The organism is Mesorhizobium sp. B2-3-6 (genome assembly GCF_006442305.1).
Classification (GTDB): Bacteria; Pseudomonadota; Alphaproteobacteria; order Rhizobiales; family Rhizobiaceae; genus Mesorhizobium.
Window position 1 is genome coordinate 1 of the sequence record NZ_VFVW01000002.1, and the last position, 55669, is coordinate 55669.

The 55669-nt window shown below is 63.4% G+C and carries 58 protein-coding genes, 1 tRNA gene and 1 riboswitch; of the genes, 23 read left to right on the forward strand and 36 right to left on the reverse strand.

Annotation, left to right across the window (positions count from 1 at the left end; all coding sequences use genetic code 11):
• Positions 1-150 precede the first annotated feature (150 nt).
• Positions 151-225: transfer RNA gene (locus FJ953_RS05700), tRNA-Gln, on the forward strand.
• Positions 226-291: 66 nt separating this feature from the next.
• The gene (locus FJ953_RS05705; RefSeq protein ID WP_140494924.1) at positions 292-660 is read left to right on the forward strand and encodes a VanZ family protein; all 369 of its coding nucleotides are present in this window, start codon (positions 292-294) and stop codon (positions 658-660) included.
• A 77-nt stretch (positions 661-737) separates the two neighbouring features.
• Here FJ953_RS05705 and smc read toward each other — a convergent pair whose 3' ends face one another.
• The 3 genes from smc to FJ953_RS05720 form a co-directional block, all read right to left on the reverse strand.
• A complete protein-coding gene (smc, locus tag FJ953_RS05710) occupies positions 738-4196 on the reverse strand; it encodes a chromosome segregation protein SMC (protein ID WP_140623516.1) in 3459 nt (1152 codons plus the stop codon).
• Between the two features lie 114 nt (positions 4197-4310).
• Entirely contained in the window at positions 4311-5054 is a 744-nt protein-coding gene (locus FJ953_RS05715) for a DsbA family protein (RefSeq protein WP_140494928.1), read from the reverse strand.
• Positions 5055-5196: 142 nt separating this feature from the next.
• Positions 5197-5697 (reverse strand): DUF721 domain-containing protein, encoded by a 501-nt coding sequence (locus FJ953_RS05720; protein WP_140494930.1) that lies wholly within the window; start codon positions 5695-5697, stop codon positions 5197-5199.
• Positions 5698-5753: 56 nt separating this feature from the next.
• On the opposite strand from FJ953_RS05720, the gene mutY reads away from it, so the two are divergent.
• Positions 5754-6971 carry an A/G-specific adenine glycosylase gene (gene mutY, locus FJ953_RS05725; protein WP_140623518.1) on the forward strand — a complete coding sequence of 406 codons (1218 nt, stop codon included), beginning with the start codon at positions 5754-5756 and terminating at the stop codon, positions 6969-6971.
• Entirely contained in the window at positions 6964-7575 is a 612-nt protein-coding gene (locus FJ953_RS05730) for an HAD family phosphatase (RefSeq protein ID WP_140494934.1), read from the forward strand. Before mutY ends, FJ953_RS05730 begins: the two co-directional genes overlap by 8 nt.
• A 66-nt stretch (positions 7576-7641) precedes the next feature.
• Here the strand turns inward: FJ953_RS05730 and FJ953_RS05735 are convergent, their stop codons facing one another.
• On the reverse strand, positions 7642-8775 hold the full coding sequence (locus tag FJ953_RS05735) for a site-specific DNA-methyltransferase (RefSeq protein WP_140623520.1): 1134 nt from the start codon (positions 8773-8775) through the stop codon (positions 7642-7644).
• 165 nt (positions 8776-8940) lie between these two features.
• Between FJ953_RS05735 and FJ953_RS05740 the strand changes: the two genes are divergently transcribed.
• Positions 8941-9630, forward strand: coding sequence for an HAD family phosphatase (locus tag FJ953_RS05740; RefSeq protein ID WP_140623522.1), 690 nt, complete (start codon positions 8941-8943; stop codon positions 9628-9630).
• A gap of 35 nt (positions 9631-9665) precedes the next feature.
• On the opposite strand, the gene FJ953_RS05745 is transcribed toward FJ953_RS05740, so the two are convergent.
• Entirely contained in the window at positions 9666-10391 is a 726-nt protein-coding gene (locus FJ953_RS05745) for a hypothetical protein (protein ID WP_140494939.1), read from the reverse strand.
• Between the two features lie 129 nt (positions 10392-10520).
• Between FJ953_RS05745 and thrC the strand changes: the two genes are divergently transcribed.
• From thrC to FJ953_RS05765, 4 genes are read left to right on the forward strand one after another with little or no spacing between them, the layout of a single operon-like run.
• Positions 10521-11918: a threonine synthase gene (gene thrC, locus FJ953_RS05750; RefSeq protein WP_140623524.1), complete on the forward strand. Its 1398-nt coding sequence runs from the start codon at positions 10521-10523 to the stop codon at positions 11916-11918.
• 14 nt (positions 11919-11932) lie between these two features.
• Entirely contained in the window at positions 11933-13225 is a 1293-nt protein-coding gene (locus tag FJ953_RS05755) for a pitrilysin family protein (RefSeq protein ID WP_140494943.1), read from the forward strand.
• A gap of 15 nt (positions 13226-13240) precedes the next feature.
• On the forward strand, positions 13241-13837 hold the full coding sequence (locus tag FJ953_RS05760; protein ID WP_140494945.1) for a GNAT family protein: 597 nt from the start codon (positions 13241-13243) through the stop codon (positions 13835-13837).
• Positions 13838-13840: 3 nt separating this feature from the next.
• A complete protein-coding gene (locus FJ953_RS05765) occupies positions 13841-16729 on the forward strand; it encodes an EAL domain-containing protein (RefSeq protein ID WP_140514838.1) in 2889 nt (962 codons plus the stop codon).
• A gap of 22 nt (positions 16730-16751) precedes the next feature.
• Here the strand turns inward: FJ953_RS05765 and FJ953_RS05770 are convergent, their stop codons facing one another.
• Positions 16752-17360, reverse strand: a complete 609-nt coding sequence (locus FJ953_RS05770; RefSeq protein WP_140494949.1) for a YqgE/AlgH family protein — start codon at positions 17358-17360, stop codon at positions 16752-16754.
• A gap of 169 nt (positions 17361-17529) precedes the next feature.
• Here FJ953_RS05770 and FJ953_RS05775 point away from each other — a divergent pair, with 169 nt between their 5' ends.
• The 3 genes from FJ953_RS05775 to FJ953_RS05785 all read left to right on the forward strand — a co-directional run bounded on the left by FJ953_RS05775 (position 17530) and on the right by FJ953_RS05785 (position 19387).
• Complete coding sequence (locus FJ953_RS05775) at positions 17530-18336, forward strand: protein-disulfide reductase DsbD domain-containing protein (protein ID WP_140514836.1); 807 nt, start codon at positions 17530-17532, stop codon at positions 18334-18336.
• Between the two features lie 86 nt (positions 18337-18422).
• Positions 18423-18905: a peroxiredoxin gene (locus FJ953_RS05780; RefSeq protein ID WP_140520803.1), complete on the forward strand. Its 483-nt coding sequence runs from the start codon at positions 18423-18425 to the stop codon at positions 18903-18905.
• A 2-nt stretch (positions 18906-18907) separates the two neighbouring features.
• Positions 18908-19387: a DUF2938 domain-containing protein gene (locus FJ953_RS05785; RefSeq protein ID WP_140520804.1), complete on the forward strand. Its 480-nt coding sequence runs from the start codon at positions 18908-18910 to the stop codon at positions 19385-19387.
• A 172-nt stretch (positions 19388-19559) separates the two neighbouring features.
• Here FJ953_RS05785 and rnhA read toward each other — a convergent pair whose 3' ends face one another.
• From rnhA to coxB, 11 genes are all read right to left on the reverse strand, one after another.
• Positions 19560-20093, reverse strand: coding sequence for a ribonuclease HI (rnhA, locus tag FJ953_RS05790; RefSeq protein ID WP_140494956.1), 534 nt, complete (start codon positions 20091-20093; stop codon positions 19560-19562).
• Complete coding sequence (locus FJ953_RS05795; RefSeq protein ID WP_140623526.1) at positions 20090-21052, reverse strand: homoserine kinase; 963 nt, start codon at positions 21050-21052, stop codon at positions 20090-20092. The genes rnhA and FJ953_RS05795 overlap by 4 nt, the downstream gene beginning before the upstream one ends.
• A gap of 5 nt (positions 21053-21057) precedes the next feature.
• Positions 21058-22068 (reverse strand): 4-hydroxy-3-methylbut-2-enyl diphosphate reductase, encoded by a 1011-nt coding sequence (gene ispH, locus FJ953_RS05800; RefSeq protein ID WP_140494960.1) that lies wholly within the window; start codon positions 22066-22068, stop codon positions 21058-21060.
• 87 nt (positions 22069-22155) lie between these two features.
• On the reverse strand, positions 22156-22908 hold the full coding sequence (locus tag FJ953_RS05805) for an SURF1 family protein (protein ID WP_181169779.1): 753 nt from the start codon (positions 22906-22908) through the stop codon (positions 22156-22158).
• The gene (locus FJ953_RS05810; protein WP_140494962.1) at positions 22905-23291 is read right to left on the reverse strand and encodes a DUF983 domain-containing protein; all 387 of its coding nucleotides are present in this window, start codon (positions 23289-23291) and stop codon (positions 22905-22907) included. Before FJ953_RS05810 ends, FJ953_RS05805 begins: the two co-directional genes overlap by 4 nt.
• Positions 23292-23554: 263 nt before the next feature.
• Complete coding sequence (locus FJ953_RS05820) at positions 23555-24433, reverse strand: cytochrome c oxidase subunit 3 (protein ID WP_140494964.1); 879 nt, start codon at positions 24431-24433, stop codon at positions 23555-23557.
• Between the two features lies 1 nt (position 24434).
• A complete protein-coding gene (locus tag FJ953_RS05825; protein WP_140514826.1) occupies positions 24435-25067 on the reverse strand; it encodes a cytochrome c oxidase assembly protein in 633 nt (210 codons plus the stop codon).
• An 8-nt stretch (positions 25068-25075) separates the two neighbouring features.
• A complete protein-coding gene (locus FJ953_RS05830) occupies positions 25076-25237 on the reverse strand; it encodes a hypothetical protein (protein ID WP_140494968.1) in 162 nt (53 codons plus the stop codon).
• A 2-nt stretch (positions 25238-25239) separates the two neighbouring features.
• Positions 25240-26184, reverse strand: coding sequence for a heme o synthase (locus FJ953_RS05835; protein ID WP_140494970.1), 945 nt, complete (start codon positions 26182-26184; stop codon positions 25240-25242).
• A gap of 72 nt (positions 26185-26256) precedes the next feature.
• Positions 26257-27909: a cytochrome c oxidase subunit I gene (ctaD, locus tag FJ953_RS05840; protein ID WP_140494972.1), complete on the reverse strand. Its 1653-nt coding sequence runs from the start codon at positions 27907-27909 to the stop codon at positions 26257-26259.
• A gap of 38 nt (positions 27910-27947) precedes the next feature.
• Positions 27948-28964, reverse strand: coding sequence for a cytochrome c oxidase subunit II (gene coxB, locus FJ953_RS05845; protein ID WP_181167186.1), 1017 nt, complete (start codon positions 28962-28964; stop codon positions 27948-27950).
• Between the two features lie 258 nt (positions 28965-29222).
• On the opposite strand from coxB, the gene FJ953_RS05850 reads away from it, so the two are divergent.
• Entirely contained in the window at positions 29223-29768 is a 546-nt protein-coding gene (locus tag FJ953_RS05850) for an invasion associated locus B family protein (RefSeq protein ID WP_140494976.1), read from the forward strand.
• A 164-nt stretch (positions 29769-29932) separates the two neighbouring features.
• On the forward strand, positions 29933-31345 hold the full coding sequence (tldD, locus tag FJ953_RS05855; protein WP_140494978.1) for a metalloprotease TldD: 1413 nt from the start codon (positions 29933-29935) through the stop codon (positions 31343-31345).
• Between the two features lie 21 nt (positions 31346-31366).
• On the opposite strand, the gene FJ953_RS05860 is transcribed toward tldD, so the two are convergent.
• The 3 genes from FJ953_RS05860 to FJ953_RS05870 all read right to left on the reverse strand — a co-directional run bounded on the left by FJ953_RS05860 (position 31367) and on the right by FJ953_RS05870 (position 33797).
• On the reverse strand, positions 31367-31651 hold the full coding sequence (locus tag FJ953_RS05860; RefSeq protein WP_140494980.1) for a hypothetical protein: 285 nt from the start codon (positions 31649-31651) through the stop codon (positions 31367-31369).
• 149 nt (positions 31652-31800) lie between these two features.
• On the reverse strand, positions 31801-33036 hold the full coding sequence (locus FJ953_RS05865; protein ID WP_140564261.1) for a class I SAM-dependent RNA methyltransferase: 1236 nt from the start codon (positions 33034-33036) through the stop codon (positions 31801-31803).
• A complete protein-coding gene (locus FJ953_RS05870; protein WP_140580777.1) occupies positions 33033-33797 on the reverse strand; it encodes a TlyA family RNA methyltransferase in 765 nt (254 codons plus the stop codon). The genes FJ953_RS05865 and FJ953_RS05870 overlap by 4 nt, the downstream gene beginning before the upstream one ends.
• Positions 33798-33971: 174 nt before the next feature.
• Between FJ953_RS05870 and FJ953_RS05875 the strand changes: the two genes are divergently transcribed.
• Positions 33972-34367, forward strand: a complete 396-nt coding sequence (locus FJ953_RS05875; RefSeq protein ID WP_140623528.1) for a GFA family protein — start codon at positions 33972-33974, stop codon at positions 34365-34367.
• A 25-nt stretch (positions 34368-34392) separates the two neighbouring features.
• Here FJ953_RS05875 and FJ953_RS05880 read toward each other — a convergent pair whose 3' ends face one another.
• The 6 genes from FJ953_RS05880 to FJ953_RS05905 form a co-directional block, all read right to left on the reverse strand.
• Entirely contained in the window at positions 34393-34686 is a 294-nt protein-coding gene (locus FJ953_RS05880; protein ID WP_140623529.1) for a hypothetical protein, read from the reverse strand.
• Positions 34687-34834: 148 nt separating this feature from the next.
• On the reverse strand, positions 34835-36772 hold the full coding sequence (dxs, locus tag FJ953_RS05885) for a 1-deoxy-D-xylulose-5-phosphate synthase (RefSeq protein WP_181171572.1): 1938 nt from the start codon (positions 36770-36772) through the stop codon (positions 34835-34837).
• A gap of 77 nt (positions 36773-36849) precedes the next feature.
• On the reverse strand, positions 36850-37770 hold the full coding sequence (locus FJ953_RS05890; RefSeq protein WP_140558204.1) for a pirin family protein: 921 nt from the start codon (positions 37768-37770) through the stop codon (positions 36850-36852).
• Positions 37771-37810: 40 nt separating this feature from the next.
• Positions 37811-38077, reverse strand: coding sequence for a DUF2277 domain-containing protein (locus FJ953_RS05895; protein WP_010914875.1), 267 nt, complete (start codon positions 38075-38077; stop codon positions 37811-37813).
• Between the two features lie 98 nt (positions 38078-38175).
• Positions 38176-38427: an exodeoxyribonuclease VII small subunit gene (locus tag FJ953_RS05900; RefSeq protein ID WP_013896673.1), complete on the reverse strand. Its 252-nt coding sequence runs from the start codon at positions 38425-38427 to the stop codon at positions 38176-38178.
• Positions 38428-38430: 3 nt separating this feature from the next.
• On the reverse strand, positions 38431-39357 hold the full coding sequence (locus tag FJ953_RS05905) for a histone deacetylase family protein (protein ID WP_140623531.1): 927 nt from the start codon (positions 39355-39357) through the stop codon (positions 38431-38433).
• Between the two features lie 121 nt (positions 39358-39478).
• A riboswitch (cobalamin riboswitch) is annotated at positions 39479-39659 on the forward strand.
• 48 nt (positions 39660-39707) lie between these two features.
• On the opposite strand from FJ953_RS05905, the gene bluB reads away from it, so the two are divergent.
• Positions 39708-40460: a 5,6-dimethylbenzimidazole synthase gene (gene bluB, locus FJ953_RS05910; RefSeq protein ID WP_140498060.1), complete on the forward strand. Its 753-nt coding sequence runs from the start codon at positions 39708-39710 to the stop codon at positions 40458-40460.
• Between the two features lie 43 nt (positions 40461-40503).
• Here the strand turns inward: bluB and FJ953_RS05915 are convergent, their stop codons facing one another.
• Entirely contained in the window at positions 40504-41109 is a 606-nt protein-coding gene (locus FJ953_RS05915) for a TetR/AcrR family transcriptional regulator (protein WP_140498058.1), read from the reverse strand.
• A gap of 120 nt (positions 41110-41229) precedes the next feature.
• Between FJ953_RS05915 and FJ953_RS05920 the strand changes: the two genes are divergently transcribed.
• Positions 41230-42453 carry an MFS transporter gene (locus FJ953_RS05920; RefSeq protein WP_140498056.1) on the forward strand — a complete coding sequence of 408 codons (1224 nt, stop codon included), beginning with the start codon at positions 41230-41232 and terminating at the stop codon, positions 42451-42453.
• A gap of 50 nt (positions 42454-42503) precedes the next feature.
• Here FJ953_RS05920 and ribB read toward each other — a convergent pair whose 3' ends face one another.
• Both ribB and aroC read right to left on the reverse strand, forming a co-directional pair.
• Positions 42504-43604, reverse strand: coding sequence for a 3,4-dihydroxy-2-butanone-4-phosphate synthase (ribB, locus tag FJ953_RS05925; RefSeq protein WP_140498053.1), 1101 nt, complete (start codon positions 43602-43604; stop codon positions 42504-42506).
• A 100-nt stretch (positions 43605-43704) separates the two neighbouring features.
• On the reverse strand, positions 43705-44826 hold the full coding sequence (aroC, locus tag FJ953_RS05930; protein WP_140498051.1) for a chorismate synthase: 1122 nt from the start codon (positions 44824-44826) through the stop codon (positions 43705-43707).
• A 182-nt stretch (positions 44827-45008) separates the two neighbouring features.
• Between aroC and FJ953_RS05935 the strand changes: the two genes are divergently transcribed.
• On the forward strand, positions 45009-45269 hold the full coding sequence (locus tag FJ953_RS05935) for a DUF1344 domain-containing protein (protein WP_140498049.1): 261 nt from the start codon (positions 45009-45011) through the stop codon (positions 45267-45269).
• A gap of 106 nt (positions 45270-45375) precedes the next feature.
• On the opposite strand, the gene FJ953_RS05940 is transcribed toward FJ953_RS05935, so the two are convergent.
• The 4 genes from FJ953_RS05940 to FJ953_RS05955 form a co-directional block, all read right to left on the reverse strand.
• Positions 45376-45963 (reverse strand): histidine phosphatase family protein, encoded by a 588-nt coding sequence (locus FJ953_RS05940; RefSeq protein ID WP_140559375.1) that lies wholly within the window; start codon positions 45961-45963, stop codon positions 45376-45378.
• Between the two features lie 52 nt (positions 45964-46015).
• Positions 46016-46834 carry an enoyl-ACP reductase FabI gene (fabI, locus tag FJ953_RS05945; protein WP_140623533.1) on the reverse strand — a complete coding sequence of 273 codons (819 nt, stop codon included), beginning with the start codon at positions 46832-46834 and terminating at the stop codon, positions 46016-46018.
• 105 nt (positions 46835-46939) lie between these two features.
• Positions 46940-47887 carry a DnaJ C-terminal domain-containing protein gene (locus FJ953_RS05950; protein WP_140498043.1) on the reverse strand — a complete coding sequence of 316 codons (948 nt, stop codon included), beginning with the start codon at positions 47885-47887 and terminating at the stop codon, positions 46940-46942.
• A gap of 99 nt (positions 47888-47986) precedes the next feature.
• Positions 47987-48448: an RT0821/Lpp0805 family surface protein gene (locus tag FJ953_RS05955; RefSeq protein WP_140498041.1), complete on the reverse strand. Its 462-nt coding sequence runs from the start codon at positions 48446-48448 to the stop codon at positions 47987-47989.
• A 40-nt stretch (positions 48449-48488) separates the two neighbouring features.
• Here FJ953_RS05955 and pdxH point away from each other — a divergent pair, with 40 nt between their 5' ends.
• The gene (pdxH, locus tag FJ953_RS05960; protein WP_140498039.1) at positions 48489-49106 is read left to right on the forward strand and encodes a pyridoxamine 5'-phosphate oxidase; all 618 of its coding nucleotides are present in this window, start codon (positions 48489-48491) and stop codon (positions 49104-49106) included.
• 140 nt (positions 49107-49246) lie between these two features.
• On the opposite strand, the gene FJ953_RS05965 is transcribed toward pdxH, so the two are convergent.
• Positions 49247-49996, reverse strand: coding sequence for a crotonase/enoyl-CoA hydratase family protein (locus FJ953_RS05965; protein WP_140520816.1), 750 nt, complete (start codon positions 49994-49996; stop codon positions 49247-49249).
• 19 nt (positions 49997-50015) lie between these two features.
• Positions 50016-51785, reverse strand: a complete 1770-nt coding sequence (locus tag FJ953_RS05970) for an acyl-CoA dehydrogenase (protein ID WP_140623535.1) — start codon at positions 51783-51785, stop codon at positions 50016-50018.
• Between the two features lie 223 nt (positions 51786-52008).
• Between FJ953_RS05970 and FJ953_RS30755 the strand changes: the two genes are divergently transcribed.
• The 4 genes from FJ953_RS30755 (at position 52009) to FJ953_RS05990 (ending at position 54326) form a co-directional block, all read left to right on the forward strand.
• Positions 52009-52257 carry a hypothetical protein gene (locus tag FJ953_RS30755; RefSeq protein WP_140514793.1) on the forward strand — a complete coding sequence of 83 codons (249 nt, stop codon included), beginning with the start codon at positions 52009-52011 and terminating at the stop codon, positions 52255-52257.
• A 38-nt stretch (positions 52258-52295) separates the two neighbouring features.
• Positions 52296-52583 (forward strand): DUF1778 domain-containing protein, encoded by a 288-nt coding sequence (locus FJ953_RS05980; RefSeq protein ID WP_140514791.1) that lies wholly within the window; start codon positions 52296-52298, stop codon positions 52581-52583.
• 8 nt (positions 52584-52591) lie between these two features.
• The gene (locus FJ953_RS05985; RefSeq protein WP_224684799.1) at positions 52592-53083 is read left to right on the forward strand and encodes a GNAT family N-acetyltransferase; all 492 of its coding nucleotides are present in this window, start codon (positions 52592-52594) and stop codon (positions 53081-53083) included.
• A 127-nt stretch (positions 53084-53210) separates the two neighbouring features.
• Positions 53211-54326 carry a glycoside hydrolase family 25 protein gene (locus FJ953_RS05990; protein WP_140624012.1) on the forward strand — a complete coding sequence of 372 codons (1116 nt, stop codon included), beginning with the start codon at positions 53211-53213 and terminating at the stop codon, positions 54324-54326.
• 24 nt (positions 54327-54350) lie between these two features.
• On the opposite strand, the gene purD is transcribed toward FJ953_RS05990, so the two are convergent.
• Entirely contained in the window at positions 54351-55634 is a 1284-nt protein-coding gene (purD, locus tag FJ953_RS05995; RefSeq protein WP_140623537.1) for a phosphoribosylamine--glycine ligase, read from the reverse strand.
• Between the last annotated feature and the right edge of the window lie 35 nt (positions 55635-55669).

A 55669-nucleotide genomic window follows, 5' to 3' on the forward strand; every position in this document is an offset into this window, starting at 1 on the left:
CCAGCCTCCATCCGCTGGCGATAAAACCGGACAACTCACGTGCTACCTAATCCGGACAACTCATCTGCTTACGACATCGCAATCTCCAGGCATTGAGCTTTCCACCGGCACAGCCTATAAGGCCGCGCGCAGTCGACGCATGTCAGCTGCTGGGGCGTCGCCAAGTGGTAAGGCATCGGTTTTTGGTACCGACATTCCCAGGTTCGAATCCTGGCGCCCCAGCCAAGCGCGCAAGGTCCGTTCCGGACACATAGGTTACGGTTTATACCGGAGACATGTTGTTGGAGCAGAATGAGAATCTATTCCGTCGCCGAGCGGATTGCCTTTGTCGTCACGCTCCTGGCCGTCCTCGTTCTCGCGCTGCTGCCGGCACATCGCCTCAAGCAATTCGGAATCGATATCGGCTTCCATTATGACAAGCTCAATCACGCCAGCGCATTCGCCGTGCTGGCTTTCCTGGGCAGCCTCGGCTGGCCGCGGCACAAGCCGGCGCTGATCGTCTTCCTCGCCTTTGTCGGCGCTGCCATAGAAATTCTCCAGGGCACCACGGCGATAGGCCGCGATTTCGACGTGCTCGACTGGGTTGCCGATTGCATTGGCATTGCATGCGGTCTGCTGGCCGCGATCTGGGCGACCTGGATCGTGCAACGCGCAAGGTGAGAAGAAGCCGAACCGACTGCCTTACCGCGAAAGACAACGCTCAAAATCAGGCTTCAGCACGGCACGTTGAGGTGAAGTCAGCTTGCCTCGCGCATGGCTTCGGCTGCCTGCAGATCGACCGAAACGAGCTGGCTGACGCCCTGCTCGGCCATGGTCACCCCGAACAGCCGGTCCATGCGCGCCATGGTGATCGGATTGTGGGTGATGATGACGAAGCGCGTCTCGGTGGTCTTGGCCATCTCGTCCATCAGATTGCAGAAGCGTTCGACATTGTGGTCGTCGAGCGGCGCATCGACCTCGTCGAGCACGCAGATCGGCGCCGGGTTGGTGAGGAACACGGCGAAGATCAGCGACATCGCCGTAAGCGCCTGTTCGCCGCCGGACAGCAGCGTCATGGTCTGCGGCTTCTTGCCGGGCGGACGGGCAAGGATTTCAAGCCCCGCCTCAAGCGGATCCTCGGATTCGATCAGCTGCAATTCCGCCGTGCCGCCGCCGAAGAGATGCGAAAACAGCCGCTGGAAATGGCCGTTGACCACGTCGAAGGCCGCGAGAAGCCGCTCGCGGCCCTCGCGGTTGAGGCTCTGGATCGCTTGCCGGAGCTTGCGGATCGCCTCGATGATGTCCTCGCGCTCCGAGACGATGGTCTCCAGCCGGTCCGAAAGCTCCTTCTGCTCTTCCTCGGCGCGCAGGTTAACGGCGCCGAGCCGCTCGCGCTCGATCTTCAGCCTGTCGAGCTGGCGCTCGATCTCGGCCATTTCGGGCATCGGATCGTCCGCTTCCAGCCCGGTATGGCGGATGACCAGATGTGGCGGCGTGTTCAGCGTCTCCTGGATGCGCGCCTCGACCTCCAGCCGGCGCTCGTCGGCCGCGGTCAAGCGCTCCTCGGCGCGGACACGGGTCTCGCGCGCCTCGGCCAGCGACTGGATGGCGCCGGTGGCCGCCTTGTCCAGTTCGGCCTGCCTGTTCTCCGCTTCCTGCAGACGGTCGGCTGCCGCCTTGCGCAAGGTCTCGGCTTCGGTGAGCTGCGACAGCAAGGCGCGCCGCTTGGCATCGATCTCGTCGGGTGCGTCGGCCAATCTCTCGCGTTCGGCCTCGGCCTCTGCCTTGCGTTCGCCCAGCGAGGCGATCTGCGTCGAAGCGTTCTCGGCGCGCTCCAGCCAGTTGCTGCGCTCGGCGCCGATCGCATCGAGCCGGCGCGAACGCGCCTCGGCCTCCCGCCGCAACCCTTCATGGACGGCACGCGCATCGGCGAGCGTGGCGCGGTCGCGGGCGACATTGGCCGAGGATTGCTCGAGCTGTATCTGCAGGTCGCCGAGATCGGGCGCGTCCTGCAGCAGCATTTCCGCCTCGGCAAAGGCGGCCGAAGTTTCTTCATGACTGTCGACAATACGGGCGCGGGCCTCGTCCAGGGCGGCGCGCCGGCTCGCCAACTCGCCGCCGGCCTTTTCGGCTTCGGCCAGCGCGTTGCGGGCGGCGTCCAGCCCGTGCTGGGCGTCGCGTCCGGCCTGACGCGCGGCGCGCTCGGCCTCGCTGGCCTCGCGAAGCGACTGTTCGGCCTGTGCGAGCACTGCCTCGGCCTCGCGCAGCACAAGCGTCGCCTGCACCGCTTTGGCATCGAGCTCGGCCAGCCGGTTCTTTTGCGCCAGGCGTTGCGCGGCCGCGGTCGGCGCGTCGGCGCTGGCGGTCAGCCCGTCCCACCGCCACAGCGCGCCCTCAGGGCTGACCAGCCTCTGGCCGGGCGCGAGCAGCCCTTGCAGGCGGCGGCCGTCGGCGGCTTCGACAATGCCGATCTGCGCCAGCCGGCGGGCAAGCTGCGCCGGGGCACGTACCACGCTGGCCAGGCTCTTGATGCCTTCGGGAAGCGCGGCGTCACCGGTCTGGATCGCGCTCTCGCCCCAATGCACCGGGGCGCTGCGGTCGAGCGGCACGTCAAGGTCCTCGCCGAGGGCGGCGCCCAAGGCCGTCTCATAGCCGCGCTCGACGCTGATCTGTTCCAGCACGGACGGGAAGAGATCGCCGCTGGCTGCGTTCAGGATCTTGGCCAGCGTGCGGGCTTCGGTTTCGATGCGCGCCAGTTCGGCCCTGGCGTCCTGTAACGGCGGGCGGGCGGCATTTTCGGCGGCGCGCGCCTCGGCGACCGCCTGTTCGGCGGCAATCGCGCCGGCCTCGCTCTCTTCGAGCCGCGCCAGCGCGTCCTCGACCAGAAGTCGCTTCTCGGCCGGGTCGGGCAGGCCCGCGACTTTGGAGAGCATTTCCGACAATTCGCGGTCGACATCGGCGAGTTGGCGGGCGAAACGGTCCCGACGCTCGGCGGTCTCGCGCAGCGTCCGCTCGACCTGATTGCGCGAAGCGGCGGCCTCGGCCCGCTCGGCGGTAAGTGCTGCAAGCCTGGCTTCGCTCTGCGAGAGCGTCGCGGCTGCCTGTTCGAAGGCGGCGCGGGTGGTTGCTTCACGCTCGGCCGCGCCGCCATTTTCGGAGTTGAGCGCTGCTTCCTCGGCGCGCAGGCGTTCGAGGATATCCGCATTGTCGCGCACCATGCGCTCCTCGCGGGCGATGTCACCGTCGAGCTGCTGGAGCCGGCGCTCGAGTTCCGCCTGACGGGCGCGGATGCGGCCGGCTTCTTCCTCGATCTGCGATCTGGCGATCGACAGGCGCTGGAAGGCCGCGGCCGCCGCAGCTTCGGCGTCACGCAAATCGGGCAGCCGATGCGCGCCGATACCTTGCTCCCTGGCGGCCGCCATCTGGGCGGCGGCGCGGTCGCCAACCAGGGCGGTGGCGACGGCCAGCGCCGAACGTGCCTCGCCTTCCTGGGCCTTGGCCAGCGTCCAGCGCAGATGGAGCAGCGTCGCCTCGGCCTTGCGGATGTCGGCCGACAGGTTCTTGAAGCGGGAGGCCTGGCGTGCTTGGCGCTTCAGGCTTTCGATCTGGCTTTCCAGCTCGCCAACGACGTCATCCAGGCGCTCGAGGTTCTGCTCGGCGGCCTTGAGCCTGAGTTCGGCCTCGTGGCGGCGCGTATGCAGGCCGGAAATGCCGGCCGCTTCTTCCAGCAGGGCGCGGCGCGCCTGGGGCTTGGCCTGGATCAGCTCGCCGATGCGACCCTGGCCAACCATCGAGGGCGAACGCGCGCCGGTCGACTGGTCGGCGAACAGAAGCTGCACGTCCTTGGCGCGCGCTTCCTTGCCGTTGATACGGTAGAGCGAGCCCGCCTCACGCTCGATGCGGCGCGAGACCTGCAATTCGTCGGCGTCGTTGAAGGCTGCCGGCGCCGAGCGATCGCTGTTGTCGAGGAACAACGTGACCTCGGCGGTATTGCGTGCCGGGCGCGTGCCCGAGCCGGAAAAGATCACGTCGTCCATGCCGGACGCGCGCATGTTCTTGTAGGAGCTTTCGCCCATCACCCAGCGCAGCGCCTCGACAAGGTTAGACTTGCCGCAGCCGTTCGGCCCGACAATGCCCGTCAGGCCGCGTTCGATCACGAACTCGCCTGGTTCGACGAAGGATTTGAAACCGAGGAGGCGAAGGCGCGAAAACTTCATTCACGCCGCCCTGAAAGCGACTTTTGCGAAAACGCGCCGCGGGTTTGCGGCGGCGCGCAGCACGGCCAAAGGCCACGCATGCCGAAGCGCTGCCGCTTCGGCATCGCCAGGACGTCAGAGCTGAGGGTCGATGATGGCCGACATTTCCTCAATCGACATCGCCCCTTTGTAGGTCTTTCCGTTGATGAAGAAGGTCGGCGTCGAGTCGACCTTGAATTCGTCGGCGCCGCGTTTCTGGACCGCCCTCACATCGTCCAGAAGTTTCTGGTCCGTCAAGCAGGCTTCGAAGGACTCCTGTGTAAAACCGGCGAGCTTGGAGATTTGCAGCAGCGCATCCTTGGTGTTGGACACGCCCACCCAGTTCGCCTGCTGCTTGAACAGGACATCCACCATCGGGAAGTAGTTGTCCTTGGCGCAGCGCGCCAGCATGAAACCGGCCTCGGCGCTCGGATCGAACGGGAATTCGCGCAGAATATAGCGCGCCTTGCCGGTATCGATGTATTTCTTCTTCAATTCCGGAAAGGTGGTTTCGGCAAAATGCGCGCAATGCGGGCAGGTCATCGAGGCGTATTCGACGATCGTGACCTTGGCGTCGTCCTTGCCGAGTTGCTTGTCGGGCAATGCGCCGGGCTTAAGCAGTTCGGCCATGTCGACGGTGCCTTGAGCCTCCGGCGCCTTGACGGCGGCCGGCGTGGCCGATGTCGCGGGTGCGGCGGGAGCGGCAGGCTTCACATCGGCCGCCTTGGCTTCCTCACCAGAGTCGCTGCATGCCGCAAGCACGGCCACCACCGGAATGGCGGCCAGCGAAGACAGCAGGTTTCTGCGGGACAAGCTTTTGCCGAACGGAGGACGGTTCATACGAATCACCTGACAGGGGTTGGATTTTGCAACGCAAAGGCACGAAAAGGCGAGAGTTGGCGCGAATTAAGGCATCGCCGTCCCCAATCCAATCGTGAAACTTGAAGCTTATAATCACGAAATCGCGAGATTGGCGACGGTGCTATGACTTTCTTTGTCCCAGAATAGTGGCGCCGAGCCGCTCCAGAGAGGCACGCAGGCCATCGTCTTCTATCTTGCCGACGATGTGCGACAGTCTTGATTTTTCCGCCTCATTGAGAGGCCTGACGGGTGGTTTCGGCCGCGCCTTTTCACTTAGAACCGGCTTCTGCACTATCCTGATGCGGCCGATGGCCGTGAAGCCGAGAAATGCATTGACGCGATTGATGATCTCGCCGGCCTCATGCTGCAGATGGAGCGCCGCCATGCCCTCGCAGGCGATCACCAGCACGGCCGGCTCGAACGGGTCGTCTTCGTGCAGCCGCCGAGGCCACTGGATCTTTTCAGGGCGCGAATGGCCGGCCAGGCGCGAACCGGCAATCTCTTCCCACGACTGGACCAGGCTGACCGAAATGCCCGCCCGCTTGCGCAGCACCGGGTCGAGGATCGCGGTGGCGAGATCGCTCACCGGAACGGGATTGCCGAAGGGCTTTTTCCCTGCCATGTGCGTTCTCCAGCCACCCACCTCCACTCTTCCCGGCCGAGGCCGATACGAGATCAATGGCACCGCACGAGCAGACCCGCAAGGCCATATCAGAGGACAGCAGCAGCAAAGCTGCGTCTAGTGACAGCAGCAAAGCTGCGTCTAGTGACAGCAGCAGAGCTGCGTCCGGGGACAGCAGCAAAGCTGGCGATACCGCATCCCGCCTGCTCGCATGGTACGACGTGCATCATCGCGAGTTGCCGTGGCGCGTGACCCCGCGCGACCATGCCCGTGGCGTGCGGCCCGATCCTTACCGGATCTGGCTGTCGGAGGTCATGCTGCAGCAGACCACGGTTGAAGCCGTGAAGGCCTATTTTCGCGCCTTTGTCGAGAAATGGCCTGATGTCGCGGCGCTGGCGGCGGCGCCCGTCGAGGACGTGATGAAAGCCTGGGCAGGGCTCGGCTACTATTCCCGTGCCCGCAACCTCAAGGCCTGCGCCGATCTGGTGGCCGGGCGCGACGGCCGGTTTCCGGATACGGAAGCCGGCTTGAAGGAATTGCCGGGCATCGGCGCCTATACTTCGGCGGCGATCGCGGCGATCGCTTTCGACCGGCCGGCTGCCGTCGTCGATGGCAATGTCGAACGTGTCGTGACCCGCCTGTTCTCCATTGCCACGCCGCTCAGCGAAGCCAAGGCCGACATTCGCGCCCGTGTCGAGCGCATGGTTCCCACGACGAGGCCCGGCGATTTCGCTCAGGCGATGATGGACCTCGGCGCCACGATCTGTAACCCGCGCCGGCCGCGCTGCATGCTTTGCCCGCTGCGCGAGGGCTGCAGCGCGGTCGTTTCAGGCGATCCTGAACAATATCCCGTGCGCCTGCCCAAGGCCGACAAACCGCTGCGGCGCGGCGCAGCCTTCGTCGCCGTGCGAAGCGACGGTGCCATTCTTCTGCGCAAACGCGCCGACAAAGGGCTGCTCGGCGGCATGACCGAGGTGCCGACGACCGGCTGGACGGCGCGGCTGGACGGCGCGACCACAGCGGCGGCCGCACCCTTTCCCGGCGACTGGCGACAAGTCGGCCGGATCGCGCATGTCTTCACCCATTTTGCGCTCGAGCTCGAAATCTTCCTCGCCCGAAGCACCGGCGAGACGCCCGCCGGGCATTTCTGGTCGCTGCCATCGGACATTTCGGGTGAAGCGCTGCCCACTGTCATGAAAAAGGCAATCGAGGCTGCGATACCCGGCGCGACGAAAAAGCCGTCACCGAACAGTGCAGAGAGGCCCCATGACTGAAATCCGCCACATCGTGTTCGACATCGGCAAAGTGCTGATTCACTACGACCCGAACATCCCGTTCAGCCGGCTTATTCCCGATGCCGAGGAGAGAAAGTGGTTCTTCGACAATGTCTGCACGCATGACTGGAACATCGAGCAGGACCGCGGCCGGACATGGGAAGAGGCGGAAACGCTGCTGATCGCGGACCACCCGGATCACGCGGAAAACATCCGCAATTTTCGCCGCCACTGGCACGACATGGTGCCGCATGCCTATGACGACAGCGTCGCCATCATGGTCGGTCTGATCGACAGCGGCCACGATGTCACCATGCTGACCAACTTCGCCGCCGATACGCTGGCCGAAGCGCGCAAACGCTTCGATTTTCTCAATCGTCCGCGCGGTGTCACCATTTCGGGTGAGATCGGCAAGATCAAGCCGGATCGCGACATCTACGACCATCACGTCGCCGCGTTCGAGCTCGAACCGTCCGCGACGCTGTTCATCGACGACAGCCAGAAGAATGTGGACGGCGCGAAGGCGGCCGGCTGGCAAGCAGTGCTGTTCACCGATGCCAAGACACTTCAAGCAGATCTTGAGCGGCTCGGAATCAAGGCGTGATTTGAATCACTTCGGGCGCTTCGTTGAGACTTTGAACCAACGCCAAGGCCGCGGCAATCGGCAGGGTCAGCCCCCTGCCCTTTCCATGCCGAGACGCGCGATGCGACGCAGTTCGTCGATCGGGGTCAGGCCGCCGCTGCGTTCATAGTGCCAGAAGGTCCAGCCGTTGCAGGCATCCAGGCCCTGAACTTCGGCGCCGATTTTGTGGATCGATCCGGCACTGTCGCCGATCGCCACCGTGCCATCGGCGCGAACCTTGGCCGCCCAGCGCTTCTTGGCGTCGTAGAGCGTAGCACCGGGCGTCACCAGCCCGGTGTCGATCAGGCTGACGAAGGCGACGCGAGGCTCGGCGCGCTTGCCAGTGAGCACGGTCAGGTCCGCGCCGTCGAGCGGCCGCACCGCGTCGATGCGTTCATTGGCGGCGTCGATATAGGTCTGCTCGCGCTCTATGCCGACAAAATGCCTGCCAAGGCGCTTGGCCACCGCGCCTGTCGTGCCGGAGCCGAAGAAGGGATCGAGCACGACGTCGCCCGGCTTGGTCGAGGCCATCATGATGCGGGCGAGCAGCGCCTCCGGCTTCTGCGTCGGGTGCAGTTTATCGCCATTGTCGTTCTTCAGCCGCTCGCCACCGGTGCAGATCGGGAACAGCCAGTCGGAACGCATCTGTATGTCGTCGTTCGACGCCTTCAACGCTTCGTAGTTGAAGGTATAGCCCTTGCCCTTCTGGTCGCGGGAGGCCCAGATCATCGTCTCATGCGCGTTCTGGAAGCGGCGACCGCGAAAATTCGGCATCGGATTGGTCTTGCGCCAGACGACGTCGTTGAGGATCCAGAAGCCGAGATCCTGCATCTTGGCGCCGACCCGGAAGATGTTATGATAGGAGCCGATGACCCAGATGGTGCCGTTGGGCTTCAACACCCGGCGCGCGGCCAGCAGCCAGGCGCGCGTGAAGGCATCGTAGGCCTCGAAGCTCTCGAACCGGTCCCAGTCGTCGTCCACCGCATCGACCTTGGATTGGTCGGGCCGGTGCAGGTCGCCGTCGAGCTGCAGATTGTAGGGTGGATCGGCGAAGATGACGTCGATGCATTTTTCGGGCAGCCGGTCGAGCGCCGCGACGCAGTCGCCCTTCAGGATCGTGTCCAGCCATTCGGATTGCTGGGGAGCATGGGAAAGCTCGTCGACAAGACGCACGGCTGACATTTTTACACCCAAGGCACGCGTTACTGTTTACTCCCGGTTATGGTTACCGATCAGCGTAAATATTCGGTGAAGGGCAGCGATCGGACGCCGCCGGTTTGCGCCGACGTGCCCGTTGGTGTATGCCGCGCCGCCTGAAGCCTGCCCGTTCTCATTGCCCGGATCACCATGCCCCAGCCAGACCTTGTCATTTTCGATTGCGACGGCGTGCTCGTCGATTCCGAAGTCATCGCCGCGCGCGTCGAGGCCGAGCTCCTGACCTTGTCCGGATACGGAATCTCGGCCGAGGAGATTGCCGAGACTTATGCGGGGCTGACGTTCAAGGACATTCTGATGCGGGTTGAGGAGAAGTCCAACATCCCGTTCCAGGTTTCGCTGATCGATCGCGCCGAAGAGCTGGTCGACCGGAAACTGCGCAGCGACGTTCGTGCCATCGAGGGCGTGCGCGAAGCGGTCGCCTCGGTGACGGCGCAACGTTGCATCTGCTCCAACTCACGCTCGGAGCGGATAGAATTCATGCTGGAGAAGGTGCATCTGCTGCCATTCTTTGCCGGGCGCATCTTCTCCGCGATGGAGACGCCGACCGGAAAAACCAAACCGGCTCCGGACGTGTTCCTGTTCGCCGCCGAAAAGCTCGGCGCCCATCCGGCAAACACTTTCGTCATCGAGGATTCCGTGCACGGCGTGACCGGCGCAAGGTCGGCAGGAATGCGTGTCATCGGGTTCACGGGCGCCGCCCATAGCTATCCCGGCCATGCCGATGCGCTGACGGAGGCGGGCGCCGAGACGGTGATCCGCCGCTGGGCGGATCTGAGCGGCACGCTGGCCGCCCTATCAGAATGGTCGGCGGACGTGTGAGCGTCCGCTAGGCCCCGACGAGCACCCCTGCGGATTTAGTTGGTCGCGGCGGCTTTCTTCCTGTTTTTCTTCGATTTGTCGGTCGCGGCCTTCGGCGCGTTTTCATCATAGCCGGCATAGGCCTGATAGTCCTGCGCCGTCGGCGCCGGCACGACGATGTTGGAATCGGTGAAGACGAACTGCGTGGCGACCGAGGGGTCGGTAACCTGGACCTGATATTGGTGGATCTGCGAATAAAGCACCTCGGTGCCATGCATCACCGCGGTGCGGATCGGCATGGTGATGGTGCCGGGCGTGAATTTCGGCCCTGGCACGATTTTGCCCGCGACGGCGATCTTCATCGTCAGCTGTCCGTCGGCGCGGCTGCAATCGCGGGTCACGTCGCTGATCGAGGCCTGATAAATGACCCTCGCCGAATCGTCCGGCGGAGTAGCAGCGGCAGCATCGGCCGCAGCCTGGGCCGCGGCATCCTGCGCGGCGTCGCCGGTCTTCTTGAGCTTGGGCCTGGGCTTCCGGGCTTCGTTGGCGTAGGTGTTGAAGAATGCCGTGCCGTCGCGAAGCATCACCCTCGGGCAATAGGCATTCAACTGGCTGGCCAGAATCTTGGGGTCCTGCGGCGGCGGTGGCGCGGTCGGGTCCTTCTTGCCAAAACCCAGGTTCAGCATACCGTTGTCGCCTGATTGGCAGCCGGCGGCGGCAAGCATAAAGCCGGTGAGCGCAAGACCCGCGAAAAAGCGACCGCTGAATGTATGAAACGCCATGAAACTGCACTTCCCTCTCGCAAAGCTGGTGACGTATATCAACCGCGCGGCAAAAATGCGACTGAGCCAGCGTAGAAATTAACCACCTTGCGTGGGTCGAAAACCCAAGGCAGTAACGGAATTGTGACGATGCAATATGTGAGTACCCGCGGCGAGGCGCCCGCGCTTGGGTTTTGCGATGCCGTCCTGACAGGCCTGGCACGCGACGGCGGGCTCTATGTGCCGCGCCAGTGGCCGCAATTCTCGATGGCCGAGATCCGCGCCATGCGCGGCCTGGCCTATTCCGAGCTGGCCATCCGCGTGCTGTCGCCGTTTCTTGGCGACGAAATCCCGGCTCCCGTGTTCGAGCGTCTGGTGCGGGAGGCCTATGCCACCTTCCGCCACGAGGCTGTCTGCCCGCTGGTCCAGACCGGCCCCAACGCTTTTATCCTCGAACTCTTCCATGGACCTACGCTCGCCTTCAAGGACGTCGCGATGCAGTTGCTCGCCCGGCTGATGGACCATGTGCTCGCCGAACGCAACCAGCATGCCACCATCGTCGGAGCCACATCGGGCGACACCGGCGGAGCAGCGATAGACGCTTTCGCCGGGCGCAGCCGCACCGACATCTTCATTCTCTTCCCGCATGGCCGCGTGTCGCCGGTGCAGCAACGGCAGATGACGACATCGAAGGCTGAGAACGTGCATGCCCTGGCGATCGAAGGCAATTTCGACGATTGCCAGGGCATGCTCAAGGACATGTTCAACGATCACGGCTTTCGCGACCGTGTCTCGCTGTCGGGGGTGAATTCAATCAACTGGGCCCGCATCATGGCCCAGATCGTCTATTATTTCTCCTCGGCCCTGTCGCTCGGCGCGCCCGATCGCCCCGTCTCCTTCACCGCGCCCACAGGGAATTTCGGCGATATCTTTGCCGGCTACGCCGCCAAAAAAATGGGCCTGCCGATCGATCGGCTGGTCATCGCCACCAACGACAACGACATACTGGCACGCACTTTCGCGACCGGCGAATACCGCACCAAGGGCGTGTTCGCGACCACCTCGCCTTCCATGGACATCCAGGTGTCGTCGAATTTCGAGCGCCTGCTGTTCGAGGCGTCGGGCCGCGACCCGGCGACCGTGCGGCGCTACATGGCCGGGCTCAAACAATCCGGCGCCTTCACCATAGAAGCCGCGGAAATCGCGGGGATGCGGGCCGAATTCGATGCCGGCCGCGCAGCTATGGACGAGGTCGCCGCGACGATCCGCTCGACGCTCGCGGCCAGCAACTACCTGCTTGATCCGCATACCGCGGCAGCCGTGCATGTCGCGGCCGGCAAGGCTTCGAATGCCGTGCCGATGGTGGTGCTGGGCACTGCGCACCCAGCAAAATTCCCGGCCGCCGTCGAGGCCGCCAGCGGCGTGTCACCCGCACTGCCCGCATGGCTAGGTGGATTGATGACATCGGAGGAAAAATACACGGTACTTCCATCCGACCTGAAAATGGTGGAAGATTACGTCAGCCGCCGTGCGCGAGCGGCGCGTTAAGGAGTACGAACCATATGGGTGTTGAGGTAAGCCGTCTGTCGAACGGCCTGACAGTCGCCACCGAAACCCTTCCAAGCATCGAATCGGTTGCCCTGGGTGCCTGGGTCAAGTCGGGTGCCCGCAATGAACGTGACGAAGAGCATGGCATGGCCCATCTGCTCGAGCACATGGCGTTCAAGGGCACAAAGCGGCGAACAGCCTTCGAGATCGCCTCGGAAATCGAGGACGTCGGCGGCGAGATCAACGCCGCCACCAGCGTCGAGACCACATCCTACTATGCCAGGGTGCTCTCCGACGACGTGCCGCTGGCCGTCGACATTCTTGCCGACATCCTGCAGGAATCGGAATTCGATCCGCAGGAGCTCGAACGCGAGCAACACGTGATCCTGCAGGAAATCGGCGCCGCGCACGACACGCCCGATGACATCGTGTTCGACCGGTTCACCGAGACCGCCTTTCGCCACCAGACCATCGGCCGCTCGATTCTGGGCACGCCGGAGACCGTCAAATCCTTTACCTCGAAGCAATTGCACGATTTCATCGAGCGCCAATACGGCGCCGAACGCATGGTGATCGTGGCCGCCGGCGACATCAAGCACGACAATTTCGTGCGCGAGGTGGAAAAGCAGCTCGGCGGTTTCCGCACCAAGGCCGACAACACCATCCCGCAATATGCGCAATATGTTGGCGGCGATTTCCGCGAGGACCGCGACCTGATGGACGCGCAGATCGTGCTGGGCTTCGAAGGCCGCGCCTACCATGTGCGCGATTTCTACGCCTCGCAGGTGCTGTCGATGATCCTCGGCGGCGGCATGTCGTCCAGGCTGTTCCAGGAAGTCCGCGAAAAGCGTGGCCTGTGCTATTCGGTCTATGCCTTCCACTGGGGCTTTTCCGACACCGGCATATTCGGCGTCCATGCCGCGACCGGGCAGAGCGACATCGCCGAACTGGTGCCCGTCATCATCGAGGAATTGCAGAAGGCCGGCGAGAACATCCTGCAGGAAGAGCTGGACCGGGCGCGCGCACAATACCGCGCAGGTCTGATCATGTCGGCGGAAAGTCCGGCCAGCCGCGCCTCGCAGATCGCGCGACAGCTGCTCTTGTTCGGCCGGCCGATCGCCAAGGAGGAACTGATGGAGCGGCTCTCGGCGCTGACGGTCGATCGTTTGACCGACCTGTCGTCACGGCTGTTCTCGACCAAACCGACGCTTACCGCTGTAGGGCCCGTGGGTACGCTGGCGCCATACGAAGCGATCCTCGATTCGCTTCCGGGCACGCCCACCACGGCCCGCAAGCTCGCCGTCTAAGCCCGCACAAGCGCCGTGTTCGCGCTCCCTTTCTTTCGCCGCGACCTGCCGGCACTGAAGGGCGACCGCGTGACGCTGCGCGTGCCGTTCACCAATGACTACCGGGAGTGGTCGACTGTGCGCGGCGAGAGCCGGGCATTCCTCGAACCATGGGAGCCGCGCTGGGCGCCGGACGAGCTTGACCGGGCGGCATGGCGACTGCGCATCAGCCGCTACCGCGAGGACTATGCGCAGGGAACCGCGATCGCCTTCTTCATATTCGAGAAGTCGAGCGGCAGGTTGGCTGGCGGAATTACGCTCGGCAACATACGCCACGGGGTCTCGCAGAGCGGGCATGTCGGCTACTGGATCGGCGAGCGCTTCGGCGGCCGTGGCCTGATGACCGACGCCGTCAAGGTCGTGACCCGCTTCGCCTTCGATACGCTGAGGTTGCACCGGATCGAAGCGGCCTGTATTCCCGACAATATCAGGTCGATCCGTGTGCTTGAAAAAGCCGGATTCCGGCGCGAAGGACTTCTGCGATCCTACCTCAGGATCAATGGCATCTGGCAGGACCACTACCTCTACGCCCGGATCGCGGACGATCCGCCAGGCGCTGGAACGAAGGACTGATTTTTGACGAAATTCCTGCGCAACGGGCCGCTGTTCGCCTTTGTCCTCGCGACGATCCTGACGCTGTGCGCGGCGTCCTCGGCCTTTGCCGTCGAACCGATCAAGATCGCTCGCGACGATGTCGCGCTCGATCTGTCCGGCGCCGTGGAAATCTACCGCAACCAGGGCGAAAACTTCCAGGTTTCGACCGCGCCCGGGCCCGACGGCATCGTACGACGCATCGAGGTCGAGGCCAATGACGCCCGTTCCACCGGCGACTGGGCCGTGTTCGCGCTTGCCAACACCACCGACCAGCAGCTCGATCGGCTGATCGTGGCGCCGCATTTCCGACTGGTCAATTCCGGCATCTTCTGGCCGGATCTCGGCTCGACCCGTATCGCCGCCATCACGCCCAGCGAAGGCTTTGCGCTCGACCGCCAGAGCAGCCCCGACGCCGACGTCTTCCGGGTGACGCTGAACCCGGGAACGGTGATCACCTTCATCGCCGAACTCGCCTCGCCCAAGCTGCCGCAGGTCTATCTCTGGGATCCGGAATCCTACAAGGACTCGGTCAATTCCTACACGCTGTTCCGCGGCATCGTCATCGGCATCGCCGGGCTTCTCGCGCTGTTCCTGACCATCCTGTTCGTGGTCAAGGGAACCTCCATGTTCCCTGCGACAGCGGCACTCGCCTGGGCCGTGCTTGCCTATATTTGCGTCGATTTCGGCTTCCTCAACAAGATCATCGAGATATCGCCTGGCAACGAGCAGATGTGGCGGGCGGGAACGGAGGTGGCCCTGGCGGCGACTTTCGTGGTGTTCCTGTTCGCCTATCTCAATCTCAATCGATGGCACGGCCATTTCAGCTATGGGGCGCTGGTCTGGATCCTTGGCCTGCTCTTGATCGCCGGCGTCGCCATCGTCGACCCGGCGGTTGCCGCGGGCATTGCCAGGCTGTCCTTCGCCGCCACCGCGCTGACCGGGCTCGGCCTGATCATCTTCCTCGGCATACGCGGTTATGATCGCGCGATCATGCTTGTGCCCAGTTGGGTGATGGTGCTGTTGTGGCTATGCGGATCGTGGATGGCGATAACCGGCATGCTCGACAACGACATCGCCCAGCCGGCGCTTGGCGGCGGTCTGATCCTCATCATCCTGCTGATCGGCTTCACCGTCATGCAGCATGCCTTCGCCGGAGGCGCGCTGCACCAGGGCCTGTTCTCCGACCTCGAGCGGCAGGCGCTGGCGGTGGCCGGCTCGGGCGACACGGTGTGGGACTGGGACGTGCTGCGCGACCGCGTCGTCACCAAGCCCGACGTCAGCATCCAGCTCGGCCTCGCCCCTAACAGCCTGGGGGGTGCAGCCCGCAACTGGCTGCCGGTGCTGCATGTCGATGACCGCGACACGTTCCGCACCACGCTCGACGTGGTGCTCGAGCACCGTCGCGGCAAGGTGGCGCAGAACTTCCGGTTGCGCGGCGCCGACGGCCACTATCACTGGTTTGCGCTGCGCGCGCGCCCGGTTATCGGATCGGACGGTGAGGTCATCCGCTGTGTCGGCACCATGGTAGACGTCACCGAGCAGAAAAAATCCGAGGAGAGGCTGCTGCACGACGCGGTTCACGACAACCTCACCGGCCTGCCCAATCGCGAATTGTTCATGAACCGCCTCGAGGCGATCATCTCGATCGCACGGACCGAAGAGAAGGTGCGCCCGACCGTCTTCGTCATCGACATCGACCGCTTCAAGCAGGTCAATGACGGGCTCGGCATCTCGGCCGGCGACACCATCCTGCTCACCATCGCGCGACGCCTGCACCGGCTCTTGAAGCCGAAGGACTCGCTGTCACGCTTCGCCGGCGACCAGTTCGCCTTGATGCTGCTTTCCGAGCAGGACCCGGCCCGCATCGCGGCGGTGGCGGACGCCATCAAGCATGCCATCAACGCCCCGATCACCTTTGCCAAGCGCGAGATCGTGCTGACCGCCTCGATCGGGCTGATCACCTGGACCTCGGCGCAGACCTCGGCCGAGGACATGGTCAAGGACGCCGAGCTTGCCATGCATCAGGCCAAGCGCTTCGGCGGCGACAGGATCGAACCGTTCCGCCCGGCCTTCCGCACCGTCGGCACCGATCGGCTGCAGTTCGAATCCGACCTGCGCCGTGCCATCGAACGGCGCGAATTCACGCTTGCCTACCAGCCGATCGTTCGGCTGGAAGATGGCAGCGTCGCCGGCTTCGAGGCATTGCTGCGCTGGGACCATCCGCGCCGCGGCATGATCCCGCCGGCGGATTTCATTCCGGTCGCCGAAAGCTGCGGGCTGATCGTACAGCTTGGGCTGTTCGCCATGCAGCAGGCCGCCGAGGATCTGGCGGCATGGCAAAAGCAGATCGGCGACGCGCCGCTGTCGGTTTCGGTCAACCTTTCCAGCCGCCAGCTCATCCGCCGCGACCTGGTCAGCGACGTCCGCTCCGTGATTGCGCGGGCCAATCTGAAGCCGCGCTGCTTCCGGCTCGAGCTCACGGAATCGCTGGTTATGGACAATCCCGAGCAGACTGCCCATGTGCTGACCAAGCTGAAGCAGCTCGGCATCGGCCTGTCGCTGGACGATTTCGGTACCGGCTATTCTTCGCTCGCCTATCTGACGCGCTTTCCCTTCGACACGATCAAGATCGACAAGAGTTTCGTGGACGACAGCACGCCCAAACGCGCCGTGCTGCTCAAATCCATGGTCAGCATGGCGCATGAGCTCGGCCTGTCGGTGGTCGCCGAAGGCATTTCGGACGAGCGCGACGCGCTAGAGCTGCGCCAGATGGGCTGCGAATATGTGCAGAGCTTCATGTTCGGCGCCCCGATGCCCGGGGATCAGGTGCTGAAGACGCTGAAGGAACAGTATCCGCTGACGCAGGCGTAGTTGGCTTTCACGCCGCTGGAGCTCAGGCGTGGCCGGCCGCTACACTCAAATGCGCGAGGTCGATGCCGATCGAGGCGAGAATCCGGTCGTATTTGCGCTCGATGTCGGTATCGAACAGAAGCTCCGGAGTGGCCGGACAGGTCAGCCAGCCGTTTTCGGCTATCTCGGTTTCCAACTGGCCGGCGCCCCAACCCGAATAGCCCAGCGCCATCAGCGCGTGACGGGGTCCCCGGCCCGACGATATAGCGCGCAATATGTCGACGGTCGCGGTCAGGCAGACATCGTCGGAAACGGTCAACGAAGACTCCACCCGGTAATCGCCCGTATGCAGCACGAAGCCGCGGCTGCGGTCGACGGGCCCGCCATTGCGAACGACGAAATCACGGGTACGGGCGGGCAACCGGATCGCCTCGTGCTCGTTCATGATGCCAAGTTGCACCAAAAGGTCCGGAAAGAGCATCTGCTGCGTCTGGTTGATGATCAGGCCCATCGCGCCCTCATCGCTGTGGGCGCAAATGTAGATGACCGAGCGCGTGAAACGGTCGTCCTTCATGCCAGGCATGGCGATGAGGAACTGATCGTCGAGAAAGCCACTGCCGGCGGCCGTCTTCTTGTGGCGCAACAAGTCCATGATCAGAGGGTAACGCGTTTCCCGGGCGCCGAAAAGATGTACCGCGCCGGTTTTCGACCAAGCCCGTGCCGCAGGCCGATCATTACCTGCGGCAAAGGTCACGCAAATATGATACCGGCAAGACCATGAAATCATTGCACGGCCATGAACGGACGATCAAATCATCCCCATGCAAAGCTTGAAAATCCTGTTGCTCGGCGCCGTTATCGGATCGGCAATCACACTCCCAGCCGCCGCCTCTTCGTCCGCCTGGTACAACAGCGAAGGCGGCAAGGTACGGCTGGTGACGAGCGGCAAGCCCGACGATGCCGGCCGCATTCGGGGCGTTCTCGACATAGCGCTCAAGCCTGGCTGGAAGACTTATTGGCGCGACCCGGGCGACGCGGGCGTGCCGCCGCAACTCGATATCTCGGCCAGCACCAACATTTCCGATGCCAGCCTTTCCTTCCCGGCGCCGAAGCGTCATGACGACGGCTACGGCAAATGGGCGGGCTACGACTATCCGGTCTCGCTGCCGGTGACGTTCACGCTGTCGGCCGCGAAGGATCCGTCCGTCATCGACGCCGACATTTTCCTTGGCATTTGCGAGACGATATGCATCCCTGTGCAGACGCGGCTGACCGTCGACCCCGGCTCCGACCCGGACAATGCCGAGGACGCGGAGCTGGTCAAGGCGAGCTTCGCCGCCTTGCCCGCGCCGGCAAGATCCGACTTCGGCATCAACGTGCTGCCGGGCGACCATGAAACGCTGGTTGTGGAGGCGAGCTTTCCCGGCGATCCGGAAGCGGCGGACTTCTTCGTCGCAGGAGACCGCGACTACATGTTCGGTTCGCCGGCCCGTAGCCAGAAGGACGGCAAGCTGGTCTTCACTGTGCCGATCCTCGACCGGCCATCGACGACACCCACGGATGGCGGACTTCACTATACGCTGACGAGTTCGGCAGGCGCGGTCGAAGGGCTCTTGCCTTTCCCTTGATCCAGCCCCTCCGCGATGGTTGCGGGAAACCGCATAGTTCGCTACCCAAGGCTACGTCCTTCCCCATTCTCCCAAGCGAGGAACTCATGACCATTTCCGCTGGCGACAGACTGCCCGATACGACGTTCAAGACGATGACTGCCGACGGTCCCAAGCCGATCACGACGGCCGAGATTTTTGCGGGAAAGAAGGTCGTGCTGTTTGCTGTGCCTGGCGCCTTCACGCCGACCTGCAGCAACAATCATTTGCCGGGCTACCTGGAGAACCGCGACGCCATCCTGGCGCGCGGTGTCGATACGGTCGCCGTGGTTTCGGTCAACGACGTCCATGTCATGGGCGCCTGGGCACGCTTCACCGGCGGTGAAGGCAAGATCCTGTTCCTCGCCGACGGCAATGGCGACTTCGCCAAGGCGATCGGCCTCGACGCCGACTTCTCCGGCGGAGGCATGGGTCTTCGGTCGAGGCGGTTTTCAATGATCGTCGATGACGGCAAGGTCACCGCCCTCAATGTCGAGACCAAGCCCGGCGTCGATGAATCCGGCGCCGCCAAGATCCTCGAACTGCTCTGACCATGACGTTCGACATCGTCTGGCGTAGCGTGGCGATCGGCGTCGGCGCCACGCTGCTGATGGATATCTGGGCCTTTCTTCTCTACAAGATGTTCGGTCAAGCACGGCCGAACTGGGCCCCCGTTGGCCGCTGGGTCTGGCATTTACGGGAAAAAGTCTTTCACGACGATATTGGCGATGCGACGCCCTATGTACACGAATCGGCTTTGGGCTGGGCCTTTCACTATTTTGTCGGCATCGTCTACGGCATCATCCTTGTCGTGGTGGCCGGAGCGGGCTGGCTTGTCGCGCCGACTTTCCTGCCGGCTTTCATCCTCGGCATGGTCACGGTCGGCGCCGGCTGGTTCCTGCTGGCGCCCGGCATGGGCGCGGGCTGGGCAGCGTCGAAGCGGCCCAACCCGATGAAGGTACGGGCGCTGAATCTGGTGTCACACACAGTGTTCGCTTTCGGACTCTACGGTACGGCGCTGCTGATCCGCTGAGGATCTGCGGCTGTGCCGGCCTGCCGATCGGCCGCCACCCGTGGACAATTCGGCGCGCGTCGTCCCATTCCGGCACCGGAATCTTGGCGTCCACCTGAACCTGGGGATGCGTCACATAGTGCGGGCCCGGCATGACAGAGATCCCAGCCTGGGGATGGTGCCGCCCCGGAATTCAATAGCTTTGGGTCGAACGCCGCGCCTTTGCCACCGCCGGCTGCTTGGACTGCGAGACCGGCTTGGGTGGGGTAGAAACAAGCCTGACCGGGCCCTTCTTGAACGGCGCCATGCCCTCACGAGCGAGTTCGTCGGCGCGTTCGTTCTCGGTATGGCCGGCATGGCCCTTGACCCAGATCCAGGTGACCTTGTGACGCCGATTGGCTTCATCCAGCGCCTGCCAGAGTTCGCCGTTCTTGACGGGCTTCTTGTCGGCGGTCTTCCAGCCGTTCTTCTTCCAGCCATGGATCCACTTTGAAATGCCGTCCATGACATATTTGCTGTCGGTGTGAAGATCGACGGTGCAAGGCTCCTTGAGCGCATTCAGCGCCGAGATGGCGGCAAGCAATTCCATGCGGTTGTTGGTCGTCTCGGCCTCGCCACCCGATAGTTCCTTGGTGGCGCCGTTGAAGCGCAGGATCGCGCCCCAGCCGCCCGGGCCAGGATTGCCCGAACAGGCGCCATCGGTGAAGATCTCAACGTGTTTGCTCATGCCAGCCCATATTCCGAAGCAGATTTGATCGTCCGATGAAACCGCATTCTCCTGATGTATTCGGTCGGATCGCGTTTCATTACCAGCCCGCCACCGGGAACGGTCAGCCAGTCATACAGCCGGGTCAGCATGAAACGCAGCGCCGAGCCCCGTGCCAGCATCGGAAGTGCCGCCTTTTCCTGATTGCTCAGAGGCCGCACACCTTGGTAGCCGGCAAGCAGCGCCTTGCCCTTGGTGAGATTGAAGGAAAAATCCTTCTCGAAACACCAGGCGTTCAGGCATGTGGCGACGTCATAGGCGTAGAGGTCGTTGCAAGCGAAATAAAAATCAATCAAGCCGGAGAGCTTCTCGCCGAGAAAGAACACATTGTCCGGGAAAAGATCGGCGTGGATGATGCCTTCCGGGAGACCCTTCGGCCAATTCCGCTCGAAGTCGGCGAAGTCGGCGTCGACTTCGGCCGCAAGGCCCGGCTCGACCTCATCGGCACGGTCGCGAGCTGCCGACCAGAGCTTGCGCCAGCCGTCGATTGCGAGCGCATTGGGGCGGATCATCGGAAAGTCGGCACCGGCCAGGTGCAGGGAGGCCAGCGCCTTGCCGACCTCGGCGCAATGGATGGATGTCGGTCGCCGGAGCGAGAGACCCTCGAGGAAAGTGATGATGACGGCCGGCCGGCCCGCCAGCGTGCCGATGACGCTGCCGTCATGCGCGGTTACCGGCAGCGGGCAGGACACGCCCTTTTTGGCGAGATGACCCATCAACCCGAGGAAAAACGGCAGATCCGCCTTTTCGACCCGTCTTTCATAGAGCGTCAGGATGTAGGAGCCGCTGGAGGTGTGCAGCAAAAAATTCGAGTTCTCGGTGCCCTCCGCGATGCCCTTGTAGGACAGGAGATCGCCGACTGGGTAGTGCTTCAGGAATGCGCCGAGTTCGCCTTCCGCAACGTCGGTGTAGACCGCCATGTGCCTTACGGCGCCCCGTTGACGAAAGCCATGTCGGCCGCCGTCAGTTCGACATCGCGCAGTACCCGCATGACGGGAAAATCCTCCGTTTCGGTGGCCGTGATGGCCAGGTCGATCGTGACATCGAAGCGCTGGCGGAACGCATCGATGATCTCGTCGACGATGATCTCCGGGGCGGATGCCCCCGCCGACAGACCGAGCGTCGAGATGTCGCCGATGTCATCCCACGGAATCTCGGCGGCGCGCTGCACGAGAAGCGACATCGCAGCCCCCGCACGCTCAGCCACTTCGACAAGACGCCGCGAATTGGAGGAATTGGGCGCGCCGACGATCAGGTAGAGATCGGCGCCCGCGGCTGTATCCTTGACCGCTTCCTGACGGTTCGTGGTGGCATAGCAGATCGATTCCGCCGCCGGCGCCTTCAGGTCGGGAAAGCGGTCCTGCAGCGCGCGGATGATGCCGGCCGTGTCCTCGACCGATAGCGTGGTCTGGGTGACGAAGCCGAGCGCCTTCGGGTCCGCCGGCGCAAGCCTCGCGGCATCGGCTTCGGTCTCGATCAGCGTTACCGCACCCTCCGGCAATTGTCCCATCGTGCCGATCACCTCGGGATGTCCGGCATGGCCGATCAGGAGCACGTGGCGGCCGAGCCGCTGGTGGCGCATCGCTTGCTTGTGGACCTTGGAGACCAGCGGACAGGTGGCGTCGAGATAGAACAAATTGCGCGCCTGGGCATCCGCCGGTACCGACTTCGGCACGCCATGCGCGGAAAAGACGACCGGCGACTGCCGATGTTCGGCCGGAATCTCGGAAAGTTCCTCGATAAAGACGGCGCCAAGGCTTTGCAGACCCTCGACGACATAGCGGTTGTGCACGATCTCATGGCGGACATAGACCGGCGCGCCATATTTCTTCAGCGCCAGCACGACGATCTGGATAGCACGGTCGACGCCGGCGCAAAAACCGCGCGGCTGGCAGAGGCGGATCGTCAGAGAAGGCTTTGTCGTGGTCTGAAGCATGAATCCGGGCCGTTTGATCAGAGCCGAAATGAGGTGCCTACCCCCGTCCTGTCAAGGGCGATGGCCCTTCAAGCGGGTCGGTCGCGCTCATTCCTCTTTCGCTGGCCTGCGAAGCCGCAGGATGAGAACGGCGGCAAGTGCCGCGGCAAGCCCATACCAGGTCACGGCATATTGCAGATGGCTGTTCGGCAGGTCGATGATGGTGACACCGCCGATGGGCAAACCGCCCGGATTCGGCGTCTTGTCGGCGTCGATGAAGATTGGCACCAGCTTGGCGCTCGCCGGCAAGCCAGCGCTCGCCGCCATCACGTCACGGTCCTTCCAGTAAAAGATGTTCTTCGCCACGTCGTTGTCGGGAAGCATCATCGACGGCTTTGCCGGCAGCGGATTGCGAGCGAGGCCGGTGACCGTGACCTTGCCCGCGACCTGTCCCTTGGCGCGCTTGGCGGCATCCTTCAGATCGTATGGCACGAAACCGCGATTGATCAGGACGAAGCGGCCATCGTCGAGGGCCAGCGGCGTGTAGACGTTGAAGCCGGCTTCGCCTTCCCATGTTGCGTAGAAATGCCGCTCGCCGGAATGCAGGAACGTGCCGGTCACCGTCACCGGCGTGTAGTCGACGTCCCCAGTCGAGGCGAATTGTTTCTCCACCTCGGCCAGCGGGAGCGGCGGCGAGTGGGTGCGCTGGTCGATGGTCTGGATAAGACCTTCCTTCCAGTGCAGGCGCTGGACCTGCCAGGTGCCGAGCGCCAGCAGGATCAGGAGCAGGACGAGGCCAATGCCAAGCAGCAATACCGATCCTGGCCGCGAACGACCGCCCTTGGCGGACATGTCGGTCATTCGCCGCGATCCAGCCGGCCCTCGGCCGCCTTGTTGCGGTACTGCAGCGTAAGCAGCACCCCCTTGATCAGCCGGAGCGCCGTCAGGCACAGCACCAGCGCCAGCGGGATCCAGACCAGCAGATGCAGCCAGAGCGGCGGGCTCAGCGTCACTTCGACCCAGAGCGCCAGGCCGACGATGATGAAGCCGATGATCAGGATGACGAAAACCGCGGGCCCGTCGCCGGCATCGGCATAGGAATAATCAAGACCGCAATTGGTGCAGCGTTTGCCTACGGTGAGAAAGCCGGAAAACAGCCGCCCCTCGCCGCAGCGCGGGCAGCGTCCATGCAAGCCCGCGGAAATAGGGTCGATCGGAGGCCAGATCGCCTTGTCGTCGCTCATTGCTTACCGCTCAATCCTGATGGGTGTTCCATCGATCACCACCGCCCAGACTTCGTCCATGCCGGAGTCCGTAACGGCAATGCCGCCGTCGGTCCAGCCGACCAATTGAAGCAGCCGCCGAATCCGTTCGGCTGGCGTGGATCATGATCATACCGCCGGCATCGACACTGTGCGCCCTCGCAACCGCCCGGATCGCATTGGACCGAAAAGAAGAAGGGCGGCCACGTTGCCGCAGCCGCCCCTTCAAAGTCATCAGACCGGTATCAGTGGGCTTCGATTACCGCGCCGACCGATCCCCAGACATAGATCGAGGCGAACAGGAACAACCAGACCACGTCGACGAAATGCCAGTACCATGCGGCAGCCTCGAAACCGAAATGCTGCTTGGGCGTGAAATCGCCCTTCATGGCCCGGATCAGGCAGACGGCCAAGAAGATGGTGCCGATGATGACATGGAAGCCGTGGAAGCCGGTCGCCATGAAGAAGGTGGCGCCGTAGATGGAATCCTTGAAGGCGAACGGAGCATGCATGTACTCGTAGGCCTGCACCATGGTGAACAGCATGCCGAGGCCGACGGTCAGCACCAGCCCGTTGATCAGCCCCTTGCGATCGCCGTGGATAAGGGAGTGGTGCGCCCAGGTGACCGTGGTGCCCGACAACAGCAGGATCACGGTGTTATAGAGCGGCAGGTGGAAAGGATCGAGAACCTCCATGCCCTTCGGCGGCCAGACACCGCCGGTGAACGCGGTGCGGGCATATTGATGGGCTTCGCTCGGAAACAGGCTGGCATCGAAATAGGCCCAGAACCAAGCGACGAAGAACATCACCTCGGAGGCGATGAACATGATCATGCCATAGCGCAGATGCAACGACACGACCCGCGTGTGATGGCCCTCATGCGCTTCCTTGATCGTGTCCGACCACCAGGCGAACATGGTGTAGAGGACGATCGCGAGGCCGATGAAGAACAGCCACGGATTGGCGATGTTGAAGCCGAAGATCGGGAACGAGCCGCCCTTCAGGTATTCCATGAGGCAAACGCCGCCAAAGGCGGTGACGAGCGCCCCTATCGATCCCAGGAAAGGCCACGGGCTCGGGTCGACGAGATGATAGTCGTGATGTTTTGCGTGCGCGTCTGCCATATCAACCCCCGAGATTTCCTTCGGTATTTGAAATTGTCTTGCTGTTGCCCTGGACCGGCTCTGACGATGCGACCGGCTTGTTCTTCTCGACCGGAAACATCGTGTAGGACAGGGTGATCGTCTTCACGTCCTTCAGTTCCGGCACGTTGACGATATCGGGGTCCACGTAAAACAGGACCGGCATGTCAAGCGTTTCGCCGGGCTTCAGCGTGGTGTCGGTGAAGCAGAAGCATTCGACCTTGTTGAAATAGGGACCCGCCAGTTCAGGCTGGACATTGAAGGTGGCGCGGCCGGTGATGGGGCGATCGAACTTGTTGGTCGCCTGATAGTGCGCCTGCACCGTCTCGCCGATCTTCATGGTCATCGAGCGCTGGACCGGCTGGAAATCCCACGGCACGCCGGCGATATTGGCATCGAAGCGGACGGTGATCTCGCGATCGAGCACGCGGCCGGCATACTGCTTCTCGACGCGTTGCGTCGTGCCGCCATAGCCTGTCGCCTGGCAGAACATCTTGTACAGCGGCACCGCGGCATAGGCCATGCCGATCATGCCGGTGAAGAAGGCAAGGCAGACGGCCGCAACAAGGCGGTTGCTGTTGTGCCCGGCCGGTTTGGCGCTCGTGTCGACACCCATCTCCCGCCTCACATCGTGCCAGAGAGGTTATGACCGAACTTCACGATCGTCGCGATATAGAAGATAACGACCAGCACGGCCAAGGCTACGCCGATGGCGACCGAGCGGTTGCGCCGGGCCTTCCGCTGGCGTTCGGTCAAGGTGACCGTTTCGAGCTTGTCTTCGATCATGCTCATGCTCCACCCACCGCAAGTGCACGTTCGACGACGCTGTCGGCGAGATAGACGGCGAAGATGGCGAAGAGATAGAGCAGCGAATAGCCGAACAACGCCTTGGCTGGCTTCATCGCGCGATCGTCGTCGGACATGCCAAGCACTTTCCACGCATACCAGACAAAGCCGAGCCCGAGCAGCAGGGCAGCCACGCCATAGAACGGCGTGGTGTAGCCAAGCAGCCACGGCAGCACACCGACCGGGGCCAGCACCAGAGCATAGGCGAAGATCTGACGGCGGGTCGACGCCGGGCCGGCGACATTGGGCATCATCGGGATGCCGGCGCGTTCATAATCCTGCGACTTGAACAGCGCCAGCGCCCAGAAATGCGGCGGCGTCCACAGGAAGATGATGAGGAACAGGACGACGCTCTCCAGGCTGACCGTGCCGGTCACCGCGGCCCAGCCGATCACGGGCGGAATGGCGCCGGCAGCACCGCCGATGACGATGTTCTGCGGCGTCCAGCGCTTCAGCCACATTGTGTAGACGACGGCATAGAAGAAGATGGTGAAGGCCAGCAGCGCCGCCGACAGCCAGTTGACCAGCACGCCGAGCGTCATCACCGACAAAACCGAAAGCACCAACCCAAAGCTCAACGCCTCGTGGGGCTGGATGCGGCCGGCCGGCACCGGGCGGGTGGCGGTGCGTGTCATCACCGCGTCGATATCGGCATCGTACCACATATTGAGCGCGCCGGAGGCACCAGCCCCGATGGCAATAGCCAGGATCGCGATCACCGCCAGCAGCGGATTGATGGTCACGGGTGCCGCGACCAGTCCGACAAAGGCGGTGAACACCACCAGCGACATGACGCGCGGCTTCAGGAGGGCGAAGAAATCACCCGCCGTCGCTTCCGACATGCGGAAGCCCGCTTCGTCAATGCTGGTTTCGTCGACAAGGGCCATGCGTACTCAAATCCATATTCCGTTTGGCCGAAACCGCCGGCAGGCCGGCGGTTTCGATTCCGGGCTGCCGCCTTATTTGATCTTCGGCAGCTGCTCCCATTGGTGGAACGGCGGCGGCGACGGCAGCTGCCATTCCAGCGTCGTTGCGCCCTCGCCCCATGGATTGGCGCCAGCGATCCGCTTCTTCTGGAAGGCTTCGAACACGCCATAGAGGAAGATCACCACGCCGACGGCCGAAATGTACGAACCGTAGGACGACACCATGTTCCAGCCCGCAAACGCGTCCGGATAGTCGATGGTGCGGCGCGGCATGCCGGCAAGGCCGAGGAAGTGCTGCGGGAAGAAGACAAGGTTGACGCCGACGAACATGACCCAGAAATGGGTGTTGGCGATGACGGGCGAATACATGTAGCCGGTCATCTTCGGGAACCAGTAGTACCAGCCGGCGAAGATGGCGAACACCGCCCCCAGCGACAGCACGTAATGGAAGTGCGCGATCACGAAATAGGTGTCGTGCAGCGACCGGTCGAGACCGGCATTGGCCAGCTGAACCCCGGTAACACCACCGATCGTGAACAGGAAGATGAAGCCCAGCGCCCACAGCATCGGCGGCTTGAACGATATCGATCCGCCCCACATCGTCGCGATCCAGGAGAAGATCTTCACGCCCGTCGGCACCGCGATGACCATGGTGGCGAAGACGAAGTAGCGCTGCGTGTCGAGCGACAGGCCGGTCGTGTACATGTGGTGCGCCCAGACGATGAAGCCGACCGCGCCGATCGCGACCATGGCGTAGGCCATGCCGAGATAGCCGAACACCGGCTTGCGCGAGAAGGTGGAAACGATATGGCTGATGATGCCGAAGCCCGGCAGGATCAGGATATACACTTCCGGATGGCCGAAGAACCAGAACAGGTGCTGGAACAGCAGCGGATCGCCGCCGCCATCGGGAGCGAAAAAGGTCGTGCCGAAATTGCGGTCGGTAAGCAGCATGGTGATGCCGCCGGCAAGGACCGGAAGCGACAACAGCAGCAGGAATGCGGTGACCAGCACCGACCAAGCAAACAGCGGCATCTTGTGCAGCGTCATGCCTGGCGCGCGCATGTTGAAGATGGTGGTGATGAAGTTGATGGCACCCAGGATCGAGGACGCGCCGGCGATGTGGATCGACAGGATCGCCAGATCCATGGCCGGACCGGGCTGACCGGAGGTCGAAAGCGGCGGATAGAGCGTCCAGCCGCCGCCGACGCCGTAGGCGCCAGGCGCGCTCGGCACGAACATCGAGATAAGCAGCAGGATGAAAGCCGGCGGCAGCAGCCAGAACGAGATGTTGTTCATGCGCGGGAACGCCATGTCCGGGGCGCCGATCATGATCGGCACCATCCAGTTGGCAAAACCGCCGATCAGGGCCGGCATGACCATGAAGAAGATCATGATCAGCGCGTGCGCCGTGGCGAAGGCGTTGTACATGCTCTTGCCGCCGTCGATCGCGGCGTCACCGTTCATGCCGTAGACCATCTGCGCCAGACCGCTGAAGATCTGGATGCCAGGCTCCTGCAACTCCATGCGGATGGCGACCGACAGCGCGCCGCCGATGATGCCGGCCATGATCGCGAAGATCAGGTAGAGCGTACCGATGTCCTTGTGGTTGGTCGAATAAACCCAGCGCACCCAACCATGATAAGGCTTGTGGTCGTGCCCGTCGTGAGCTGCAGCGTCTGCCATGTTCCGCTCCGTTCCCTAAATCTTGCTAACCCGCGGCATCAGTTGCCGGCGGCCGCTACCTTGTTCTGGCCATCGACCTCGGCCATCAGCGTCTTGTTGGCGCCGGGCAGATCGGTCTTGGCCGCAGCCAGCCAGGTCTTGAACTGCGCGTCGGAGACGACGCGGATGGCGATCGGCATGAAGGCATGGTCCTTGCCGCAGAGCTGCGAGCACTGGCCGTAGTAGAGGCCTTCCTTCTCCGCCTTGAACCAGGTCTCGTTGGTGCGGCCGGGAATGGCATCGATCTTGATGCCGAAGGACGGCATGGCGAAGGAATGGATCACGTCGGTCGCGGTGACGAGCACCCGGGTCATCGTGTGGACGGGCACCACCATCTCGTTGTCGACGGCAAGCAGGCGCGGATAGACCTTGCGATCTTCCTTGCCGGCGGCGGCACGGTCGCCATCCTGGAGGATCGCCGAGTTGAACGAGAGCGTGTTGTCGGTCTGGTATTCGTAATCCCAGTTCCACTGGTTGCCCGTCGCCTTGACGGTGAGCTTGGCTTCTTCCGGCGGCGTGTACTGCGCGGTCAAGAGCTGGAACGAGGGGATGGCGAGGCAGAGCAGGACGACGACGGGGCCGACAGTCCAGATCACCTCGATCAGCGTGTTGTGGCTGGTCTTGGACGGAACCGGGTTGGCGCTCGCGCGGAATTTCACGATGCAGTAGATCAGAAGGACCAATACCAGGGCGGTGATCGGGATGATGAACCACATCGTGTAGTTTCCGAACCACTCGATCTGGCGCATCATGTCGGTTGCCGGCGCCTGGAAGGTCGTCTCCCACTCGACGGGCTGATCGGCATGGGCGGCCGTGCCGGCGAAAAACGTGGTAACGGCACAAGCGCTTAGAAACTTGGCACTTGCTGGAAGCTTGGCGTTTGCCAGGAAATTTCTCATCGCCCTCTTCGTCTCCCAGTTCCTCGCGGCTGTGTCCACGAGAATAACGAACAATGCCGGGACGGGAATCCCGACTGTCTCAAGCTGGTTCAAACCATACTCTTTTTCCCTCCGCAAGAAAGGAGCGGAGGAAACCGTGCGGCATTTTTGCGCGCAAGCCGGAATGCATCTTTGAAGGCGGCGGCCGCCATGGCGAATCGGCTATGTTCAACGGATCGGCTGCTTCCTGCCGGCCGGCGCGCCTGGCGTCGTAATTCGGGCGAAATTGGCTAGGAAAAGCGCCGCATGGGCATTTTCGTGGCGGCTCGGCCGCTGTCTCGTCCTTTACTTGGCTTTGGCGCGGCTTAAAGTGCCGTGATTCGCAATGGAGCCGTCATGAACTCTTGGCTGTCGGGATTTGGGCTTTCGAGCCCCTTGGCGAAGGTCATCTTTCTCGCCGCCTTGTCCGTCGCCGGCTTGTCGGCCGCCGGCCAGGCCAACGCGGCCCAGCCGAGCGGCACGGTGCGCTCGACCCATGGCGCGTGGTCGATCATCTGCGACACGCCGGCCGGCGCCACGTCCGAACAATGCGTGATGATGCAGAACGTCGTCGCCGAGGACCGCCCCGAGATGGGGCTGTCGGTCGTGGTGCTGCGCACCGCCGACAACAAGGCGGAGATCCTGCGCGTGCTGGCGCCGCTCGGCGTGCTCTTGCCCAACGGGCTCGGCCTCAATGTCGACGGCAAGGATATCGGCCGCGCTTATTTCGTGCGCTGCTTCCAGGACGGCTGCTACGCTGAGGTCATTCTCGAGAAGCCGCTGCTCGATACGCTGAAGACCGGCACGTCGGCCACGTTCATCGTCTTCCAGACGCCAGAAGAAGGCATCGGCATCCCGGTGGACCTCAAGGGTTTTGCCGACGGATTTGCGGCCCTGCCGTAGACTCCCGCGCCTCGACCCGGGAGCTGCCGATCAACGATAGGTTTTCCGGACCTGGGATAGATCCGGGACGCCGCCGCCCTGCATTTGAATGACGATTGGCGATTGTCTGGGCGCGGCTTCGCGCCTACATCCCGGATATAACCATTCATCCACGGACATACGCCATGAACAGCCTTATCGGCCAATTCGATATTTCCGACGATCGCGTCAAGGAGATCGTCGCAGAGACCATCAACGGCGCCGACGATGGCGAGTTGTTCGTCGAATACAGCGAGAGCGAAGCGCTGATGTTCGACAACGGTCGGCTGAAGACGGCCAATTTCAACACCGACCAGGGTTTCGGCCTACGCGCGGTTGCCGGCGAAGCCAGCGGCTATGCCCACTCCAGCGACCTGTCCGAGGCTTCGCTGCGACGCGCGGCTAACGCCGTCTCGACCGTCAAGGGCGGTTATTCCGGAACGCTTGCCGCCGCGCCCGCCCGCACCAACCGCCATCTCTATGGCGATGAGAACCCGATCCCCTCCCCTTCCTTCGAGGCCAAGGCGAAGCTGTTGCAGGAAGTCGACGCATGGCTGCGCGCCGAGGATCCGCGCGTGCGCCAGGTCTCGGCATCGCTGACCTCGTCCTGGCAGCATGTCGAGATCGTGCGCGCCGACGGCCAGGTGGTGCGCGACATCCGGCCGCTGGTCAGGGTGAACGTGTCGGTGGTGGTCGGCGACGGCGACCGCCAGGAAAGCGGCTCCTACGGCATGGGCGGACGCAAGGCGTTCGGCGACTTCCTCGTCGAGGACAGCTGGAAGCACGCCGCCAAGGAGGCGCTGCGTCAGGCGCTGGTCAATCTCGAAGCCGTACCGGCGCCGGCCGGCACTTTCGACATCGTGCTCTCCAGCGGCTGGCCCGGCGTCATGCTGCACGAGGCCGTCGGCCACGGGCTGGAAGGCGACTTCAACCGCAAGAAGACATCCGCTTTCGCCGGCCTGATGGGCCAGCAGGTGGCGGCAAAGGGCGTCACCGTCGTCGATGACGGCACGATCGCGGAACGACGCGGGTCGCTCACCGTCGACGATGAAGGCACGCCTTCGGCGCGCAACGTGCTGATCGAGGACGGCAAGCTGGTCGGTTACATGCAGGACCGCCAGAACGCCCGGCTGATGGGCATGCGGGCCACCGGCAACGGAAGGCGCGAGGGCTACGCGCACCAGCCGATGCCGCGCATGACCAACACCTACATGACATCGGGCGACATGGAGCCGGACGAGATCATCGCCTCGGTCAGGAACGGCATCTATGCCGTCTCCTTCGGCGGCGGCCAGGTCGACATCACCTCCGGAAAGTTCGTGTTCGGCTGCACCGAAGCCTACATGATCGAGAACGGCAAGGTGACGCAACCGATCAAGGGCGCCATGCTGATCGGTAACGGGCCCGACGCCATGCACCGCGTTTCGATGATCGGCAATGACATGAAGCTCGACAACGGCATCGGTATGTGCGGCAAGGCTGGACAGGGCGTGCCGGTCGGCGTCGGCCAGCCGCACCTCAGGATGGACCAGATGACGGTCGGCGGCACAAGGGTTTGAAGCCGCCTCGTGGCCAGTCTGCTAGGTCTTGCTCACAGACCGGCGCGACGTGGCATACAGGATCAGGAAGCCGATAACGCCGCCGATCGCGTACTGGGTCCATGCACTCAGGTAGTCGACGGTCCCATCATGGCCCGAGACATAGAGCGCAGCGCCGACAAACGTCATGACCGCGACGCCAAGCGCATAGGATGGCACCAGCCCCACACGCGTGAATTTTCTCAAGATCCAAGCGAGCACCGCACCGGTGAGCGCCATGATGAGAGCCGAACCAAAAATCTCGGCAACAAAACCTGGTGAAATCATCTTCTCCCCCTATCCCAATTTGGATTATGCCTTTTTGCGGGGCAGATTCAACCGCAGTGGCGATGATCCACAACTTTAGCGATAAATCTGGCTGGGATTTCGGGGCAGACTGCATGACGCGACCAGTCTCGCTGAGCAGGGCTAAGCGCCTAACGTCTTTTCCGCGGCTTCTCCAGCAAGGCAACAGCCTCGACATGGGGCGACCACAGAAACTGATCGATCGGCGTCACGCTTTTCACCGCGTAGCCGCCGTCGATGAGGATGCGCAAATCCCGCGCGAGCGTCACCGGGTTGCAGGAGACCGCGGCAACGAATGGAACATCCGAGCGGGCGATCTGCTTCGACTGATCCTCCGCGCCCGCGCGGGGCGGATCGAAGACAACGCCATCAAAGGCGTTTAACTCCTTGAACGTCAGCGGACGGCGGAACAGGTCTCGGCGCTCGCCGGTCACGCGTTTCAGGCCGGTGGCGAAGCGTGAACCCCGATCGAGCGCCGAAAGTGCGGCCGCATCGCCCTCCACCGCATGCACTTCCGATCTCGCGGCCAACCGCAGGGCGAAGCTGCCGCAGCCGGCGAAGAGATCGGCAATTTTTTTGGCACGTTTCAGATGTCCGCCGACGATATCGGCCATGGTCCGTTCGGCTGCCTCCGTCGCCTGCAGGAAGGCGCCCGGCGGCACCGCGACGGCAACGCTGCCGAACATGACGACAGGCTTCTTCGGCTCGATGATGATCTCGTCATCGATGGACAGTCTGGCAAAGCCCTGCGCAATGACAAAATTGGCGGCGATGCGGCGCTGGTTTTCGCCGAGCTTGCCCGATTCATGTACCGCCACGTCGAGGCCGGAACCCGTCACTGTGACCGCCATGCGAAACGATTTCGGGGTGGCGCAGATCAATTCGGCGAGTGCCCTCAAGCTGTCGAGCGCGTTGACGATCCCAGGCAGCGAGATCGGGCATTCGGAGATGGAAATGATTTCCGGCGACAGATGGCGATTGAAGCCGAGCAGCATGCCTGTTTCGGTGCGCCTAGCGGCGAGCACGACGCGGCGGCGCGTGTGCGGCGCGCAGGCGACCAGACCGCCTATTTCGCAATCGATGCCTCTCAGCGCATGCACGACCTTCTCGCGCTTCCACTGCTGATAGGCTTGCGCCTCCAAATGCTGGAGGGCGCAGCCGCCGCACTCGCCGAAATGGCGGCAGGCGGGTTCGATGCGCAGGGGCGAGGCCTCGATCAGCGCCATCAGCGTGGCGCGATCCCTTTCACGCGCCGCGGTGACGACCTCGCCTGGCAGCGTGAAAGGAATGAACAGATCGCCGCTTTCGGTGTCGGCGATGCCATCCCCCTGGGCGCCAAGCTTTTTGATGGTGAAGCGTGCACTCATCGGTCCTTGACCCCACCAAGCAGGAATTCGCGATTGCCGTCACCGCCCTCGATTGGCGACAGATGCAAGCCGAGCGAGCGCCAGCCGGGCACGGCATCCAGCCAATCCTGCAGCAAGCCGGCGACACGGGCGGCATGATAGGGGTCTTTCAGCAGGCCGCCCTTGCCGATCGCCTCGCGACCCGCCTCGAACTGCGGCTTGACCAGAAACATCGCTGCGGCACCGGGCTTGGCGATGGCAAGCGCAGGCGGCAGGGCCAGTTTCAGTGAAATGAAACTGACGTCGGAGACTATGAAGTCCGGACTGCGGCCGCCAAGATCGGCGGTTGAGAGATCGCGGGCGTTCAGCCCCTCGATGACCGTCACGCGCGCGTCCTTGCCGATATCAGCATGCATCTGTCCGTGACCGACATCGATCGCCGTGACATGGGTCGCGCCGCGTTCGAGCAGGACCTGGGTGAATCCGCCGGTCGAGGCGCCGATGTCGAGCGCCTCACAGCCGGCCGGATCGAGGCCGAAATGGTCGAGCCCGGCGATCAGCTTCAGCGCCGCGCGTGAGACATAGCCTTGGGCCGGGTCATCAACGGCGATGACACATTCCGGTTGCACGGCCTGGCCAGGCTTTCGGGCAATAGCGCCGTCCACCGTTACCGTGCCGCGCTCGACCGCGTCGCGGGCACGCGAGCGGCTGGCAAACAGGCCGCGCTGGACGAGCAGATCGTCGAGCCGCTGGCGCGTGCTGGCTGGCGGGGGAAAATTCATCGGTCTTCCTTGGCGAAAGCCGGCGGCGAAGGCAAGGAGATTGGAGCGGGAGAAGCAACATCCCCCAGGGCGGCGACCGCAGGGAGCCGCTCGCGGCCAGTCGCATATCGCATCAGGTCGGCCACGATGATAAGGAAGAAACGCCGTTTTGCTGCCGAAGGCGAAGGAGGACGGATGCTGACGGGAATCTGCCATTGCGGTGCGGCCCACTGGACCTTGAAGGGCGATCCCGGGCCGATCACCGCTTGCAACTGCACGCTGTGCCGACGTTACGGCACGCTCTGGGCCTACGACTTTGTCGATGAACGTATCCGCGTCGTGGGGCCGATAAAAAGCTATAAACGTGCCGGCAAGGCCGAACCCACGCTCGAGATCCTGTTCTGCCCGACATGTGCGTGCGTGCTTGCCTGGCGCGGTTTGCGCCCAGCCGGCCGCACGCGGATCGCCGTCAATGTAAGGCTTGCGCCGCCGGAAGCCGTGGCCGACCTGCCGATCGACCATTTCGACGGTCTCGAGACCTACGACGATCTGCCGCGCGACGGCCGCTGCGTGCGCGACATGTGGTTTTGATTTGGGTGGTTTGATTTGGGCGAGATCAGAAGATGGTGCGGGGAGCCTGCCGTTCGACGGCGGGAGACAGGCCGTCATCCCGATCGCGGGCAACTTCCCTGCGCGGGCGCTCAACTGGCGCGGCGGATGCCGATGCGGCGTCCGGCGGGACAACAAGCTGCGGCAGCTGCTTGTAGGAGAAGCCGCCCCTGATATGCCCCATCTTACTGGCGACTATATCCGCGGCCGCCTTCTCGAGATTGCGGTCGTAGCGCGTTCCGGCGATGGCCGGCGCTGCGATGGCGGTCAGGATCGCCATGCCGCACAGAAGCGTCTTCACTGTTGTTGTCTCCCTGCCTGGCCAGAACCTAGCAGCGTGCCGTTGAAAAACGGGCAAGAGACACGGTAAGCAAAACGCCAAACCGCAATGTCAACAATGCGTTACGACATCGAGCCGGCAAACCGATTCAAGCGCTTGATGTGTCGAGTCAGGCGCGCTGGGCGCGGACCGCCTGCCCGAGGGCGGTGAAAACCGTATGGACGATGCCGGCGGCATCGAGACCGGCATCGGCATACATCTTTTCCGGCTTGGCGTGGTCCGCAAACACGTCCGGTAGCACAAGCGGGCGCACTTTCAGGCCGCTTTCCAGCAGGCCCTCATGGGCGAGGAACTGCAAAACGTGACTGGCGAAGCCGCCGATGGCGCCCTCCTCCACCGTGACCAGAACCTCGTGCGAGCGGGCCAGCCGTCGGATCAGGTCCTCGTCGAGCGGCTTCGCGAAGCGCGCATCGGCGACGGTGGTCGAAAGCCCGGCCGCGCCCAGCTCCTCGGCCGCGATCAGGCAATCCTGCAAGCGCGTGCCGAAGGAGAGGAGTGCCACCTTGCCGCCTTCCCTGATGATGCGGCCCTTGCCGATTTCGAGCACCGAGCCGCGATCGGGCATGTCGACGCCGACGCCATTGCCGCGCGGATAGCGGAAGGCGATCGGGCCGTCATCGTAGGTTGCCGCGGTGCGCACCATGTGGCGCAGTTCCGCCTCGTCGGCCGCCGCCATGACGACGAAGCCCGGCAGGGAGGCCAGGAAGGTGGTGTCGAAGGCGCCGCAATGGGTGGCGCCGTCGGCTCCGACGAAGCCGGCGCGATCGATGGGGAAGCGCACCGGCAATTTCTGGATCGCCACGTCGTGCACGACCTGATCGTAGGCACGTTGCAAGAAGGTCGAATAGATCGCCGCGAACGGCTTGTAGCCTTCGGTCGCGAGGCCGGCCGCGAACGTCACCGCATGCTGTTCGGCGATGCCGACGTCGAAGGTCCTGGCCGGAAACACTTCGCCGAACAGGTCAAGCCCGGTGCCGCCCGGCATGGCGGCGGTGACGGCGACGATGCGCTCGTCCTCCTGGGCCTCCCGGATCAGGCTTTCGGCGAACACCTTGGTATAGGCCGGCGCGTTGGCCGGGGCCTTGGCCTGAGCGCCGGTGATGACGTCGAACTTGTTGACGCCGTGATATTTGTCGGCCGCGGCCTCGGCCGGCGCGTAGCCCTTGCCCTTCTGGGTGACGACATGGATCAGCACGGGGCCCTTGCCATTGTCACGGACATTTTTCAGCACCGGGATCAGATGGTCCAGATTGTGACCGTCGATCGGACCGATATGGTAGAAGCCGAGCTCCTCGAACAGCGTGCCGCCTGTGACGTAGCCGCGCGCGTGCTCGACCGCCCTGGTGATGGCACGGTCGGCACGCTTGCCGAGATACGAGGTCAGTTTCTTGCCGAAGTCGCGCAGGCCGACATAGGCCTTGCCAGAGGCCAGGCGCGCCAGATAGGCGCTCATGGCGCCGGTCGGTGGGGCGATCGACATGTCGTTGTCGTTGAGGATGACGATCAGGCGGGCATCGAGCGCGCCGGCATTGTTCATCGCCTCATAGGCCATGCCGGCCGACATGGCGCCGTCGCCGATGACAGCGATGACATTGTTGCGGCCGCCGGCAAGATCGCGGGCCGCCGCCATGCCGAGGCCGGCCGATATCGACGTCGAGGAGTGGGCGGCGCCAAACGGATCGTATTCGCTCTCGGTGCGGCGGGTGAAGCCGGAGAGGCCGCCCTCCTGCCGCAGGGTGCGGATGCGATCGCGGCGCCCGGTCAGGATCTTGTGCGGATAGGCCTGGTGGCCGACATCCCAGATCAACCGGTCATCGGGGGTATTGAAGACATAGTGCAGCGCCACGGTCAGTTCGACCACGCCAAGCCCGGCGCCGAGATGACCGCCGGTGCGCGACACCGCGTCGATCAGTTCGAGGCGAAGCTCTGATGCCAGTTGCGGCAATTCGCTTTCGGAAAGCGTGCGCAGCTCGGCCGGGATGCGGACCTTGTCGAGAAGCGGCGTATGCGGCGTTGCGTTCACGGGTAGGCCCAAGCTTCTGTTCATGCGCGGGATAGGCCGCCGGCAGGCGAAAGTAAATGCCTGCCAAATGACGCGAAAGGCACGCCCCGTCGTCGATTTCCTCAGCCTTCCGGCAGTGGAATGAACTCTTCCTCATCGCCGGGAACGATGTCGAAGCGGCCGGTCTTCCATTCTTGCTTGGCCTGTTCGATGCGCTCCTTGGAGGACGAGACAAAATTCCACCAGATGTAGCGCTTCGAGCCCAGCGAGGCACCGCCGAACAGCATGAAATGGGCACCAGCCTGTGAGGATACGACGATCTCGTCGCCGGGCCGGAACACCAGCAGCCGTTCCGCCGGAAACACGTCGCCGGAAATCGAGACCTCGCCTTCCAGCGTATAGATGGCGCGTTCTTCCGCGTCGGCAGGGATTTTCACGCTGGCGCCGGGCGCCAGCCTGAGGTCGGCGTAGAGCGTCTCGGAATCGGCTCGCACCGGGGAACGCAGCCCCTGGAAATCGCCTATAACGATGCGGCCGCTGACGCCTTCCGCGTCGATGTCGGGAAGCCGCGCGACAGCGGTGTTTTCGAAAACCGGCGCCACGTCCTCCTTGCCGTCCGGCAGCGCCAACCATGTCTGCAGCCCCGAGATCGACATCGGCGCGCCGCGCAGTTCTTCCGGCGTGCGCTCCGAATGGACGATGCCGCGGCCGGCGGTCATCAGGTTCACGTCACCCGGCTCGATCACCATCTCGGTGCCGAGCGAATCGCGATGCCTGATCCTGCCGTCGAACAGGTAGGTGACCGTCGACAGGCCGATATGAGGATGCGGCCGGACGTCGAGCGCCTGACCGGCACGCAGGATGGCCGGGCCCATGCGGTCGAAGAAGATGAAGGGACCGACCAGCCGCCTTTTGGCGGTCGGCAAGGCGCGGCGAACCTGAAAACCGCCAATGTCCTTGGCGTTCGGAATGACCATCAATTCGATCTGGTCGCCGGCAAAGGCATCGCCGGCTTCAGGATCCTTCCCGGGAAAGAAGCTCATGAACTCTCCTTGTCAGCGGCCGATGGCTGCTTTGGCCAGATCAGGCAAAGCGGATCGCCGCCTTCGCCCGCAGCTTGGCCGCAACCTCCTCGCGATTGCGCGGATGCTGGTTGGTTTCAAGCGAATCGAGAAGCTCGCGCGCCGACGCCGCGATGGCCTCGACGGCATGGTCGAATGCGTGCTGGTTCTGCTTCGAAGGCCGCGTCGTTCCGCTCAGCTTGCGAACGAATTGAAGGGCTGCATCGCGCACCTCGTCGTTGGTCGCCGGCGGATCAAAATTGAACAGGGTCTTGATGTTTCTGCACATCGCTTCCGTATCTCCTCTTGTCCTGGAGCCGTTTCAATCGGGACGCGTTCTATCCTCAATCATGATCGTGTCAAAAACCAGAGAGACGGCTGCGTGCCTCAATCCGCGTCCAGCGGCTCCGTCCCGACCGGCTTGCCGTCGCGGGACAGCCTGATCTTCTCCACCTTGTCCTCGGCCGCCTTGAGCAGCCGGTCGCAATGCACCTTCAGCGCCTCGCCGCGCTCGTAGATCTTGATCGACTGGTCGAGCGGCACATCGCCACGCTCCAGATCATCGACGATCTTCTCCAGCGCGTCGAGAGCCTGTTCGAAGCTCATCGCCTTGACGTCTTCGTTGGTTTCACCAGCCATCATTCATCCTTTCATCAGTCGCCCGACATGGGCGGCGACCGAAAATGCCAATCCTTGCAGATCGTAGCCGCCCTCGAGCAGGCTGACGAGCCGGTTGGCGCTGTGGCGCGCCGCGCGCTGCATGAGTTGGCCGGTCGCCCAGTCGAAATCATCCTCGGTCAGGTTGATCTCGGCCAGCGGATCGCGATGATGCGCGTCGAAGCCGGCCGAAATGATGATCAGGTCGGGTGCAAAATTGTCGAGCGAGGGCAGCACGCGCGACAGGAAGGCATCGCGGAACGCCTCGCTGCCGGTCTGCGGCGCAAGCGGCGCGTTGACGATGTTGCCGGCGCCGGTTTCGTTCTTTGCTCCGGTGCCGGGGTAGAGCGGCATCTGGTGCGTCGAGCAATAAAGCACGGACGGATCGTCCCAGAAAACATCCTGCGTGCCGTTGCCGTGATGCACGTCCCAGTCGACGATGGCGACGCGTTCGATATCGTGTTTGCGCTGTGCATAACGTGCGGCGATGGCCGCCGTGTTGAACAGGCAGAAGCCCATCGCCGTCGCTTTCTCCGCATGATGGCCGGGCGGCCGGGCGGCGACGAAAACGTTGTCTGCCCTGCCGGCAAAGACGTCGTCGACGGCGGCGTTGGCGGCGCCGATCGCGGTGATCGCCGCTTGCCAGCTCTTCGGGCTGGCCGTTGTGTCGGCATCGATGCGGGCGATGCCCGTCTCGGGAATGGCGGCGCGTACCCGCTCGACGAAATCCTCGGGATGCGCGTAGAGAATGGTGGCCTCATCGCCTTGTGGCGCCTCGAGGCGGTCGAGCGCGGCAAAAGCCTCGTCGTCGAGCACGCGCTCGATTGCGCGCAAGCGGTCCGGCCGCTCCGGATGGCCGGGTGGCGTGATGTGCTCGAGGAAGATCGGATGGGTGTAGAGACGAGTGGCCATGCTCCCTATCTAGTGCCCCGGCGCGGCGATGGCCATGCATTGCGGCCTGATGGCTGGGGAAAATCGCGCCTGCGTCCATTCGCGTCGCCGCGGGGATTGGCGGCGCAGGGGCTTCGTCGTAAAGTCCCGGCCACTGCCTGGTGCCCGCCGCGAGCGGGAGAATCGGGAACACGGTTTGATACCGTGGCGTGCCCAACGCTGTAAGGGGGACCGCGCCGGTAAATGCCACTGTCGATGACGGGAAGGCGCCGGATGCGGGTTGATCCCGAGCCAGAAGACCGGCCTGGCAGGCATCGTCATCCGCATGGTCAGGCGGACGGCAGTTGATTGCAATCGCAAGGGGACAAGCGATGCCGGACAATATGACCATCCCCGTGGGTGACGGATTCGACCAGATGGCGCGCGATGCGGTCTACCGCGCCATGTTCACGCGGCGCGATGTCCGCAGCCATTTTACATCAGAGGCCGTCGACGACGAGGTCTTGGCGCGGCTGCTGCTTGCCGCCCATCACGCGCCATCGGTCGGCTTCATGCAGCCATGGAATTTCATCGTCATTCGTGGCACCGAACGACGGGAACAGGTGCGCGACCTGTTCCTCGCGGCGCGCGAGCAGGAATTGCCGGCGATCGAGGAAGAGCGGCGGGCGCTCTACCGCAAGCTCAAGCTGGAAGGCATCTGCGAAAGCGCGCTCAATATCTGTATCACCTGCGACCGCCGACGCTCACAGGGTTCGCCGCTGGGACGCTGGCACAATCCCGAGATGGATCTCTACAGCACGGTCTGCGCGGTGCAGAATTTCTGGCTGGCGGCGCGCGCCGAAGGCGTCGGCGTCGGCTGGGTCAGCATTATCGAGGCGCAGGCGTTGAAAGGCCTTCTGTCGATTCCCGAGCATGTGACGCCGGTGGCCTATCTCTGTGTCGGCCGTGTCTCGGAGTTCGCGCCGAAACCGGACCTCGAAACACATGGCTGGGGGCGGCGGCTGCCGCTGCCCGAGCTGATCATGAGCGAGACGTTTTGCGGACAGGGCGAAGTTCCGCTCAAATCAACGATCGCACGCCTCAAGGCGGCAACATGCGAAAAGTCTGACAAACTCTTGATTTGATTGCCGATACGGCATGCCCAGAGCTGCCGGCGGCCTGCCGTCGTCAGGCGGCTCCGGCATCCTTCCTCAACAATCCTTCGAGCAGTTGCTTGAATGCCGCCACCACGGTCTTCGACGTCGCTTCCGGGTCGTTCGAATTGGCGATCCGCTGCGCCGCCTGGCTGCTCGCCCCGTTGATCAGCCGTGCCGCGGTCTCGGGGTCTACGCCCGGGACAACCACCCCGTCGCCCTGCAGCGTCGTCAGGTGATCGGTCATCGACGCGACGCAGGCATTGGCGTTCGGCCATTGCGCGGGATCCCCCAGCACGGCCGGACCGTCCCGAAACATGATGCGCTGGATTTCCGGCTCCAGCGCCATTTCGATGTAGCTCGTGCATTCGTCGACGAAGCTTTGCCAGCGGGTCGGTGCTTTCGCTGCAACCTCATTCACTCGTGCCGCCATCTCGGCGTCTATCTCGGCGATAACCGCCTGCAAAAGCCCCTTCTTGTCCCCGAAATGATGATAGAGCGCACCGCGCGTCAGCCCGGCCGATGCGGTGAAATCATCCATCGATGCCTCGGCATAACCAATCGTTCCGAACGCATGCCGGGCCGCGGCAATCAATTTGGCGCGCGTTTCGGCGATCATTTCCCTGCGGGGCTTGTGCATCTCTTCTGGCCTTATCCACATACGTCACGTATGCCAATTGACATACGCGACGTATGATCTATTTAGTATTCATACGCATCGTATGTAATTTCCGAATCGCCTTTTGTCGAGGAACGGACCATGCAGAACCCCTATTCCGAGATCTTTCGAGCCCCTGGCGCCAAGGGCTTTGCCGCTGCAGGCTTCATGGCGCGCCTGCCGATCGCCATGGCGCCGATCGGCATCGTGGCGATGCTGTCGCAGACGCGTGGCGAATACTGGCTGGCGGGTGCCGTCTCGGCGACATTCGCGCTGGCCAACGCTTTCCTGGCGCCGCAGATCTCCAGGCTGGTCGACCGCCTCGGCCAGACATGGATCGTCGTGCCCACCACCATCATCTCCGTGCTGGCATTCCTGCTGCTGATTGCGTCGGCCAACCAGGATTGGCCGGTATGGACATCGTTCGTGTCGGCGCTGCTGGCAGCGGCCATGCCCAGCATGCCGGCAATGGTGCGCGCGCGCTGGACCGAGCTTTTTCGCGGCCGGCCGGAGATGAACACCGCCTTCGCCTTCGAATCGGCGGCCGACGAGCTGGTCTATATCGCCGGCGCGTCGCTGTCGGTGGGCCTCAGTGCGGCGCTGTTTCCGGAAGCAGGCATGCTGGCGAGCACGTTGTTTCTCGCTTTGGGCTCGATAGCATTCATCCTGCAGCGATCGACCGAGCCGAAAGTGCGGCCGGTGGACCATGGTTCGACTGGCTCGGCAATCCGCCTGCGGCCGGTACAGATCATCACCTTCGCCCTGATCTTCATCGGCGCGACCTTCGCGACGACGGAAGTGAGCACGGTGGCGATCACCAAGGAGTTCGGCCAAGCCGGTGCCGCAAGCCTGGTGATCGGCGTCTATGCGCTGGGATCGTTCGTGTTGGGCATCGTGGTCGGCGCGCTCAACCTCAAGACGCCGCTACAGCGCCAGCTGACCGTCGCGGTCGCCATCATCGCAGTCAGCACGATTTTGCCGCTCACCGCCGACAGCGTGCCGATTTTGGCGCTGACCGTCTTCATCAGCGGCGTGGCGATCTCGCCGACTTTCATCACGGCATTCGGCCTGATCGAACGGCATGTGCCGGAAGCGATGCTGACCGAGGGCATTACCTGGGTGACAACGGGAATCGGCATCGGCATGGCGCTGGGCTCTTTCGCCGCCGGCGCGGTGGTGGATGCGTTCGGCGCCCAGAACGGGTTCTGGGTCTCGGTGGTCGCGGGCGGCATCGCGCTGGTCACGGTGCTGCTCGGCCAGCGCAGTCTTGCCACTCACAAATGCGAGTTGGATGGGTGTGAAGCGGCCGTCGCTGCCGCGGAATGAACCATGACGCGTCCGGTTCAGCGGATCGGACGCTATTGCCGCCGTCGAATCTAGAGAATCTCGGTCTTGGCGATGTGGATGCCAAAACCTTCGAGGCCGACATAGTGGCGCTCGCGCGAGGCGATCAAATTGATCGAGGAAATGCCGAGATCCTTCAGGATCTGAGCACCGAGCCCGATCTCGCGCCATTCATTCTCGCGGCGGCGCGCCTCTTCGTGGTCCTCCCCGTCGCCGCTCGCCGGCCGGTTGCGCTCCTGGTGGGCGACACCGACCGAGCCCTCGCGCAGATAGACGATGACGCCGCGCTTGCGCTCGCCCATCGCCTTCATGATGGCGTCCAGCCGGTGGCTGGTGCCGAAGACGTCGGTCACCACGTCCTCGGAGTGCAGACGCACAGGCACCTCTTCCCCATCGCGGATGTCGCCGAAGACGACGGCGACATGATGCATGGAATCCCAGGGCAGCGTGTAGGTGAAGACTTGCGCCTTGCCGCCGAGCGTGTCGATCTCGGAGCATGCCACGCGTTCGACCAGTGTTTCCTTGCGTTGCCGATAGGCGATGAGGTCGGCGACCGAGACCTGCTTGAGGCCGTGCTCCTCGGCAAAAGCCGCGACCTGCGGGCCGCGCTTGACGGTGCCGTCATCATTGACCAGTTCCGAGATCACGCCGATCGGCGGCAGGCCGGCGAGCTTGCACAGATCGACGGCCGCCTCGGTATGGCCCGAACGCATAAGCACGCCGCCTTCGCGCGCGATGAGCGGGAAGATGTGGCCGGGGCGGACGAAATCGGAGGCGCCGACATTGCCGTTGGCGAGATTGCGCACGGTCAGCGTGCGGTCGTCAGCTGAAATGCCAGTCGTGGTGCCGTGCTTGAAATCGACGCTAACCGTGAAGGCGGTGGTGTGCGCCGAATCATTGTCGGCGACCATCGGCGCAAGGTTGAGGCGCTTGGCCTCCTCGCGCGGCATCGGCGTGCAGACGATGCCCGAAGTGTTGCGCACGATGAAGGCCATCTTTTCCGGCGTGCAATGGACGGCGGCGACGATCAGGTCGCCCTCGTTCTCGCGCCCGTCATCATCCATGACGACGACGATCTCGCCGCGCTCGAAGGCCCGGATTGCTTCGACGATCTTCTTCTGGTCGTAAGACATGGAATGCTCGCTTCGCTCGCAAGGGAGTAGGGGAATAGGGCGGTAAGGCGGTAGGGGAAAGGAAAAATTGCTCGTCTCGCGGGCAGCTTAACATACTGCCCTACTGCCCTACTGCCCTACTGCCTTCCTTGCCTGTCTGTCCTCGGTGCCGCAGATAATGGTCGGCGATTGCGCAGGCAACCATCGCCTCGCCGATCGGTACGGCGCGAATGCCCACACACGGATCATGGCGACCCTTGGTCATCACTTCGACGTCGTTGCCGTCCTTGTCGATCGACTTCCGGGGCGTCAGGATTGAAGACGTCGGCTTGACGGCGAAGCGGGCGATGATCGCCTGGCCGGTCGAGATGCCGCCAAGGATGCCGCCGGCATTGTTGGACAGGAACACCGGCTGGCCGTCATTGCCGATGCGCATCTCGTCGGCATTCTGTTCGCCGGTGATGCGGGCGGCCTCGAAGCCGTTGCCGATCTCGACGCCCTTGACGGCGTTGATCGACATCAGGCCTGACGCGATATCCTGGTCGAGCTTTGCGTAGATCGGCGCGCCGAGGCCGGCCGGAACGCCGTCGGCGACGATCTCGATCACGGCGCCGACGGAGGAACCCGCCTTGCGGATGCCGTCGAGATAGCTCGTGAAAACGGGAACGGACGCCGGATCCGGCGTGAAGAACGGATTGTCCGCGTCGTCAATGAAATTCCAGTTCCAGTTGGCGCGGTCGATCGACTTCTCGCCCATCGATACCAGTGCACCGCGCACCACCATGCCCGGCACGACCTTGCGGGCGAGGGCTCCGGCGGCGACCCGAGCCGCGGTCTCGCGCGCCGAGGATCGGCCGCCGCCGCGATAGTCGCGCACGCCGTATTTGACGTCATAGGTGTAGTCCGCATGGCCCGGCCTGTACTGGCGGGCGATCTCTCCATAGTCCTTCGAGCGCTGGTCGACATTCTCGATCAGCATGGAGATCGGCGTACCTGTCGCGATCATCGTCTCGCCGTCATCGTCAAGGATGAAGCCCGACAGCACCTTCACTTCGTCAGGCTCACGGCGCTGCGTGACGAAGCGCGACTGGCCGGGCCGGCGCTTGTCGAGTTCGGCCTGGATTTCGTCACGCGTGAAGCGGATGCCGGGTGGGCAGCCGTCGACCACGCAGCCCAATGCGGCCCCATGGCTTTCGCCCCAGGTGGTGACGCGGAAAAGATGGCCGAACGTGTTGTGAGACATCGCAAAGTGCCCTGCCCGGCATCGGAGCCGACTGAAGCCTGCCTTCTATTGGCGTTTTCCACAGGGGTCAAACCGTGATCTTCGGATTTAGTTTTGACACATTCGATTGGTTTCTGCTCTGCTCCATTCGCCGTTGAGGATCCGCCGCTACCCATGCCGGCGCAATACCAAAGAGGACGATGATGCGTACCCTGATTGGCGCTGTTGCCGCCACATTCCTGCTTTGCACCGCCGCTTTCGCCGGGCAGACCGAAGGCCTGATCAAGAAGATCGACAAGGACGCGCTGACCCTGACGCTGGACGACGGCAAATCCTACAAGCTGAACGCGGAAACCGATCTCGACGCGCTGAAGCCCGGCATGGACATCGTCATCGCCTATGACGTGACCAATGGCGAAAACGTGGTCACCGATATGCAGTTGCCTGACAGCGACTCCGACTAGGCTTCCAATGCAAATCGGCTGTTCGGCGTTTGTTGAGCCGTTACAGCCGTTTTATGCACCCCGCAACCGGCAGCCTGCATGAGCCTTCCTGGATCGTGCCGGGTCCCTAAAGCCACCCCAGGCTGTCGCCTTCCAGCTTGAGCACGCGGTCCTGCGGTATCGCCAGCTTCGCCGCATCGTTCTCGGCCATGTCAAGCACGAAGCGAAACAAGGTGCGCATGACGCCGCCATGCGTCACGCAGACTGTCTGGCGCTCGAGCGCGTCGAACCACGGCTTTACCCGTTCGAGCAGCATCTGGTAGCTCTCGGCATCTTTGCCCGGCGGCTGAAAGTTCCATTTGTCCAGCGCACGCGTCCTGCTCGCACCCGGAAATTGCGTCTCCAGCTCGGCAAAGGTGAAACCCTGCCAGTCGCCGAAATTCACTTCAACAAGGCGGGGGTCGGTCCCATAGGCAGCCGGGTCGAGCTTCATGGCGGCGCGAATGCGCTCCATGGTCTCGCGCGTGCGCCGCATCGGGCTGGCGACGAAATCGAACTCTGCTGGATTGGAGATCAGGTCAGCCAGCCGATGCCCGTTTGCGCTCGCCTGCTCGCGGCCGAGCGCGTTGATGTCGGTATCGGCCTGCCCCTGAAGCCGGAATTCGGCATTCCACGCGGTCTGGCCGTGGCGCACGATATAAACCAGCGGGTACATCAGGTCTTCCGGAGGTCGGGCCAGGGCCTGGGCGGAGGATAGGCGGAGGGAGTTAATCCTTGACCGTCGAAATATCGGGTGCGTCAACCGCCTTCATGCCGACGACGTGATAGCCGGAATCGACATGATGCACTTCGCCGGTGACGCCGCGCGACAGGTCGGACAGGAAATAGACGCCGGAATCGCCGACCTCTTCCTGGGTGACCGTCTGCTTCAGCGGCGAATTGTATTCGTTCCACTTCAGGATGTAGCGGAAGTCACCGATGCCGGAAGCGGCCAGCGTCTTGATCGGGCCCGCCGAGATCGCGTTGACGCGGATCTTCTTGGCGCCGAGATCGACGGCGAGGTAACGCACGCTGGCCTCGAGTGCGGCCTTGGCGACGCCCATGACGTTGTAATGCGGCATCACCTTTTCGGCGCCGTAATAGGTCAGCGTCAAAAGCGAACCGCCATCGGTCATCAGCGCCTCGGCGCGCTTGGCGACGGTGGTGAAGGAATAGACCGAAATATCCATCGTGCGCAGGAAATTATCGCGCGTCGTCTCGACATAGCGGCCGGTCAGTTCGTCCTTGTCGGAAAAAGCGATGGCATGGACGAGGAAGTCGAGCTTGCCCCAATGATTGGCGACATTGGCGAAAACCTCGTCGAGGCTCGCCGGATCGGTCACATCGCAATGGCCGGCGACAAAGGCGCCGAGTTCCGCAGCCAGTGGCTCGACCCGCTTCTTGAACGCTTCACCCTGATAGGTCAGCGCGATCTCGGCGCCGTGGTCGACGCATGCCTTGGCGATGCCGTAGGCGATCGACCTGTTGTTGGCGACGCCGAGGATCAGGCCGCGTTTGCCGGCCATCAGGCCCTGTCCACCCGCCATATGCGTGCTCTCCGCAAGATTTCTTATTTGTGGAGAGCCCTATCGCACAGGCACAGAGCCCCTTCAAGCGCTCAAACGGGACAGTTCGGGGACAAGAGCCGCCAATCAGCCTTTTTGGCTGCGCAACAGCCCTTCGAGCGCGCTGTCGCCGCCTTCTGGCAGCATGATGCGCACATGGGCGTAGAGATCACCGTGGCCGCCGGCCTTTTCCGGCAGGCCCCTGCCCTTCAGGCGCAGGACCTTGTCCGAACTCGACCAGGCGGGAACGTTGACCGCGAGCTTGCCGGTCGGCGTTTCGACGGCCACCTTGGCGCCAAGCACGGCATCGGCCAGCCCCACCGGCAAATCGGCATGCAGGTCGCGGCCCTCCAGGCGGTAGCGCGGATGCCGGCGGAAGCGGATCTTGACCAACGCGTCGCCGGGCTGGCCCGGCCCTTGCTCGCCCTGCCCCTTCAGCCGGATGGTCTGCCCGTCCTCGACATAGGCCGGCAGCTTGACCGCCACCTTGCGGCCGTCAGGGAACATCGCCGTGACCTTTTCAGCGTTCGCCGCTTCCTCGATGGTAATGTCGAGCGTGACATTGAGGTCGGCGGCGGTTGCCGGCTGGCGGCGGTCACCCATTCCTGCCCCGCTTTGGCCGGGGCCGCGCGAGCCGGAGAAGACGTCGCCAAAAATCTGGCTGAAGATATCGCTGTTGCCATCGAACGGATCGCCGCCAGGGCGTCCGGAGCGGAACTCGAATCGCGAACCGCCGGCTCCCTGCTGCTGGCGGCGAAAACCGCCGAAGGGGTCACCGCCACCGGGGGCGCCCTCGAAGCCCTGGAAACGCGGCTTGCCGTCGGCGTCGATCTCGCCGCGATCGAAAGCGGCACGGGTCTTCTCGTCGCCGACGATCTCATAGGCCTGATTGGCCGCGGCAAAACGGTCCTTCGCCTTGGGATCATTCGGATTCTGGTCCGGATGATGCTTCTTGGCGAGTTTGCGGTACGCCGATTTTATGTCCTTGGCCGATGCGTTCTTTGCAACGCCCAGCACCTCATAGGGGTCGCGCATGCTTCCTGCCCTGGAGAAAGAGTGAGTCCATAGTCGCCTCTTATATGCGCTCGCATAGGAAGAAATTCCAGTGCTGGACGTTATTTCAGAGGTGGAAGATCAAAGCGCCCTGAAGTCCTGCATACGCCAGCCGCCGGCGCTGGCCAGGCAAAGTTCGCCCGCGAACATGGCAACGCCGTCAAAGCTTTCGCGCGAAGCCTTGAAGCGGCGGCAGGTCTGACCCCCGTCCTTCAATTCCGCCAGTTCGGTGATGGAGCCGCGCGAACCCGTACCGGCATTGGCCCACGGCACGGCTTGACCGCCGAGCTGCTCGATGTCGGCGGAGGACACCGCGTTGCCGATCGTCGTCTGGTCGGAATCGCGGTCCGAATCGGCCGACGCGGCTGGAGCCGAAATGCTGCCGGTCAGGATCGAGCGATCGACCTCGGCTTTTTGCAGGCTGAAGCCGCCCGCGCCACATGCGGCAAGCGGCAAGGCAATCATCACGATCGCGGCTTTGGCGCTGGCTGAAGCAAATAGGCTGCCTTGCCTGCTGTCAAAAGCTTGCGCGATACGCGACAATCGGCAACCTCCCCTGTTTGATGAAAATTTGAGAAAAACTATGAGTGAGACTGAGTTAACAAGCGGTGACTTTACCGAGGCCGCCGAGCCGTTTCGCCTTTTTGCCGCATGGCTGGACGACGCCACCAAAAGCGAAATGAACGACCCCAACGGCGTGGCGTTGGCAACCGTCGATGCCGAGGGCATGCCGGATGTGCGGATGGTGCTGCTCAAGGGGTTCGATGAGAGCGGCTTTGTGTTCTACACGAATTTCGAAAGCGCCAAGGGCCGGGAGATCCTAGGCAGCATGAAGGCGGCGATGTGCTTCCACTGGAAATCGCTGCGCCGCCAGGTGCGCGTGCGCGGGCCGGTGGAGATCGTCAGCGATGCCGAAGCCGACGCCTATTACGCGACACGGCCGCGCGGCAGCCGCATCGGCGCCTGGGCCTCGAAACAGTCGCGGCCGCTGGAAAGCCGGTTCGCGCTGGAAAAGGCGGTGGCCGAATACACGGCCCGCTACGCCATCGGCGAGATTCCGCGCCCAAAACACTGGTCGGGTTTCCGCATCGTGCCGAAGACGATCGAGTTCTGGCACGACAGGCCGTTTCGGCTGCATGACCGCGTGGTGTTTTCGCGCAATGCCGGGGGCGGTTGGGAGAAGACGCGGCTTTATCCCTGAGTTTGTAAACTAGCGCCGACATCCTCACTGCGCCTAGCCCGGGCTGGCCAGTGGCGACCGAGGCACGCGGGATAGGTCCGCGCTCCACCCCACCCGACCCTGCGGGCCGACCTCCCCATCTAAGGGAGGCGGGGGCCGAACTATTTTTTTCTGGTCATGAATGCCGTCAGTGCAGCGCGGGCTTCGTCCGATTTCAGCCGCTCGCGAAAATGCTCGCTTTCCACGTTGATGCGGGCGACGAGGTCCTCGCGAGAGCCGCGCATCAGGTCGCGCGCGATCCTGAGCGCCTGCGGCGGCTTGGCGGCGATCTGGCCGGCGGCCGCCAGAACCGACGCCTCCAGCGCTCCTTCCTCGACAACTTCGTAGATCAGACCAGCGGCCTTGGCGCGTTCGGCCGAGAAGCCTTCGCCAAGGCCGAGCAGCGCGAACGCGCCCTGCTGGCCCAGGATGCGCGGCGCCAGCAGGCTCGATCCCGCTTCGGGCACAAGGCCGAGGTCGACGAAGGGTGTCCTGAACACGGTGCGCGGCGTGGCGAAGGTCAGGTCGCAGTGCAAATTGAGCGTGGTGCCGATGCCGACCGCGATGCCGTCGACACCGGAGACGATGGGTTTTGCGACCCTGGCCAGCGCCATCAGGAAATCCCAGACTTCCGTGCCGCCTTCGCCGCCAGTGGCGACGACCATGAAATCGGCGAGGTCGTTGCCGGAGGAGAAGGCACCGGGCACGCCGAGAAAGACATGGACGCGAATTGCCGGATCCGCATCCCCTTCGGCCAAGGTTTGCGACATCTTGGCGTACATGGCGCGCGTCAGCGCGTTCTTCTTGTCCGGGCGGTTTATGCGGATGATCTGGATGGCGCCCTGGCGCTCGACGAGGATATGGTCTGTCACGGTTCTTTCCTTGTGAACGTCAGGCGGAAATCAATGTCTTGCCGGCAGCGGCGAGGCTTGCGGGGCCGTCGACAACGCGCTCCTTCAAGGCACTTGTCTCGCCGAGCAGGTTTTCGGCGAAAAAGCGGCAAAGGGCGACGCGGCCGTGATCGGCAACGGCGCCCCGCGCCAAGTAGGCGCCGCCGGCTGCAAGCGAGACCAGCCGGAGATAGGGTGTCGCGCCGGCAAGCGCCTCGCCAGTCCGGCCATCGGCCGACAGTTTTTGCAGGAAACGTGTCGCTTGCGTCAGATCGTCGAGCCCGCGGTCGAGAGCATCGGCCGTATGGCCAAACCCTTCGAGATTCGATGTCCGCACGGCGCTGGCGACAGCGGCAAGCTCGGCGATGAAGCCGTGCACATGCTCGCCGCCGCCGAGCGGCAGTTTTCGGGTCACCAGATCGATCGCCTGGATGCCGTTGGTGCCCTCGTAGATCGGCGCGATGCGGGCGTCGCGATAGAGTGCCGCAGCCCCCGTCTCCTCGATGAAACCCATGCCGCCATGGACCTGGACGCCAAGCGAGGCGACCTCGACGCCGATATCGGTCGAAAAAGCCTTGGCAAGCGGCGTCAACAGGTTGGCCCGGTCGCGCCAATGCGCCGCCTGGTCACCAGACGATACGCGCGCCAGGTCGATGGCATGGGCACAGGAATAGCTGATCGCCCGCGCGATCTGCGTCAGCGCCTTCATGGTCAGGAGATTGCGCTGCACGTCGGGGTGATGGACGATCGGCGCCATGCCGGCACCGGCGTAATCCGCCGCCTTGCCCTGGCGGCGCTCATTGGCATAGGCAATCGCCTTCTGGGTCGCGGCTTCCGCGACCGCCACGCCCTGCATGCCGACGGCGAGGCGGGCATTGTTCATCATGGTGAACATGCAGGCCAGCCCCTTGTTCTCCTCGCCGATCAGCCATCCGATGGCGCCGGGCTTGGCGCCCTGAAAACCGTCGCCATAGATCATGGTGCAGGTCGGCGAGGCATGGATGCCGAGCTTGTGCTCGAGGCCCGAACAGAAGACGTCGTTGCGTGCGCCAGGCGAGCCGTCCGCGCCGACCAGGAATTTCGGCACCAGGAAGAGCGAGATGCCGCGCGTGCCCGCAGGCGCGTCAGGCAGCCGCGCCAGTACCAGATGGACGATATTGTCGGTGAGATCATGCTCGCCATAGGTGATGAATATCTTCTGGCCGAAGATGCGGTAGGTGCCGTCGCGGGCCGGTTCGGCGCGCGTGCGCAAGGCAGCGAGGTCCGAGCCGGCCTGCGGCTCAGTCAGGTTCATCGTGCCCATCCACTCGCCGGAGACGAGCTTTGCGAGATACTTGGCCTTGAGCTCTTCCGAAGCGTGCTTGTCGAGCGCCTCGACCGCACCCATGGTCAGCGTCGGGCCAATGCCGAAGGCCATGGCGGCGGAATTCCACATTTCGAGCGCGGCGACGCCGAGCATGGTCGGAAGCGCCTGCCCGCCATATCCTTCCGGGCCGGAGAGCGCGTTCCAGCCGCCGTCGATCCAGCGGCGATAAAGTTCCTTCCAGCCTGGCGGCATGGTCACTGCCGCGTCCTTCAGCACCGCGCCGTGCTCGTCGCCGATCTTGTAGAGCGGCGCGACCTCTTCGGTGGCGAAGCGGCCGGCCTCGCTAAGAACGGCGTCGACGAGATCCTCGCCGAGATCGCCGAACGTGCCGTCATCGAGGGCAGGCTTCAGGCCGGCCACATGCTTGAGGGTGAACGCGATGTCCTCGACCGGTGCCAAATACATGCCGCTCGCTCCTCCTGATGCATCGGCCAGGCTGATCCTAGGACCTGAGTGGGACCTGCTTGCCACACACCGTATTCGCCTTTGGGCGACCATCTTCTTTTTACGTAAACGTCAAATTTTGTCACGCTGATTTTGCAATCGCGCCGGCTCGTATTAAATGCGATAGGCGCCGGGTCAAAATCGACCGGCAACAGACCAGAACCAGCCAACTGGAAACCAACTCATGCTCGCCAGACCTGACGCCTACCGTTGCATCGAATGCGGCCTGCCCTACCGGGCGGCGGGGTTCTCATATTATCACGGTGAATTGGAAAACGGCGCCGCCTATTGGTCGGATCGCGGTATATTGTGCTCGCCGAAATGCTCGATCGCCCATCATCGCAAACGCGCGGCCGAAGGCACGCTGCCGCAACAGCCCGCGCCGGATCCGTTTGAAGTTCAGCCATTCGGCCGCGCTGACCGTCGCACTTGATATGTATTCCCGTACATACCGTGCTAGAGGTGATCGAAATGACAAACCAACTGACCCGTACCTCCCGTCTCGAAGCTCGGATATCCCCGGATATGCTGAGTGTGATGAAACGTGCCGCCGAAATCCAGGGCCGCAGCGTCAGCGACTTCGTGGTCTCCGCAGCGCAGGAAGCTGCACAACGCACCATTGAGGAGATCGCTATCATCCGCCTGTCCATCGAGGATCAGCTCGCTCTGGTAGAGGCCATTCTCAATCCGCCCGAACCTAATGAAGCGCTGCGCAAAGCCGCCGACGCCTACAAGCGAGTTGTCGTCGAATCCCGGTGAGTCTAGGCTTGATCATCGAGCCGCTGGGCGGATCGTATGATCGTAAGACATTCAGCTGTGGCGTGCTGGCACTCGGCCAATATCTACACGAGTTGGCAAGCCAGGACGTCAAACGCCGAGTTAGCAACTGCTTTGTCGCCGCGGACCGTGATGTCGATCTCATTGCCGGATACTACACTCTTGCAGCGTCAAATGTGCCCATCACTTCTCTGCCGGAAGACCTGACAAGACGCCTACCGCGTTACCCGGTCCTGCCCGCCATATTGATCGGAAGGTTGGCAGTTGATACCCGATATCAGGGAAAAAGAGTAGGATCGATACTGATCGTGGATGCACTTCGGCGCTGCGCCCAAGCTGCTCCTGCTTCCTTCGCACTGATCGTCGACGCAAAGGACGACATGGCCGCCGCCTTCTATTGCAAATATGGTTTCAGGCCATTTCAAGACCGGCGGTTGTCGCTGTTCCTATCAGTAGCGACGGCGTTGAAGCTGTTCGGCTGACGGACCGCATTGCCTTGAAAGCGAATCCTTAACCATAGCGGTCCAGGATTTGCCTTTGATCAACGGGGATTCCTGTTTGAAGAGAACGGCGCATCTTCTTCGCCGCCCAGCGATCGCTCTCGCGGCGATGATGGCGCTGACACCGGCGGCAAGGGCCTCGGATTTCTCCGAGCCGTGGAAAAGTGCCGACCGGGCGCTTGTCGTCGATGCCTACGAATACAATTCCATCGACTGGGCGCAGCTTGCCACGGACAGGCGCGTCGTCGGCTTCATCAACAAAGCCTCCGACGGCATGTCGCCGCCCTATTCCTGCTCCGGAGACGATACCGAGGTCAAACTCTGCAAGGCACTGTGGAAACGCCATGCGGTGACGCGCGAACTGTTCCAGACGCGCAAGGTGGTCGCCAAGGCGCTCGGCCTGAAATGGGGCGCCTATCACCTCGCCCGCCCCGGCAATCCAGTCGAGCAGGCCAATAATTTCCTTGATTTCGCTGATCCCGCGCCGGACGACCTCATGGCCCTCGACATCGAAGGCATCGATCCCGCGCAATGGATGTCGCTCGACGACGCCGAGGCGTTCGTGCGCCAGGTGCATCGGCGCATCGGCCGCTTCCCGGTACTCTACACCAATGGCAAGACCGCCCAGTATATCGCCGACAACAGCTACAAATACCGGCTGCTGTCGCGGCTGCCGCTCTGGTACGCGCGCTACAAGCCTGACATCGACGTGCATTTTCCCATCGGCAACTGGCAAGGCTATGCGCTCTGGCAGTTTTCGGCCCAGGCCAATTGCGGCCGCTTCCGTTGCCCCTACAGGGTAGCCGGGACGCCGGACGACATCGACGTCAACGTCGCGCCGACAAATGCCGCCATGCTGCGCCAGCAATGGCCGTTCGGCGGGCTGATCGACGTGCCCGCGGATTATCTCGCCAGCGTACCGGTGCCGCTCTCGCGCGAAGCCGCTTTGGCCGGCAAGACCACCCTCATCTACGCCGATGTGGCGACGCCGCCGAGTTTCGGGGAAATGGTCGCGGTGCTTGGTTCGCGCTGGTCGAAATTCCGCGACGGGTTCCGCATGCCTGTCGTGAAGACGGTGCCGCGGCGGCCGATCTTCGGCATCGTCCAATATGTCTCCTGGAAGCGCACCGGGCAGCGTACCCCAGCGCAACTCGACGCCGCCTTCGCTGCGGCGGCGGACCCGGTGAGCACCGCTTCTACCGAACCCGACCGCGGCAAACGCTGAATTTGTGCGACCGGATGCTTGCGGTCAGCTTGCTCCTGCCGCTTCGCGCGCCACGGCCTGCCAGCCAATGTCGCGGCGGCAGAAGCCCTGCGGCCAGTCGATACGGTCGAGCGCGGCATAGGCCTTCTCCTGCGCCTCGCCGACAGTCGCGCCGACCGCGGTGACGTTCAAGACGCGACCGCCATTGGCGACCAGCGCACCGCCATTGATGGCGGTGCCGGCATGGAAAATCTGGGCGCCTTCGCTGGCAGCCTCATCGAGCCCGCGAATGACCGAGCCTTTTTCGGGCGTGCCGGGATAGCCTCTCGCGGCCATGACGACGGTCAGTGCCGCCTCGTCGCTCCAGCGCGCCGACATGTGCGCGAGTTGGCCATCGACGGCGGCATTGAGCAGCACCAGCAGGTCGTCCTTCAGCCGCATCATCAGCACCTGGCATTCGGGGTCGCCGAAGCGGGTGTTGTATTCGATCAGCTTCGGCCCTTTGTCCGTAATCATCAGCCCGGCGAAGAGAATGCCGGCGAACGGTGCACCTGTTGCAGCCATGCCGCGCATGGTCGGTTCGACGATCTCGCGCATGGTGCGCTCCACCATCTGGGGCGTCATCACCGGGGCCGGCGAATAGGCGCCCATGCCGCCTGTGTTGGGGCCGACATCGCCATCGCCGACGCGCTTGTGATCCTGCGCGGTGCCGAAGGGCAGTGCTGTAGTGCCGTCGCACAGGCAGAAGAAGCTGGCCTCCTCGCCGGTCAGAAACTCCTCGACCACCACTTCCGCGCCGGCCGTGCCGAAAGAGCCGTCGAAACAGGCATCGAGCGCCGCCAGCGCCTCGTCCATCGTCATTGCGACCGTGACGCCCTTGCCCGCGGCAAGGCCGTCGGCCTTGATGACGATCGGCGTGCCCATCTTCTCGACATAGGCCTTGGCCGATGCCAGGTCTGAGAAACGGCCATAGGCGGCGGTGGGGATGTCGTATCGGGCGCAGAGATCCTTGGTGAAGCCCTTCGACCCTTCGAGCCGCGCCGCCGCACGCGACGGGCCAAAGACGCGGATGCCCCAGCCACGCAGATCGTCTGATATGCCGGCCACCAGCGGCCCTTCCGGCCCAACCACTACGAGGTCGATCTGCTTGTCCTTGCAGAAGGCGGCGACAGCGGAATGATCGGCGATGTCGAGCTTGATCAGCTCCGCCTCGCGGCCGATGCCAGGATTGCCGGGCGCAGCATAGAGCTTGGTCAGCAACGGCGACGCGGCGATCTTCCAGGCGAGCGCATGTTCGCGGCCGCCGGAGCCGAGAAGAAGAACGTTCATGGCCACCTCTTGATGCCTGTAATCTTCCAAAGAAC

Coding starts and splice junctions, on each gene's coding strand:
- FJ953_RS05950 (WP_140498043.1), bottom strand. CDS start 47,887: ATGCGCGACCCCTATGAGGTGCTGGGCGTTGCAAAGAACGCATCGGCC.
- FJ953_RS05775 (WP_140514836.1), top strand. CDS start 17,530: ATGCAAAGCTTGAAAATCCTGTTGCTCGGCGCCGTTATCGGATCGGCA.
- FJ953_RS05935 (WP_140498049.1), top strand. CDS start 45,009: ATGCGTACCCTGATTGGCGCTGTTGCCGCCACATTCCTGCTTTGCACC.
- rnhA (WP_140494956.1), bottom strand. CDS start 20,093: ATGAGCAAACACGTTGAGATCTTCACCGATGGCGCCTGTTCGGGCAAT.
- FJ953_RS05905 (WP_140623531.1), bottom strand. CDS start 39,357: ATGGCCACTCGTCTCTACACCCATCCGATCTTCCTCGAGCACATCACG.
- fabI (WP_140623533.1), bottom strand. CDS start 46,834: ATGGCGGGTGGACAGGGCCTGATGGCCGGCAAACGCGGCCTGATCCTC.
- bluB (WP_140498060.1), top strand. CDS start 39,708: ATGCCGGACAATATGACCATCCCCGTGGGTGACGGATTCGACCAGATG.
- FJ953_RS05920 (WP_140498056.1), top strand. CDS start 41,230: ATGCAGAACCCCTATTCCGAGATCTTTCGAGCCCCTGGCGCCAAGGGC.
- FJ953_RS30755 (WP_140514793.1), top strand. CDS start 52,009: ATGCTCGCCAGACCTGACGCCTACCGTTGCATCGAATGCGGCCTGCCC.
- ispH (WP_140494960.1), bottom strand. CDS start 22,068: ATGCTTCAGACCACGACAAAGCCTTCTCTGACGATCCGCCTCTGCCAG.
- FJ953_RS05835 (WP_140494970.1), bottom strand. CDS start 26,184: ATGGCCCTTGTCGACGAAACCAGCATTGACGAAGCGGGCTTCCGCATG.
- FJ953_RS05770 (WP_140494949.1), bottom strand. CDS start 17,360: ATGGACTTGTTGCGCCACAAGAAGACGGCCGCCGGCAGTGGCTTTCTC.
- FJ953_RS05805 (WP_181169779.1), bottom strand. CDS start 22,908: ATGACCGACATGTCCGCCAAGGGCGGTCGTTCGCGGCCAGGATCGGTA.
- ctaD (WP_140494972.1), bottom strand. CDS start 27,909: ATGGCAGACGCTGCAGCTCACGACGGGCACGACCACAAGCCTTATCAT.
- FJ953_RS05715 (WP_140494928.1), bottom strand. CDS start 5,054: ATGAACCGTCCTCCGTTCGGCAAAAGCTTGTCCCGCAGAAACCTGCTG.
- FJ953_RS05915 (WP_140498058.1), bottom strand. CDS start 41,109: ATGCACAAGCCCCGCAGGGAAATGATCGCCGAAACGCGCGCCAAATTG.
- FJ953_RS05820 (WP_140494964.1), bottom strand. CDS start 24,433: ATGGCAGACGCGCACGCAAAACATCACGACTATCATCTCGTCGACCCG.
- FJ953_RS05895 (WP_010914875.1), bottom strand. CDS start 38,077: ATGTGCAGAAACATCAAGACCCTGTTCAATTTTGATCCGCCGGCGACC.
- smc (WP_140623516.1), bottom strand. CDS start 4,196: ATGAAGTTTTCGCGCCTTCGCCTCCTCGGTTTCAAATCCTTCGTCGAA.
- FJ953_RS05980 (WP_140514791.1), top strand. CDS start 52,296: ATGACAAACCAACTGACCCGTACCTCCCGTCTCGAAGCTCGGATATCC.
- FJ953_RS05870 (WP_140580777.1), bottom strand. CDS start 33,797: ATGAATTTTCCCCCGCCAGCCAGCACGCGCCAGCGGCTCGACGATCTG.
- FJ953_RS05825 (WP_140514826.1), bottom strand. CDS start 25,067: ATGGGTGTCGACACGAGCGCCAAACCGGCCGGGCACAACAGCAACCGC.
- FJ953_RS05745 (WP_140494939.1), bottom strand. CDS start 10,391: ATGGCGTTTCATACATTCAGCGGTCGCTTTTTCGCGGGTCTTGCGCTC.
- pdxH (WP_140498039.1), top strand. CDS start 48,489: ATGAGTGAGACTGAGTTAACAAGCGGTGACTTTACCGAGGCCGCCGAG.
- FJ953_RS05720 (WP_140494930.1), bottom strand. CDS start 5,697: ATGGCAGGGAAAAAGCCCTTCGGCAATCCCGTTCCGGTGAGCGATCTC.
- aroC (WP_140498051.1), bottom strand. CDS start 44,826: ATGTCTCACAACACGTTCGGCCATCTTTTCCGCGTCACCACCTGGGGC.
- FJ953_RS05890 (WP_140558204.1), bottom strand. CDS start 37,770: ATGAGCTTCTTTCCCGGGAAGGATCCTGAAGCCGGCGATGCCTTTGCC.
- FJ953_RS05940 (WP_140559375.1), bottom strand. CDS start 45,963: ATGTACCCGCTGGTTTATATCGTGCGCCACGGCCAGACCGCGTGGAAT.
- FJ953_RS05780 (WP_140520803.1), top strand. CDS start 18,423: ATGACCATTTCCGCTGGCGACAGACTGCCCGATACGACGTTCAAGACG.
- thrC (WP_140623524.1), top strand. CDS start 10,521: ATGCAATATGTGAGTACCCGCGGCGAGGCGCCCGCGCTTGGGTTTTGC.
- FJ953_RS05865 (WP_140564261.1), bottom strand. CDS start 33,036: ATGAGTGCACGCTTCACCATCAAAAAGCTTGGCGCCCAGGGGGATGGC.
- FJ953_RS05830 (WP_140494968.1), bottom strand. CDS start 25,237: ATGATCGAAGACAAGCTCGAAACGGTCACCTTGACCGAACGCCAGCGG.
- FJ953_RS05900 (WP_013896673.1), bottom strand. CDS start 38,427: ATGGCTGGTGAAACCAACGAAGACGTCAAGGCGATGAGCTTCGAACAG.
- FJ953_RS05705 (WP_140494924.1), top strand. CDS start 292: ATGAGAATCTATTCCGTCGCCGAGCGGATTGCCTTTGTCGTCACGCTC.
- dxs (WP_181171572.1), bottom strand. CDS start 36,772: ATGAACAGAAGCTTGGGCCTACCCGTGAACGCAACGCCGCATACGCCG.
- FJ953_RS05785 (WP_140520804.1), top strand. CDS start 18,908: ATGACGTTCGACATCGTCTGGCGTAGCGTGGCGATCGGCGTCGGCGCC.
- FJ953_RS05730 (WP_140494934.1), top strand. CDS start 6,964: ATGACTGAAATCCGCCACATCGTGTTCGACATCGGCAAAGTGCTGATT.
- FJ953_RS05850 (WP_140494976.1), top strand. CDS start 29,223: ATGAACTCTTGGCTGTCGGGATTTGGGCTTTCGAGCCCCTTGGCGAAG.
- mutY (WP_140623518.1), top strand. CDS start 5,754: ATGGCACCGCACGAGCAGACCCGCAAGGCCATATCAGAGGACAGCAGC.
- FJ953_RS05990 (WP_140624012.1), top strand. CDS start 53,211: ATGATGGCGCTGACACCGGCGGCAAGGGCCTCGGATTTCTCCGAGCCG.
- FJ953_RS05740 (WP_140623522.1), top strand. CDS start 8,941: ATGCCCCAGCCAGACCTTGTCATTTTCGATTGCGACGGCGTGCTCGTC.
- FJ953_RS05735 (WP_140623520.1), bottom strand. CDS start 8,775: ATGTCAGCCGTGCGTCTTGTCGACGAGCTTTCCCATGCTCCCCAGCAA.
- ribB (WP_140498053.1), bottom strand. CDS start 43,604: ATGTCTTACGACCAGAAGAAGATCGTCGAAGCAATCCGGGCCTTCGAG.
- FJ953_RS05795 (WP_140623526.1), bottom strand. CDS start 21,052: ATGGCGGTCTACACCGACGTTGCGGAAGGCGAACTCGGCGCATTCCTG.
- FJ953_RS05970 (WP_140623535.1), bottom strand. CDS start 51,785: ATGTATTTGGCACCGGTCGAGGACATCGCGTTCACCCTCAAGCATGTG.
- FJ953_RS05810 (WP_140494962.1), bottom strand. CDS start 23,291: ATGAGCGACGACAAGGCGATCTGGCCTCCGATCGACCCTATTTCCGCG.
- FJ953_RS05755 (WP_140494943.1), top strand. CDS start 11,933: ATGGGTGTTGAGGTAAGCCGTCTGTCGAACGGCCTGACAGTCGCCACC.
- FJ953_RS05860 (WP_140494980.1), bottom strand. CDS start 31,651: ATGATTTCACCAGGTTTTGTTGCCGAGATTTTTGGTTCGGCTCTCATC.
- purD (WP_140623537.1), bottom strand. CDS start 55,634: ATGAACGTTCTTCTTCTCGGCTCCGGCGGCCGCGAACATGCGCTCGCC.
- FJ953_RS05875 (WP_140623528.1), top strand. CDS start 33,972: ATGCTGACGGGAATCTGCCATTGCGGTGCGGCCCACTGGACCTTGAAG.
- tldD (WP_140494978.1), top strand. CDS start 29,933: ATGAACAGCCTTATCGGCCAATTCGATATTTCCGACGATCGCGTCAAG.